This window comes from Agrobacterium sp. 16-172Ci, from assembly GCF_053522725.1.
This window is the reverse complement of the sequence record NZ_JBNWBW010000011.1, coordinates 1-55851: the sequence shown is the minus strand read 5'-3', so window position 1 is coordinate 55851 and position 55851 is coordinate 1. Positions and strand designations below refer to the sequence as shown.

General features: G+C 62.3%; 51 protein-coding genes (1 of these 51 only partly in view). 36 read left to right on the top strand and 15 right to left on the bottom strand.

Annotated elements, in window-relative coordinates:
• The 4 genes from ACQZ40_RS12335 to ACQZ40_RS12320 all read left to right on the top strand — a co-directional run.
• A protein-coding gene (locus tag ACQZ40_RS12335) for a phage major capsid protein (RefSeq protein WP_078054265.1) crosses the window boundary here: on the top strand, window positions 1–1120 show its 3' portion. It extends 149 nt beyond the left edge of the window; the window shows 1120 of its 1269 coding nt (coding positions 150–1269); its start codon lies off the left edge, out of view; the stop codon is at window positions 1118–1120.
• Window positions 1121–1298: 178 nt separating this feature from the next.
• On the top strand, window positions 1299–1868 hold the full coding sequence (locus ACQZ40_RS12330; RefSeq protein ID WP_448748041.1) for a head-tail connector protein: 570 nt from the start codon (window positions 1299–1301) through the stop codon (window positions 1866–1868).
• 3 nt (window positions 1869–1871) lie between these two features.
• The gene (locus tag ACQZ40_RS12325) at window positions 1872–2207 is read left to right on the top strand and encodes a phage head closure protein (protein ID WP_142846185.1); all 336 of its coding nucleotides are present in this window, start codon (window positions 1872–1874) and stop codon (window positions 2205–2207) included.
• The gene (locus ACQZ40_RS12320) at window positions 2204–2599 is read left to right on the top strand and encodes a DUF3168 domain-containing protein (protein WP_078054262.1); all 396 of its coding nucleotides are present in this window, start codon (window positions 2204–2206) and stop codon (window positions 2597–2599) included. The genes ACQZ40_RS12325 and ACQZ40_RS12320 overlap by 4 nt, the downstream gene beginning before the upstream one ends.
• 7 nt (window positions 2600–2606) lie before the next feature.
• Here the strand turns inward: ACQZ40_RS12320 and ACQZ40_RS12315 are convergent, their stop codons facing one another.
• Complete coding sequence (locus tag ACQZ40_RS12315) at window positions 2607–3806, bottom strand: MFS transporter (protein ID WP_448748040.1); 1200 nt, start codon at window positions 3804–3806, stop codon at window positions 2607–2609.
• 90 nt (window positions 3807–3896) lie between these two features.
• Between ACQZ40_RS12315 and ACQZ40_RS12310 the strand changes: the two genes are divergently transcribed.
• Genes ACQZ40_RS12310 through ACQZ40_RS12300 form a run of 3 tightly spaced genes read left to right on the top strand, consistent with a single transcriptional unit; the run spans window position 3897 to window position 4869 of the window.
• Window positions 3897–4304, top strand: a complete 408-nt coding sequence (locus ACQZ40_RS12310; RefSeq protein ID WP_003521219.1) for a phage major tail protein, TP901-1 family — start codon at window positions 3897–3899, stop codon at window positions 4302–4304.
• Window positions 4304–4663, top strand: a complete 360-nt coding sequence (locus ACQZ40_RS12305; RefSeq protein ID WP_174038952.1) for a gene transfer agent family protein — start codon at window positions 4304–4306, stop codon at window positions 4661–4663. Before ACQZ40_RS12310 ends, ACQZ40_RS12305 begins: the two co-directional genes overlap by 1 nt.
• The gene (locus ACQZ40_RS12300; RefSeq protein WP_142846191.1) at window positions 4660–4869 is read left to right on the top strand and encodes a rcc01693 family protein; all 210 of its coding nucleotides are present in this window, start codon (window positions 4660–4662) and stop codon (window positions 4867–4869) included. Before ACQZ40_RS12305 ends, ACQZ40_RS12300 begins: the two co-directional genes overlap by 4 nt.
• A gap of 5 nt (window positions 4870–4874) precedes the next feature.
• On the opposite strand, the gene ACQZ40_RS12295 is transcribed toward ACQZ40_RS12300, so the two are convergent.
• Together ACQZ40_RS12295 and ACQZ40_RS12290 are read right to left on the bottom strand one after the other, a co-directional pair.
• The gene (locus ACQZ40_RS12295; protein WP_448748039.1) at window positions 4875–5279 is read right to left on the bottom strand and encodes a DUF2442 domain-containing protein; all 405 of its coding nucleotides are present in this window, start codon (window positions 5277–5279) and stop codon (window positions 4875–4877) included.
• Window positions 5272–5499: a DUF4160 domain-containing protein gene (locus ACQZ40_RS12290; protein WP_031233366.1), complete on the bottom strand. Its 228-nt coding sequence runs from the start codon at window positions 5497–5499 to the stop codon at window positions 5272–5274. The genes ACQZ40_RS12295 and ACQZ40_RS12290 overlap by 8 nt, the downstream gene beginning before the upstream one ends.
• Window positions 5500–5611: 112 nt before the next feature.
• Between ACQZ40_RS12290 and ACQZ40_RS12285 the strand changes: the two genes are divergently transcribed.
• The 19 genes from ACQZ40_RS12285 (at window position 5612) to ACQZ40_RS12195 (ending at window position 26244) form a co-directional block, all read left to right on the top strand.
• Window positions 5612–6193 (top strand): phage tail tape measure protein, encoded by a 582-nt coding sequence (locus tag ACQZ40_RS12285; protein ID WP_448748038.1) that lies wholly within the window; start codon window positions 5612–5614, stop codon window positions 6191–6193.
• 56 nt (window positions 6194–6249) lie between these two features.
• Window positions 6250–6888 (top strand): TIGR02217 family protein, encoded by a 639-nt coding sequence (locus tag ACQZ40_RS12280; protein ID WP_078054257.1) that lies wholly within the window; start codon window positions 6250–6252, stop codon window positions 6886–6888.
• Entirely contained in the window at window positions 6885–7769 is an 885-nt protein-coding gene (locus tag ACQZ40_RS12275) for a DUF2163 domain-containing protein (RefSeq protein WP_448748037.1), read from the top strand. Before ACQZ40_RS12280 ends, ACQZ40_RS12275 begins: the two co-directional genes overlap by 4 nt.
• Complete coding sequence (locus ACQZ40_RS12270) at window positions 7766–8200, top strand: C40 family peptidase (RefSeq protein WP_125144626.1); 435 nt, start codon at window positions 7766–7768, stop codon at window positions 8198–8200. Before ACQZ40_RS12275 ends, ACQZ40_RS12270 begins: the two co-directional genes overlap by 4 nt.
• A gap of 15 nt (window positions 8201–8215) precedes the next feature.
• A complete protein-coding gene (locus ACQZ40_RS12265) occupies window positions 8216–12016 on the top strand; it encodes a baseplate multidomain protein megatron (RefSeq protein WP_448748036.1) in 3801 nt (1266 codons plus the stop codon).
• Between the two features lie 34 nt (window positions 12017–12050).
• Entirely contained in the window at window positions 12051–12257 is a 207-nt protein-coding gene (locus tag ACQZ40_RS12260) for a hypothetical protein (protein ID WP_035262738.1), read from the top strand.
• A 137-nt stretch (window positions 12258–12394) separates the two neighbouring features.
• The gene (locus ACQZ40_RS12255; RefSeq protein ID WP_003497070.1) at window positions 12395–12649 is read left to right on the top strand and encodes a hypothetical protein; all 255 of its coding nucleotides are present in this window, start codon (window positions 12395–12397) and stop codon (window positions 12647–12649) included.
• A 94-nt stretch (window positions 12650–12743) separates the two neighbouring features.
• A complete protein-coding gene (locus ACQZ40_RS12250) occupies window positions 12744–13415 on the top strand; it encodes a response regulator transcription factor (RefSeq protein ID WP_003509815.1) in 672 nt (223 codons plus the stop codon).
• Entirely contained in the window at window positions 13405–14805 is a 1401-nt protein-coding gene (locus ACQZ40_RS12245) for a sensor histidine kinase (RefSeq protein WP_003521230.1), read from the top strand. Before ACQZ40_RS12250 ends, ACQZ40_RS12245 begins: the two co-directional genes overlap by 11 nt.
• A gap of 105 nt (window positions 14806–14910) precedes the next feature.
• A complete protein-coding gene (locus ACQZ40_RS12240) occupies window positions 14911–15339 on the top strand; it encodes a hypothetical protein (RefSeq protein ID WP_080818775.1) in 429 nt (142 codons plus the stop codon).
• A 161-nt stretch (window positions 15340–15500) separates the two neighbouring features.
• On the top strand, window positions 15501–16664 hold the full coding sequence (ccmI, locus tag ACQZ40_RS12235) for a c-type cytochrome biogenesis protein CcmI (protein ID WP_448748035.1): 1164 nt from the start codon (window positions 15501–15503) through the stop codon (window positions 16662–16664).
• The gene (gene ccmE / locus ACQZ40_RS12230; RefSeq protein WP_174038960.1) at window positions 16661–17173 is read left to right on the top strand and encodes a cytochrome c maturation protein CcmE; all 513 of its coding nucleotides are present in this window, start codon (window positions 16661–16663) and stop codon (window positions 17171–17173) included. The genes ccmI and ccmE overlap by 4 nt, the downstream gene beginning before the upstream one ends.
• The gene (locus tag ACQZ40_RS12225) at window positions 17170–19161 is read left to right on the top strand and encodes a heme lyase CcmF/NrfE family subunit (protein WP_020808641.1); all 1992 of its coding nucleotides are present in this window, start codon (window positions 17170–17172) and stop codon (window positions 19159–19161) included. Before ccmE ends, ACQZ40_RS12225 begins: the two co-directional genes overlap by 4 nt.
• Window positions 19162–19187: 26 nt before the next feature.
• Complete coding sequence (locus ACQZ40_RS12220) at window positions 19188–19655, top strand: cytochrome c-type biogenesis protein (RefSeq protein ID WP_174038961.1); 468 nt, start codon at window positions 19188–19190, stop codon at window positions 19653–19655.
• Window positions 19656–19808: 153 nt separating this feature from the next.
• Window positions 19809–21377 (top strand): Do family serine endopeptidase, encoded by a 1569-nt coding sequence (locus ACQZ40_RS12215; RefSeq protein ID WP_174038962.1) that lies wholly within the window; start codon window positions 19809–19811, stop codon window positions 21375–21377.
• A 201-nt stretch (window positions 21378–21578) separates the two neighbouring features.
• On the top strand, window positions 21579–22337 hold the full coding sequence (locus tag ACQZ40_RS12210) for a response regulator transcription factor (RefSeq protein ID WP_031233368.1): 759 nt from the start codon (window positions 21579–21581) through the stop codon (window positions 22335–22337).
• Window positions 22338–22346: 9 nt separating this feature from the next.
• Complete coding sequence (locus tag ACQZ40_RS12205) at window positions 22347–23756, top strand: sensor histidine kinase (RefSeq protein ID WP_448748067.1); 1410 nt, start codon at window positions 22347–22349, stop codon at window positions 23754–23756.
• A gap of 279 nt (window positions 23757–24035) precedes the next feature.
• Window positions 24036–24461 carry a thiol-disulfide oxidoreductase DCC family protein gene (locus tag ACQZ40_RS12200; protein WP_125144621.1) on the top strand — a complete coding sequence of 142 codons (426 nt, stop codon included), beginning with the start codon at window positions 24036–24038 and terminating at the stop codon, window positions 24459–24461.
• Window positions 24462–24522: 61 nt separating this feature from the next.
• The gene (locus ACQZ40_RS12195) at window positions 24523–26244 is read left to right on the top strand and encodes a DUF4166 domain-containing protein (protein WP_448748034.1); all 1722 of its coding nucleotides are present in this window, start codon (window positions 24523–24525) and stop codon (window positions 26242–26244) included.
• Between the two features lie 75 nt (window positions 26245–26319).
• Here the strand turns inward: ACQZ40_RS12195 and ACQZ40_RS12190 are convergent, their stop codons facing one another.
• Entirely contained in the window at window positions 26320–27183 is an 864-nt protein-coding gene (locus ACQZ40_RS12190) for a MipA/OmpV family protein (protein WP_448748033.1), read from the bottom strand.
• Between the two features lie 287 nt (window positions 27184–27470).
• Here ACQZ40_RS12190 and ACQZ40_RS12185 point away from each other — a divergent pair, with 287 nt between their 5' ends.
• On the top strand, window positions 27471–30440 hold the full coding sequence (locus tag ACQZ40_RS12185; RefSeq protein WP_443407130.1) for a bifunctional [glutamine synthetase] adenylyltransferase/[glutamine synthetase]-adenylyl-L-tyrosine phosphorylase: 2970 nt from the start codon (window positions 27471–27473) through the stop codon (window positions 30438–30440).
• Between the two features lie 230 nt (window positions 30441–30670).
• Here ACQZ40_RS12185 and ACQZ40_RS12180 read toward each other — a convergent pair whose 3' ends face one another.
• The 3 genes from ACQZ40_RS12180 to pepN form a co-directional block, all read right to left on the bottom strand.
• On the bottom strand, window positions 30671–33007 hold the full coding sequence (locus tag ACQZ40_RS12180; protein WP_078054246.1) for a PAS domain-containing sensor histidine kinase: 2337 nt from the start codon (window positions 33005–33007) through the stop codon (window positions 30671–30673).
• 237 nt (window positions 33008–33244) lie between these two features.
• Complete coding sequence (locus ACQZ40_RS12175) at window positions 33245–33565, bottom strand: carboxymuconolactone decarboxylase family protein (RefSeq protein ID WP_125144618.1); 321 nt, start codon at window positions 33563–33565, stop codon at window positions 33245–33247.
• A 128-nt stretch (window positions 33566–33693) separates the two neighbouring features.
• On the bottom strand, window positions 33694–36342 hold the full coding sequence (gene pepN, locus ACQZ40_RS12170) for an aminopeptidase N (RefSeq protein WP_448748032.1): 2649 nt from the start codon (window positions 36340–36342) through the stop codon (window positions 33694–33696).
• Between the two features lie 440 nt (window positions 36343–36782).
• On the opposite strand from pepN, the gene ACQZ40_RS12165 reads away from it, so the two are divergent.
• Window positions 36783–37718: a DMT family transporter gene (locus ACQZ40_RS12165; RefSeq protein ID WP_059753763.1), complete on the top strand. Its 936-nt coding sequence runs from the start codon at window positions 36783–36785 to the stop codon at window positions 37716–37718.
• Window positions 37719–37974: 256 nt separating this feature from the next.
• Here the strand turns inward: ACQZ40_RS12165 and ACQZ40_RS12160 are convergent, their stop codons facing one another.
• The 3 genes from ACQZ40_RS12160 to ACQZ40_RS12150 form a co-directional block, all read right to left on the bottom strand.
• Window positions 37975–38166, bottom strand: a complete 192-nt coding sequence (locus ACQZ40_RS12160) for a hypothetical protein (RefSeq protein ID WP_003509784.1) — start codon at window positions 38164–38166, stop codon at window positions 37975–37977.
• A 150-nt stretch (window positions 38167–38316) separates the two neighbouring features.
• Window positions 38317–39216, bottom strand: a complete 900-nt coding sequence (locus tag ACQZ40_RS12155) for a uracil-DNA glycosylase (RefSeq protein ID WP_078054244.1) — start codon at window positions 39214–39216, stop codon at window positions 38317–38319.
• A gap of 43 nt (window positions 39217–39259) precedes the next feature.
• The gene (locus ACQZ40_RS12150; RefSeq protein WP_448748031.1) at window positions 39260–40558 is read right to left on the bottom strand and encodes an Hsp70 family protein; all 1299 of its coding nucleotides are present in this window, start codon (window positions 40556–40558) and stop codon (window positions 39260–39262) included.
• Window positions 40559–40863: 305 nt separating this feature from the next.
• Between ACQZ40_RS12150 and ACQZ40_RS12145 the strand changes: the two genes are divergently transcribed.
• Window positions 40864–41835 carry a diguanylate cyclase domain-containing protein gene (locus ACQZ40_RS12145; RefSeq protein ID WP_448748030.1) on the top strand — a complete coding sequence of 324 codons (972 nt, stop codon included), beginning with the start codon at window positions 40864–40866 and terminating at the stop codon, window positions 41833–41835.
• Window positions 41836–41857: 22 nt separating this feature from the next.
• On the opposite strand, the gene ACQZ40_RS12140 is transcribed toward ACQZ40_RS12145, so the two are convergent.
• Window positions 41858–42646, bottom strand: coding sequence for an SDR family oxidoreductase (locus ACQZ40_RS12140; protein WP_080856149.1), 789 nt, complete (start codon window positions 42644–42646; stop codon window positions 41858–41860).
• 181 nt (window positions 42647–42827) lie between these two features.
• Here ACQZ40_RS12140 and ACQZ40_RS12135 point away from each other — a divergent pair, with 181 nt between their 5' ends.
• On the top strand, window positions 42828–43748 hold the full coding sequence (locus ACQZ40_RS12135) for a cation diffusion facilitator family transporter (protein ID WP_448748029.1): 921 nt from the start codon (window positions 42828–42830) through the stop codon (window positions 43746–43748).
• A 57-nt stretch (window positions 43749–43805) separates the two neighbouring features.
• Here the strand turns inward: ACQZ40_RS12135 and ACQZ40_RS12130 are convergent, their stop codons facing one another.
• Entirely contained in the window at window positions 43806–44579 is a 774-nt protein-coding gene (locus ACQZ40_RS12130; RefSeq protein ID WP_236761156.1) for a hypothetical protein, read from the bottom strand.
• A 292-nt stretch (window positions 44580–44871) separates the two neighbouring features.
• On the opposite strand from ACQZ40_RS12130, the gene ACQZ40_RS12125 reads away from it, so the two are divergent.
• From ACQZ40_RS12125 to ACQZ40_RS12115, 3 genes are all read left to right on the top strand, one after another.
• Window positions 44872–45585, top strand: a complete 714-nt coding sequence (locus tag ACQZ40_RS12125; RefSeq protein ID WP_338810194.1) for a DNA helicase — start codon at window positions 44872–44874, stop codon at window positions 45583–45585.
• Between the two features lie 439 nt (window positions 45586–46024).
• Entirely contained in the window at window positions 46025–47689 is a 1665-nt protein-coding gene (locus tag ACQZ40_RS12120; protein ID WP_448748028.1) for an electron transfer flavoprotein-ubiquinone oxidoreductase, read from the top strand.
• Between the two features lie 453 nt (window positions 47690–48142).
• Entirely contained in the window at window positions 48143–48883 is a 741-nt protein-coding gene (locus tag ACQZ40_RS12115) for a pentapeptide repeat-containing protein (protein WP_448748027.1), read from the top strand.
• A gap of 87 nt (window positions 48884–48970) precedes the next feature.
• Here the strand turns inward: ACQZ40_RS12115 and ACQZ40_RS12110 are convergent, their stop codons facing one another.
• Entirely contained in the window at window positions 48971–49987 is a 1017-nt protein-coding gene (locus tag ACQZ40_RS12110) for a zinc-binding alcohol dehydrogenase family protein (RefSeq protein WP_142846236.1), read from the bottom strand.
• A 103-nt stretch (window positions 49988–50090) separates the two neighbouring features.
• Between ACQZ40_RS12110 and ACQZ40_RS12105 the strand changes: the two genes are divergently transcribed.
• Together ACQZ40_RS12105 and ACQZ40_RS12100 are read left to right on the top strand one after the other, a co-directional pair.
• The gene (locus ACQZ40_RS12105; RefSeq protein ID WP_080817341.1) at window positions 50091–50480 is read left to right on the top strand and encodes a winged helix-turn-helix transcriptional regulator; all 390 of its coding nucleotides are present in this window, start codon (window positions 50091–50093) and stop codon (window positions 50478–50480) included.
• Window positions 50481–50600: 120 nt separating this feature from the next.
• On the top strand, window positions 50601–51437 hold the full coding sequence (locus tag ACQZ40_RS12100; RefSeq protein WP_080817340.1) for an undecaprenyl-diphosphate phosphatase: 837 nt from the start codon (window positions 50601–50603) through the stop codon (window positions 51435–51437).
• Window positions 51438–51670: 233 nt separating this feature from the next.
• On the opposite strand, the gene mgtE is transcribed toward ACQZ40_RS12100, so the two are convergent.
• Both mgtE and ACQZ40_RS12090 read right to left on the bottom strand, forming a co-directional pair.
• Window positions 51671–53047: a magnesium transporter gene (gene mgtE / locus ACQZ40_RS12095; protein WP_078054236.1), complete on the bottom strand. Its 1377-nt coding sequence runs from the start codon at window positions 53045–53047 to the stop codon at window positions 51671–51673.
• 248 nt (window positions 53048–53295) lie between these two features.
• Complete coding sequence (locus ACQZ40_RS12090) at window positions 53296–54540, bottom strand: MFS transporter (protein WP_304982380.1); 1245 nt, start codon at window positions 54538–54540, stop codon at window positions 53296–53298.
• Window positions 54541–54775: 235 nt separating this feature from the next.
• Here ACQZ40_RS12090 and ACQZ40_RS12085 point away from each other — a divergent pair, with 235 nt between their 5' ends.
• Window positions 54776–55684 (top strand): diacylglycerol/lipid kinase family protein, encoded by a 909-nt coding sequence (locus tag ACQZ40_RS12085; protein ID WP_448748026.1) that lies wholly within the window; start codon window positions 54776–54778, stop codon window positions 55682–55684.
• Window positions 55685–55851: the final 167 nt, after the last annotated feature.

Sequence of the window (55851 nt, the reverse complement as noted above, 5' to 3'; positions counted from 1 at the left end):
GCGCAAGATGGGCGCGGATGTCGTGACCCGCGACAAGCTCGACCGCATCGACAGGGCGCTCGACGACAACCGCCGGATCATGGACGATCTGGCGCTCAAGAAAGCGCGTCCCGCGCTTGGCCGCAAGGATGCGCTTTCCCACGATGCCGAAGAGCACAAGGCCGCTTTCGAGGCCTATATCCGTCGCGGCGAGGAGGGCGCGTTGCGCGATCTGGAGGCCAAGGCCTTTGCCGGTTCGACCGGGGCCGATGGCGGTTTTCTGCTGCCGAACGAAACCGATGGCGAGATCGGCCGGCGCATGACGGCGATTTCGCCGATCCGTGCGCTGGCGACCGTCCGGCAGGTTTCCGCCGCCGTGCTGAAGAAACCCTTCTCGCCCGGCGGCATGACGACCGGCTGGGTTTCCGAAACGGCGGCGCGTCCGCAAACGGCAACGCCGCAGCTTGCCGAGCTTTCGTTCCCGACCATGGAGCTTTACGCCATGCCGGCGGCGACACAGGGCCTGCTGGATGATGCGGCAGTCGATATCGAAGCCTGGATCGCTTCCGAAGTAGATATCGCTTTCGCCGAACAGGAGGCCGCCGCCTTTATTGCCGGCGATGGCGCGAATAAGCCCAAGGGTTTCCTCTCCTATGCGGCCGTCGCCAATGATGGCTGGAGCTGGGGCAATATCGGTTATGTCGCGACCGGCGTTTCGGCCGGATTCGCCTCCGCCGGGCCGATGGATGTGCTGCTCGATGCCGTCTATGCGCTGAAGGCCGGCCACCGCCAGAACGGAACCTTCCTGATGAACCGCAAGACGCAAGGGGCGCTGCGCCGCTTCAAGGATACCAGCGGCGCCTATCTGTGGCATCCGCCCGCCGCTGCCGGCCAGCCGGCCTCGCTGATGGGCTTTCCGGTGACGGAGGCGGAGGACATGCCGAATGTGGCGGCCAACAGCTTCGCCATCGCCTTTGGCGATTTCCGCGCCGGCTATCTCGTCGTCGACCGTACCGGGGTGCGCATCCTGCGCGATCCCTATTCGGCCAAACCCTACGTGCTGTTCTACACCACCAAACGCGTGGGCGGCGGCGTGCAGAATTTCGAGGCGATCAAGCTGGTGAAATTCGGGGTGAATTGACCGCCCTTTCTTCTCCCCGCCGGGGAGAAGATGCCCCGAAGGGGCAGATGAGGGGGCAAGCTCTCCGAACACATCTACCCTTGCCCCCTCATCCCGCTGCCGCGGACTTCTCCCCCTCGGGGAGAAGAAACAAGCGGTGCCCGCTCGCTAATGCGACTACCTTTCGTCCGGAGATCCCATGACCTATGCCCTCATTCATCCGCCGCAGGCGGAGCCGCTGACGCTTGCCGAGGTGAAGGCGCATCTGCGTCTCGATAGCGGCGATGAGGATGCGCTTCTTGCCGCGCTCATCCGCACCGCTCGCGAGCATCTGGAACGTACGACCGGGCTTTGCCTCATCCGCCAGACCTGGCGGTTTTACCTCGACCGGTGGCCTGAGAACGGCGTGATTCCGATTGGCAGGACACCGGTGCAAGCCATCGAAACTATACTGGTTTTTGACGGTGAGGGTCGCTCGGCGGACATCACCGCCGTGGAAAAATTGCTCGATGGCGCGGCGCGGCCGGCAAGGCTGTGGCTGCGCGATCCGCCGGCCCCCGGAAAAGCGATGAACGGCATCGAGATCGATTTCATTGCCGGCTATGGCGAAGCGGGAACCGATGTGCCCGACACGCTGAAACGCGCCATGCTGATGCATGTGGCGCAGATGTTCGCATTTCGCGGCGCGGTCGCCGCGGAAAACCAGCCCGCCGCCATTCCCGCCGGTTACGAGCGGCTGGTGGCGCCTTTCTGCCGTCTGGGGCTTTGAGAGATGAACCTTGTTTTTCTCGATCCCGGCAGGTTGACGGCGCGGCTGGAACTGGACGTGCGGACCGAAACGCCGGACGGGCAGGGCGGTGCTGCGGAAAGCTGGAATTTCCTGCGGTCGCTCTGGGCTGCGATCGAACCCGTTTCGGAGGCATCGCATGAACGGGCCTCGGCCGAGGGCGTGACGATTACCCATCGCGTCTGGCTGGCTTACCGCGCCGACATCGCCGCCGGCATGCGCTTTCGCAAGGGCCGCCGCATTCTGGCGATCCGGGCGGTGATGGACCCGGATGAGACGCGTCGCTTCATCGTGTGCCGCTGCGAGGAGGAAAGCCGATGAGCGCTGCCAACGCATTTCTTCAGGCGATTTTCGCAAGGCTTGGTAGCGATGCAGCGCTGACAGCGCTTGTCCCCGGCGGCATCGTCGACCGGCTTCTGCCGCGCGCGCTTCTGCCGTGCATCGTTATCGACGATCTCGAAAGCCGGGACTATTCGACGGCGACGGAAAGAGCCGAGGAGCATTTTCTGTCGCTGCAGATATGGAGCGATGCCAATGGCCGCAGGGGTGCCGGCGAAATCGTCGAAAGGGTGAAGATCCTGCTCGATGATGCGGCGCTGCCGATTGCCGGCGTTTCTCTCGTCAATCTGCATCTTCTCTCCAGCCGCTCGCGGCGCGAGGCGAAGACACGGAATTTCATCGCGGAGATGCGCTTCAGGGCGGTGACGGAGTAGCGCCGTTTCAGGAACCCTGCCTGCGCACGGTTTTCCACAGAACGATCAGCAGCAGAAACGAAATGCCGATTAGCACGGAGGCGATGGTGAGCATGGCGGATACGCCGCCGCGATCCAGCGCCACGGTGAAGATGACCGGCGCCACGGCAATGGCGAGGTTCTGCGGCAGGGAGATGCGCGCGGCCTGAAGCCCATATTCTTCCGGGGAAAATACCGCGAGCGGCAACACGGCCCGGCTGACGGTGAGCACGCCGGCGCCAAAGCCGAAGAAAACGATGAAGCCGATGAAGGCAGGCATGGCCGGAGCAAAGGCGAGCAACAGCAGCAGGGAAAAGAGCAGCAAACAGAAGCCGATCATGGCGGTGAGGAAGGGGTTTCCGTGCTTCCCGAGCAGAAAATCCAGCCCGCGCGCCGTAATCGCAAGCACGCTGCGTGCCGATGCCAGTTGCACCGCAAGCGATTGCGTTGCGCCGGCCTGAACCAGAAGCAGCGGCAGAAGCGGTGACAGGCCGAAGGTCGTAAACGCGCTGATCGTCGTCATGGCGGCCAGCAGCACGAAGGCGCGCCGCGTATCGACCGGTGAGGGCGACATCGCCGTCTCTTCTTTCGGCTTTGCCTCTTTTCGGGCCGGACGGCCGGGAAGCACGAAAAGATAAAGCGGCAGCAGGATGAAGATTTGCAGACAGGCATAGGCGGCAAGCGTGCCGCGCCAGCCGAGATGCTGATCGGCAATGGTGGTGACCGGCAGGAAAACCGCCGCCGAAAGCCCGGTGAACAGCATCAGCAGCGTCAAAAGCCGGCCGCTTTCCGCGCCCACACGTTCCACCACGGCCGCATGGGCTGCCGTCGTCAGGCCGCAGGTGGCGGCAAAACCCATCACGGCCCAACCCAAGAGATAGCTCATTGCCCCGCCCGCGAGGGCGAGCACGGCAAAGCCGGCCGCGAAGAATACCGAACCGGCCGCCAGCACCGGCGCCGCGCCGTGGCGCATCAGCATTCTTCCAAGCAGCGGGCCGCACAGGGCGCTGATGGTCATCATGATCGTGAGGCCGGCGAAAACCACGCCGTTGGTGATGGCCAGTTCCTTACCGATCCGTGGCCCGAGGACGGCCAGCATATCGAAACCGCTACCCCAGCTCACGATCTGCCCGACTGCAAGCACGCCGATAAGGCGCGCGCGAGACGTCAGGGGGGCAGCGTCGGACATGGTGAGATCGCGGGGTGCGAGGTGCAGGAACGCTTTTGGTAGCAGGCCCTTCGCGACCCCGCAACAGCAATCGAGACGAAAGGAAACAACATGGTGGCGCAGAAGGGCAAGGACCTGCTGCTGAAGATCGACAATGCCGGTTCCTATGCAACCGTCGCGGGGCTGAGGACAAAGCGGCTGGCCTTCAATGCCCAGGCGGTCGATGTGACGGATGCCGAAAGTGCGGGGCGCTGGCGGGAGCTTCTTGCCGGCGCCGGCGTGCAGCGGGCATCGCTCACGGCCTCCGGCATCTTCAAGGATCAGGCGAGCGATGCGCTGGTGCGCGGCGCATTTTTTGCGGGCAGCATTCCCGGCTGGCAGATCGTCATTCCCGGTTTCGGCATCGTTACCGGGCCGTTCCAGATCGTGGCGCTCGAATATTCCGGCCGTCACGATGGCGAGGTGCAATTCGAGATCGCGCTGGAATCGGCCGGTCTTCTCACATTCGGAGCGCTGTGATGGCTGAGCGTCTGCGTTACGGGCGGGCGAACCGCCATCGCGGCGAGATCGAGGCGCTGATCGACGGCGAAAGGCGCGTTCTCTGCCTGACGCTCGGCGCTCTCGCCGAACTCGAAACCGCCTTTGCAGCCGACGACCTCACCGCGCTCGCCGAACGTTTCGCGAGCGGCCGCATGAAGGCGGTCGACATGGTAAGGGTGATCGGCGCGGGCCTGCGCGGCGCGGGCAATGTCTTTTCCGACGAGGATGTGGCCGCCGCCACGGTGGAAGGCGGCATTGCCGGCCATGCCGCCATCGTCGCCGATCTTCTGACTGCCACCTTCGGCGGCCTGAAAGGCGAGGCGCCACCGGACCCTTGAGCGCCGCAGCAGGCGAAGCGACGCCGCGCCCGTTCCCCTGGGAGGCGGCGATCCATGCCGGCTTCTGCCTGCTGCGGCTCTCCTCCGAAACCTTCTGGCGGCTGACCCCGCGGGAATTCTTCGCGATGACGGGCGGCAACGCCGTTCTCCGCGGCCCCGACCGTCAGGCGATGGAGGCGATGATGCGGCGGTTTCCCGATGGGTGACGGCGTCAGGGCATTTTTCGTGGGCGGCCGCCCTTGGCACCGTTCGCGCGACTGGCTGCTGCCTTGGCCGGAGAGCGGGATTGCCCGCCCTTGCGCTGCGTTTCCATGAATGTGCGGCTGCCGAAAATACCGTTCATCAGGCCGCTGATCGTATAATCGACATCGAGGGTTCCCCAATGCAGACCCGTCTCGCCGAGCAGTTCGACATCCGCAAGCTGTTCGGCGGTCGCGTCCTGCAAGCCTTCGAGCGCCCGCGCGGGAAACATGAAGCAGGCGCCGTTGGCGAAATCGACGATGACACGGGCCGAGGCCGTTTCGAAACGCACGGAAACCGGAATGGGGCGCTCGGCGCGCTCTTTTTGCCAGCGTTCCTTGGCGGCGGCGAGTTCGGCATCGCTGACCTCAACCATGATATCGTCTCCAGGTTTCCATAAACAGCTTCCGGTTTTCCTCGATGACGGCGACGGCGCGCCGCACATCCCGGTCCGACATGCCGCCCTGCGTGAGAACGACGAGGCTGACGATGTCGATACGGGCTTCACCCTCTCCATAAACATGAGCATGCGGCGGCTCGTGATCGGCAGTGTAGATGACAAAACGCATGCCATGCTGGCGGAGAACCGTGACCATGAGAACCATAACCCAAGAAGTTGGGTTTTAAAAGAGTGTGGGTTGAAGCAGCGGTTTTTGAGAGCTGTTTCAGCACCATGCATTCCCCAGTTGAATCAGAAAGGCAAGCGCGATGGCGGGCGAAGGATCAATGGCCGAGAACCGGGAAGAGGCGGAGGCGCTGTCCGAGGCGATGGGCGATCTTGAGCGCCGGTCCGAGCGGTTCGGGGCGGCCCTGAGCTCGGCCCTGCAGGCGGCGACGGCGGGCGGCAAAGGGCTGGACGATGTGTTGCGCGGGTTGGGGCAGCGGCTGTCCGGCATCGCACTCTCGGCCGGTCTGAAACCGCTTGAGGGCCTGATCGGCAATGCCGTCAGCGGGCTGTTGAACGGCGGCGGTTCGCTGTTCGCTTTTGCCGATGGCGGTGTGCCGGGACGCAGCATCACGCCCTTTGCCGATGGCGGCGTCGTTTCCAGCCCCGCCTTTTTTCCGATGGGCGGCGGGCTTGGTCTGATGGGCGAGGCGGGGGCGGAAGCGATCCTGCCGCTGAAGCGCGGTTCGGATGGCGCTCTCGGCGTTGCCGCACCGTCCGGCGGTGGCGGGGCGCAGATCGTCTTTAACGTGACGGCGACGGATGCTGCGAGCTTTCGGAAAAGCGAAGGCCAGATCGCGGCCATGCTGGCGCGCAGCGTCGGGCGCGGCCAGCGCGGATTGTGACGCACGCGCGTCCTCCCACGTTTCAAGACCATCGAAAAGAATCCAGGAACAATGACATGGCGGCATTTCATGAAGTGCGGTTTCCGCTGCGGCTCGCACTCGGGGTGAGCGGCGGGCCGGTGCGGCGGACGGACATCGTCAACCTGTCCAATGGCCGCGAAAGCCGCAATCAGCGTTGGAGGAACGCCAGACGCAGTTATGACGCCGGATCCGGTATCCGCTCCGTCGCCGATCTTTATGAGGTGCTCGCCTTTTTCGAGGCGCGACGCGGCGAACTTTACGGCTTTCGTTTTCGCGACCCGGTGGATTTCAAATCCTGCCCGCCGGGAGAGACGCCCGCCGCGACCGATCAGAGGATCGGCACCGGCGACGGCGTGACAGCGGGTTTTCAGTTGCGGAAGACCTATGCCGATGCGGGCGGCTCCTTCGTGCGGCGGATAGAAAAACCGGTCGAAGGTTCGGTCATGGTTTCGGTCGAGGGGGTGAAGGTCGAAGCGGCTGAGGTGGCGGTCGATCATGTAACCGGCATGATCGTGTTCCGTGCGGGGCGGGTGCCGCCCGCCGGCGCCGCGATCCGCGCCGGTTTCGAATTCGACGTGCCGGTCCGCTTCGGGATCGACCGTATCGACGTGAACCTGACCGCTTTCGAGGCGGGCCGTATTCCCTCCATTCCACTGATGGAAATCCTGCCATGAAAACCATTCCCGCCGCCCTTGCCGGGCATCTCGGGCAAGATGCGACGACCACATGCCATTGCTGGAAGGTGACACTGAAGGACGGTGCGATGATCGGTTTTACCGATCATGACGAGGCGATATCGTTTGCCGGCACCTCCTACCTTGCCGCCAGCGGCTTTTCGGCCAGCGATAGCGACGGCGAAACGGGGCTGGGCGCAGGCGCCGGGGAGGTGGCCGGCGGTTTTTCGAGCGAGGCGATTGCGGAGGGCGATCTGGCCGCCGGGCGTTTCGATGGGGCGAGGGTGGAGCTTTTCCTCGTCAACTGGCAGGCGCCTGACCAGCATGTGCTGCTGAACAGGCGCGAGATTGGCGAGGTGACGCGGGCCGGCGGGGCGTTTCGCGCCGAGCTGCGCAGTCTTGCCCATCGCCTCGGCCAGCCGCAGGGCAGGGTCTATGGGCGGCGCTGCGACGCCGCCCTTGGCGACAGGCGTTGCAGTGTCGATCTGGCGCGCTTTGCCGGGCATGGGCGCGTGGCGGCGGTGGACGCCTCGGGCGGCCTGCTCGTTTCCGGGCTCGATGCCTTTGCCGACGGTTTTTTCAGCCGGGGGAAGCTGCGTTTTCTGACCGGCCCGCTCGCCGGCAAGGGGTTCGATCTCGACGGGCAGGAGCGGCGTGACGGTGGCGTTCTTCTGTCCTTCTGGCTGCCGCCGGAACAGCCGCCTTTGCCGGGAGATGCGTTTTCCGTCACCGCCGGCTGTGACAAGAGCTTTGCCACCTGCCGGGCGAAATTCGCCAATCATCTGAATTTTCGGGGCTTTCCGCATCTGCCGGGGGCGGATTTCGCCTATTCCTATGCGGCGGGCGGCGAGAGCCATGACGGCGGGGCACTGTTTTCATGAGCGATCCCGGCGAAAGAGTGCTGGCGCTCGCCGAAGGCTGGATCGGCACGCCCTATCGGCATCAGGCCTCGTTGAAGGGTGTCGGCTGCGATTGCCTCGGCCTCATTCGCGGCATCTGGCGGGACCTTTACGGCCACGAACCGGAATTGCCGCCGCCCTATGCGCCCGATTGGGCCGAACGCGGCGGCGAGGACCGGCTGATGGCGGCGGCTAAACGCCATTTTCCGGCGGTGTCGGGCCTGGAAGAGGCAAGGTCGGGAGACCTGCTGCTGTTCCGCTGGCGGGCCGATGCCGCCGCCAAGCATCTCGGCATTCTGGCCGGTTCGCAGCATTTCATCCACGCCTATGAACAGGCGGCGGTGGTGCGTTCGGCGCTGGTGCCCGGCTGGCGGCGGCGCATCGCCGGCGTCTTCCGTTTTCCCGATCCCTGATTTTTCGAGGCAAGCATGGCGACAATCGTTTTTCAGGCGGCGGGCGCGGCACTCGGCGGCATTTTCGGTCCTTTGGGCGCGGTGATCGGCCGGGCGGCCGGGGCGCTGGCGGGCAATGCCATCGACCGCACGCTACTCTCGAACGGGCGGACGGTAACGGGCGCGCGGCTCTCGACCGCGCGCATTCCCGGCGCGGATGAGGGAGCGGCGATCAACCGGCTTTACGGCGCAGCACGGATCGGCGGCACGCTGATCTGGGCGACGCGCTTCGAAGAAAGCGTGGAGGTGGAGCGGCGCGGCGGCAAGGGCAATCGCGGCCCGAAAGTGGAGACCTTTCGGTATTTCGCCAGCTTTGCCATCGGCCTGTGCGAAGGCGAGGCGGCAAGGGTGCGGCGCGTCTGGGCCGATGGGCGGGAGATGGACCTGAGTGCCGTGGAGATGCGCTTTTATCCGGGCAGCGAGACGCAATTGCCCGATCCTTTGATCGAGGCGAAGCAGGGGGCGGGCAATGCGCCGGCCTTTCGCGGACTGGCCTATGTGGTGTTCGAACGCCTGCCGCTCGACGGGTTCGGCAACCGCATTCCGCTCATGCAGTTCGAAGTGGTGCGGCCGGTCGGCCGGCTGGAAAAATCCATCCGCGCCATCACCGTCATTCCGGGGGCAACGGAACATGGTTACGCCACTGCGCAGGTTTCCGAAAGGACGGGGATCGGCCAAAGCCGCATCATGAACCGCAACGGCCTGACCGCTTCGACCGACTGGGCTGCGGCGATCGACGAGTTGCTGGATCTGTGTCCCAATCTTGAGAGCGTGGCGCTGGTGGTAAGCTGGTTCGGCACGGATATGCGGGCGGGGGAATGCCGCATTCTGCCGGGCGTGGAAGTGGCCGGCCGGGATGGGGAAACCATGCCATGGTCCGTCGCCGGCCTTTCGCGCGATGAGGTGCATCCTGTCAGCCATCATGGCGGCGGCCCGGCCTATGGCGGCACGCCGAACGACGAAAGCGTGTTGCAGGCGATAGCCGATCTCAGGGCGCGCGGGCTTCGGGTGTGCCTTTACCCCTTCGTGATGATGGATGTTACCATCGGCAATGGTCTGCCGGACCCCTATGGCAAAGGCGAACAGGACGCCTATGCCTGGCGCGGGCGCATCACCTGCTTTCCCGCACCCGGCAGGGCCGGTTCTGCGGATCGCAGCGCGGGCGCAAGGGCGCAGGTTTCCGCCTTCTGCAACCGCGATGAAGGCTATCGCCGTATGGTGCTGCATTATGCGGCGCTGGCGGCCCGGGCTGGCGGGGTGGATGCTTTCCTGATCGGTTCGGAGCTGCGAGGGCTGACGGCGCTGAGAGACGAGAATGATGCCTTTCCCTTTGTCGAGGAACTGGTGCGGCTGGTTGGCGATGTGCGGGCGATATTGGGGCCGGCGGTGAAGCTGACCTATGCGGCGGACTGGAGCGAATATTTCGGCCACCAGCCGGCGGACGGTTCGGGCGACGTGTTCTTCCATCTCGATCCGCTCTGGGCGAGCCCGAATATCGACGCCATCGGCATCGACAACTATATGCCGCTTTCCGACTGGCGCGACGGGGATGCCGCAAACGGCAATCCCGACGGCATGACCGGCCCGGACGATGTGAGCGCCTTCCGCCGCGCGATCACGGCGGGAGAGGGGTTCGACTGGTATTATGCCAGCGATGCGGACCGCGCCGCGCGGCGGCGCACGCCGATTACCGACGGGTTGAAGGGCAAGCCGTGGGTGTTCCGTTACAAGGACTTGCGCAATTGGTGGGGAAACCTCCACTACGACCGGGTGCGGGGTGTGGAGAAAACCGTGCCCACGGCATGGGCGCCGCGCTCCAAGCCGGTCTGGTTCACCGAACTCGGTTGCCCGGCGGTGGACAAGAGCGCGACGCGGCCCAATGTCTTTCCTGATCCGAAATCGGCGGAAAACGCTTTTCCCTATTTTTCCCGCCGCAACCGCGCCGACAGCCAGCAGCGACGGTTTCTGGAGGCGCATCTCGACCATTGGGGAAAGGGCGATGCGGCGATGGTCGATGCAAGCCGGGTCTATCTGTGGACCTGGGATGCACGGCCCTTTCCGGCCTTTCCGCAGAATAGCGCGGCCTGGAGCGATGGGGCGAACTGGCGCACCGGCCACTGGCTGAATGGGAGGCTGGGCACGGCAACGCTCGCCGATGCCATCGCCGCCATCCTCACCGATCACGGCTTTTCAGACTTCGATGTTTCCGCCGTCAGCGGCGATCTGGGAGGTTATGTGCAGGGAGACGTGACCTCCGCCCGCAACCTCTTGGAGCCGCTGATGGCGGCGTTTCAGGTGGATGTGACGGAAGATGGCGGAACCCTGCGCTTCCGCTCCCGCAATACGGCGGTCTTGCCGGTCCGGGATATTGCCGTGCTGGCCGATCTGGAAGACGAGCCGCTCTGGTCGGAAAATCGCGGCCATGACAGCGATTTCGCGGCTGAAGCCGTGCTGACCTCTTTCAACCCCACGCTGGATTACGAGCAGGCAAGTGTACGGTCCCGGCGCATCGACAATGCCGGCAGCCGGGTGATGCGGCTCGATCTTAACGCTGCCCTGCCTGCGGAAACGGCGGAGGCCGCCGTCGAGGCGTTGTTGCGCGACAACCGGCAGGCGCGGCGCAGCCTGCGCTTTGCTCTGCCGCCTTGCGATATCGCGCTTGAACCGGGTGATTGTATCCGCCTGCCGGAAGGGACCTTTCCGCAGGCGCCGGCAGGGCGGTTTCTGGTCAGCCGGATCGAGGACGGCGCGGTGCGGCAGGTGGAGGCGCGGGCCTTTTCCGCTGCCTTTCCGGTCTTTGCCGGCGGCGCGGAGGAACGGCGCAGCAGCGGCGCAAGCGGAGCCGAAGGTTTCGCGCCGGAAGTGCTGTTTCTCGATCTGCCCTACCATGACGGCACCGCGCCGGAGGATTCGGCGCGGAGTGCGGCGCTTGCAAAGCCCTGGCGGCCAATCATCATTTCCGCGTCGCCGGGCAGTGAAGGTTACCGGCAGCGCGTGCTGCTGGACCGGTCGGCGATGATCGGCGCGCTGGCAATGCCGCTGACATCAGGTCCTTCCGGCCGCTTCGACCGGAAAAACACAATCCTCATCGATCTGCCCTTCGGCGAGGTATCGTCGGCCGGGGAGCTTTCGGTGCTGAATGGCGAGAACCGTCTCGCCATCAAGGCGGCGAACGGTGTGTGGGAAATCGTCGCCTTCGCAAAAGCCGAGGAAATCGCACCCTCGCGCTGGCGGCTCTCCGCTCTTCTGCGGGGACTGGCGGGCACGGAAGACGCGCTCGCCGCGGGCGCGCCGAAAGGTGCGCCGGTGGTGGTGCTGGATGCGGCGGTGCAGCCGCTCGGTCTTGCCGCGAGCGAGCGCGGGCGACGCCTGAACTGGATCGCGGAAGCGGCCGGAATGGCGGGCGCGCCGAGCGGTCCGTTTGCCTTCGAGGGCGGCCTGCGGGCGCTGACACCGCTCGCGCCGGTGCATCTTGCCGCCGAGCGGCGCGGCGACGGCGTTTTCATCAGGTGGAAACGACGGGGCCGGGTGGAGGCCGATGGCTGGGATGCGAGCGACATTCCGCTGGACGAGCCCCTCGAGCTTTATCGCATCGAGGTGCTGGACGGCGAGACCGTGCGGCGCATGGCGGAGGTTTCGCAACCCTTCTGGTTTTACCCCGCCGCAGACGAACTCACAGATTTCCCGGCATTGCGGGATCACATTTCCGTGCGTGTCCGAATGCTCGGCCGTGCGGTGCCTTCGGGCGTGGTGGCGCAGGCCACCCTCCCGATCTGACATGTGCCTGAAAAACAACGCAAAGGACGAGACTATGGACAGTACCAAAGCATGGTATCAATCGCGCACGATCTGGGGCGCTCTGGTTGCGGTTTTCGCACCGCTTTTCAGCATCGCAGGCCTTGATCTGCCCGCCGGTCTGCAAGGAGAACTGGCGGACGGGCTGGTGACGGTTGCGGGCGGAATCGGTGGTCTGGTCGCACTTTACGGCCGCCTTTCGGCGACCAGCGCCATTCGCTGACAGCACCCGCGACAACGCCGTTCCCGCCTGGCGCCCACGCGGCGGGGGCGGCATTCATTTGCCATTCAGACGCTTTGCGCTACATATTCGGTCACAATACGGTTCGAGACGCACCCGGTTTTTTGGAAGTTTGTAGAATGGCATCACCTCTCATCATCGCGACGCTTGCAGCCGGGCTTTCCGGTTTCACGGCGCCCGAGGCTGATCTGCAGGGCCATTACATTCTGGCGGCGAGCGATTGCGGCGCAGCCGTCGCCCGCGTCGTGCGCGAAACCGGCGGTCAGCTGCTTTCGGTCTATCCTTCCGGTGACGGTCAGTCCTGTGTCGTCACCGTTCTCGTCCAGGGCAATGGCGAACGCCCGCGCAAGGTGACGATGCGCGTGCCGATGTAGCTTGCCCGCATCGCCGAAATATCGGAAAACAATCCGACACATTTAGCATGACCGGCGACGCGCCTGCGGGCCGGGATACAGGAAAGGGCGGACAATGCGTATTCTCGTTGTTGAGGACGATGCCAATCTCAATCGTCAGCTGACCGATGCGCTGAAAGAAGCCGGTTATGTTGTCGATCAGGCATTCGACGGCGAGGAAGGCCATTATCTCGGCGATACCGAGCCCTATGACGCCATTGTTCTCGATATCGGCCTGCCGCAGCTCGATGGCATCACCGTCGTTGAAAAATGGCGTGCGGCCGGCAAGGCCATGCCGGTGCTCATCCTCACCGCCCGCGACCGCTGGAGCGACAAGGTTGCCGGTATCGACGCCGGTGCCGATGACTATGTGACGAAGCCTTTCCATGTGGAAGAAGTGCTTGCCCGCGTGCGCGCGCTCATCCGCCGCGCCGCCGGCCATGCTTCGTCCGAACTGGTGTGCGGCCCGGTCCGGCTCGACACCAAATCCTCCAAGGCCACCGTCAACGGCACGACGCTGAAACTCACCTCGCACGAGTTCCGGCTCCTGTCCTATCTCATGCACCACATGGGCGAGGTCGTCTCGCGCACGGAGCTGGTCGAACACATGTACGATCAGGATTTCGACCGCGATTCCAATACCATCGAGGTGTTTGTCGGCCGTCTGCGCAAGAAGCTCGGGGTTGATCTGATCGAGACGATCCGTGGTCTCGGTTACCGGATGCAAGCGCCGGCAGATGCGAAGTAATTCCCTCACCGCCCGCGTTCTGCTGCTCGCCTCGCTCTGGTCGGTGCTGGCGCTGGTGGTGATCGCCGTCGTGATCTCGACGCTTTACCGGCAGGGTGTGGAGCGCAGCTTCACCGATCTTCTGAGGGCGCAGCTTTATAACGTCATCAATTCCGTGACGATTTCCAACGAGAATACGCTGGCCGGCAGCCCGCAGCTCGGCGATCTGCGCTTTTCGCAGCCCGATACCGGCTGGTACTGGGTTGTTGAGCCGCTCGGCAATTTCCAGACCGCGCCGCTGGTGTCATCGTCGCTCGGCGTCTCCACCCTGCCGGTGCCGAGCATTCTCGATGCGCCCTTCGACAATCGCTATGAGCGCTTTTATGCCGTCACCGACGAGGCCGGCAATCAGGTGCGCGTGGCGGAAACGGAAGTGGTGCTGGATGGCGAAGGCCGCGCCGCGCGTTTCCGTGTCTCCGGCAATCTGAACGTCGTGGAAGACGATGTGCGCGATTTCTCCAACAGCCTTTATCTGGCGCTCGCCGTTTTCGGTGTCGGCAGTCTCGTCGTCAACGGCCTTGCCATTCTCTACAGTCTGCGACCGCTCGATCAGGCTCGCGTGGCGCTCGGCAAGATCAGGGGCGGGGAGGCGGAAAGCCTCGAAGGTGAATTCCCGCGTGAAATCCAGCCGCTCGCCAATGAGGTCAATGCGCTGATCGACAGCAATCGCCGCCTGGTGGAGCGCGCCCGCATGCAGGTCGGCAATCTCGCGCATTCGCTGAAGACGCCGATCGCCGTTCTTCTGAACGAGGCCCGCACGCTGGAGCCGCAGCATGGCGATCTGGTGCGGGCGCAGGCGGACGCCATGCAGGCGCAGGTGCAATCCTATCTCTCCCGCGCCCGCATCGCCGCCCAGCGCGGCTCCATCCTTGCCCGCGTGGAAGCGGAGCCGGCGCTGGAGCGGCTGGTGCGCGTGATGCGCCGCCTGAACCCCGACAAGCAGTTCGTGCTGAATTTCGAGCAACCCGGCGCCGTCCTCGGTATGGAGCAGCAGGATCTGGAAGAGGTCGTCGGCAATCTTCTGGAAAATGCCGCGCGTTTTGCGCAGACGCGCGTGGTCATCACGCTTGCGACCGGCACGCACCCATCCTCCGATGCGGAAATTGCCCGTCGCTCCTGGGTGGAGCTGACGGTGGAGGATGACGGGCCGGGGCTTGAGCCGGAACAGATCAGCGAAGCGATGAAGCGCGGGCGGCGGCTGGACGAGAGCCGGCCGGGTACGGGCCTCGGATTGTCGATCGTTTCCGAGGTGGTGTCAGAGTACCATGGCCGCTTTTCGCTGTCGCGCAGCGCCATCGGCGGGCTGAAAGCCGATCTGATTTTGCCGGGCCTTTCGAAAGAGCTTGCGTGAGGCAAGAAAAAAGGCAAGAAATTCAATGGCACTATATTGGGTGCGATGCGGTAAAAAAGAGGACAGGGTTTGGTTGACGTGTATGATGGCTGCCGCTCCGTGACAATGCGTTCGCTGGTGTCACGCCCGGCACTTCTCTCGATCCTGTGTGTATCGATGCTGAGCGCCTGCACCACCACGGGCACCCGCCCGGCGGGCGGCGGCCTGTTCGGCCGTTCATCGCAGCCTTCGACGCCGTTCCTTGCCAATCTGGAAGGCGGCATTGTCGGGAGAAGCGGCGTGCAGCTCGACAGGGGTGACCAGACCAAGGCGCTGGAAGCCGAATACAAGGCGCTGGAAACGGCCCCGGTCGGCACGCCTGTGTCGTGGACCGGCGATGACGCCAAGGGGCAGGTGGTCGCCAATGCGCCCTATCAGGTCGGCAACCAGAATTGCCGGCAATATTCCCACACCCTGACCGTCGACGGACGCGAAACCAGGGCGCGCGGCGCAGCCTGCCGCAATGCCGATGGAAGCTGGTCGCCGCTAACTTAAAATAGTTTGACGTAAATCAAGGTCACGGACCTTTTGCGATGACAAGAAGAGGCATGGCGGTGCAGCCGGGAAATGGCCTGCGGTGCGGCGTGATGTCTCAAATTCACGTCATCCCCGCGCTTCATGTTTCCATGTGCCGCGCATTCGAGTAATTGAGCCTTATGTTCTGGATTGTCGTTGCGATATTGACGGCGGCTGTCGCCATCGTCCTGATGTACCCGCTGATGCGGAAGACCGAGGCGTCGCAGACGCGCCGCGACGGTGAGGTCGCCGTTTATCGCGATCAGCTGGCCGAACTGGACCGCGAACGCGCCGCCGGCCTGATCGGCGACACCGAGGCGGATTATGCCCGCGCCGAAATCGGCCGTCGGCTTCTCGCCGCCGCCGAAGCGGAAGAGCAATCCGGCAAAGAAACCCGGCCGCGCCGGCACAATCTCGCCGCCAGCCTCATCACGGTTCTGCTGCCCGCGCTCGGTCTCTGTCTTTACATCTGGAACGGCAGTCCGGAGGTGCCGGACATGCCGCTCGAGGCGCGTCTTGAAAAGCCCGGCAACGACATGAACCTGCTGGTCGCCCGGGCGGAACGGCATCTGGCGCAGAACCCGGAGGACGGCGCCGGCTGGGATATCCTCGCGCCGATCTATTTCAAGACATTGCGGCTTGGTGATGCCGAGCTTGCCTATCGCAACGCGCTTCGTATTCTGGGACCGAGCCCGGAACGGCTGACGGGCCTTGGCGAAACGCTGGTGGCCGGCAATGACGGCATCGTCATCGAGGCCGCGCGGGATGCGTTTGCGCAGGCCGAAGAGCTAAAACCTGGCAATCCGCGCGCCCGCTTCTATCTGGCGCTGTCGCTGGAACAGGCCGGCAAGGCCGAGGAAGCGCGCGCCGCCTTCACCGCGCTGGCGGCCGATGCACCGGCCGGCGCGCCGTGGCTGCCGCTGGTGCGCGAACATATCGCCCGGACCGGCGGCGCGGCGACCCCTGCCGCACCCGGCCCGACCGCTGAGGACATGGCGGCGGCAAAAGACATGACGGCTTCTGACCGGCAGGCGATGATCGAGGGCATGGTGTCGAGCCTCGACGCCAAGCTGAAGGAAAACCCGGCCGATTTTGAAGGCTGGATGCGGCTTGTCCGTGCCTATTCCGTGCTGAAGAACGAAGCCAAGGCCGGAGAGGCTCTGCGGGCGGGGCTGAAGGCCTTCCCGCCGGAGGGCGAGCAGGGCCGCCAACTTCTGGCGCTGGCCAAGGAACTGGGCGTTTCCGCCGGACCGATCCGCATGAGCGGGCAGCAGGATGCCGCGCCGCAGGGAGTGACGCAATGACCCGCAAACAGAAACGCCTGGCGATCATCGGCGGCGGCATGAGCTTCATCGTTGCAGCCGTGCTGCTGGTCATGTTCGCCTTCGGTCAGTCCATTGCCTATTTCTACATGCCGGCCGATCTGGAGAAAACGCCCGTCAACCCCGGCACCCGCATCCGTCTCGGCGGGCTGGTGGCGGAAGGCTCGATCAAGCGCGGCGAGGGCCGCACGGTGAGCTTCACGGTGACCGACGGTGAAGCGAACGTGCCGGTCAGCTATACCGGCATCCTGCCCGATCTTTTCCGCGAAGGGCAGGGCGTGGTGACCGAAGGCATGTTCGATGCCGCGACCCACGGTTTCGTTGCCGACAGCGTGCTGGCCAAGCACGACGAGAACTACATGCCGAAGGAAGTGGCAGACCGGCTGAAGGACAAGGGCCTGTGGCAGCATGCGGGGGAAGGCGAAGAACCCGCCGCCGCAACGCCAACGGCCAGCGCAACTTCTTCCGACAAGACCGGAGCGACCAGATGATCAACGAGATCGGCCATTATGTTCTGGTTCTGGCGCTCGGTGTGGGGCTTATCGTCTCGACGCTGCCGGTCATCGGCGCGCGCCGCAACGACCGGGCGCTGATGGATGTCGCCTCGCTCGGCTCGGTCCTGATGTTCCTGCTGGTCGCCTTCTCCTTCGCGGCGCTGACGCGGGCTTATGCCGTCTCGGATTTTTCCGTGCGCAATGTCTGGGAAAACTCCCATTCGCTAATGCCGATGATCTACAAGCTGACCGGCGTTTGGGGCAACCACGAAGGCTCCATGCTGCTGTGGCTGCTCATCCTCGTGTTTTTCAGCGCGCTCGTCGCCGCCTTCGGCCGCAACCTGCCGGAAACGCTCAAAGCCAATGTGCTTGCGGTGCAGGCATGGATTTCGGTCGCCTTCCTGCTGTTTATCCTGCTCACCTCCAACCCGTTCCTGCGGCTGGAGCCGGTGCCCGCCGAGGGGCAGGACCTCAATCCCATTCTTCAGGATTTCGGCCTCGCCATCCATCCGCCGCTGCTTTACCTCGGTTATGTCGGCTTTTCCGTCTGCTTCTCCTTTGCCGTTGCGGCGCTGCTGGAAGGACGCATCGACGCCGCCTGGGCGCGCTGGGTGCGGCCATGGACACTCGCCGCATGGACCTTCCTGACCGCCGGCATCTCCATGGGCTCCTACTGGGCCTATTATGAACTCGGCTGGGGCGGCTGGTGGTTCTGGGATCCGGTGGAAAACGCTTCCTTCATGCCGTGGCTTGCCGGAACCGCGCTGCTGCATTCGGCGCTCGTCATGGAAAAGCGTGAGGCGCTGAAGATCTGGACTGTGCTTCTGGCGATCATGACCTTTTCGCTGTCGCTGCTCGGCACCTTCCTCGTCCGCTCCGGCGTGCTCACCTCGGTCCACGCTTTCGCTACTGATCCGAGCCGCGGCATCTTCATTCTCGGCATCCTGACCGTCTTCATCGGCGGCGCCTTCGCGCTCTTTGCATGGCGTGCACCTTCCCTGAAGGCCGGTGGCCTGTTTGCGCCGATCTCGCGCGAAGGGTCGCTTGTCCTCAACAACCTCATCCTGACGGTCTCGACCGCGACCGTGCTGATCGGCACGCTTTACCCGCTCATTCTGGAAACGCTGACGGGCGAAAAAATCTCGGTCGGCGCGCCTTTCTTCAACCTCACCTTCGGTCTGCTGATGATCCCGATCCTGATCGTCACGCCTTTTGGACCGATGCTCGCCTGGAAGCGCGGCGATCTTCTCGGAGCCTTCCAGCGGCTTTATGTGGCGGCAGCGCTTGCAGCCCTTGCCGGGCTGACGCTCTGGTACATCGAAAATGGCGGTCCGGTGCTGGCCGCACTCGGCATCGCCGCCGGTTTCTGGCTGATCTTCGGCGCTTTCGCCGATCTCTGGTATCGCGCCAATTTCGGCAAGCTCGCCTTCGGTATCGCGTTTCGCCGCCTGAAGGGCCTGCCGCGTTCGGCCTTCGGCACGGCGCTGGCGCATATGGGGCTTGGCATCACCGTGCTCGGCATCGTCATCGTCACCACTTTCGAGACCGAGACGGTCCTGGAAATGAAAGAGGGCATGGCGGCGGAAGCGGGCGGTTACAGCCTGACCTTCGATGGCGTCCGCCACGCCGTCGGCCCGAATTTTACCGAGGATCGCGGCCATTTTACCGTGCGCAAGGCGGGGGTGGAGGTGGCCGATGTCTGGTCGTCCAAGCGGCTCTATACCGCGAGGCGCATGCCGACGACGGAAGCCGGCATCCTGACCTTCGGCCTCAGCCAGCTTTATGTCTCGCTGGGTGACCCCATGGCCGATGGCGGCATGGTGGTGCGCATCTGGTGGAAACCCTTCATCCTGTGCATCTGGGGCGGCACGCTGTTCATGATGGCGGGCGGTTTTATCTCGCTCTCCGACAGACGGTTGCGGGTCGGAGCGCCGAATCGCAAGGCGAAGCCGGTGCGGGCTGCAATGCCGGAGGCGGCGGAATGAGTGCGGCCTTGTTCCGGGGAACAGGAATGAGGGAGAGAGTGGCAAGGCTCGCTCTTATTCTCACCCTCATCTTCGCAGCAGCCTCTCCGGCCTTCGCGTTCAATCCGGACGAAGTGCTGAAAGACCCCGTGCTGGAGCAGCGCGCCCGCAACCTCACGTCTCAGCTCCGCTGCATGGTCTGCCAGAACCAGTCCATCGACGACAGCAATGCCGAGCTGGCGCGTGACCTGCGGGTTCTGGTGCGCGAACGGCTGGTCGAGGGCGACAGCGACAAGGCCGTCATCGATTATGTCGTGTCGCGTTACGGCGAGTTCGTGCTCCTGAAACCGCGTCTCAGCCTGCGCACCGTGCTTTTGTGGGGCGCGCCCATCGGTCTCACCCTTGCGGGAATTTTCGCCGTCTTCGTGTTTTCGCGCCGTCGCGCAAGCCAGGAACAGCCGCAGAAACTGAGCGCGGACGAAGAGATGAGAATTCGCAATCTCATTGAAAAATAACCGTTTTTCATTTTTCCCCACGGTTCTTTTTCAACATTACGGATTTTTCATTCGTCAGACACTTCGCCGTAAGGTGTCGCCTCCTATATCTTCATCATCCACCGCTTCCCCGGTCAAACGGGCTCCAGTCTGAATGAAGAAAGAAGGTACACCATGTCTCATTCGCAAAACGGCCATTCCTCGCTGAAGACGGCCTCGCTGAAGACGGCTTTGAAGGCCACGACCGTTGGCGGCCTTGCGGCGCTGATGCTTTCCACCGGCATCGCCGCACCGATCCTCCATTCGTTTGCCGCCCCCGTCGAGGTGACTGCGCCGCAGGTTCCGAGTTTCGCCAATGTGGTCGATGCGGTATCGCCTGCCGTCGTCTCCGTTCGCGTGCAGTCCAACGTGCAGCCCGCTTCCGATGATAGCAGCAATTTCTCCTTCAATTTCGGTGGCCGTGGCCTCGACCAGCTGCCGGACGACCATCCGCTGAAGCGCTTCTTCAAGGAATTCGGCGGCCCCAACCAGGATCGCTCCGACCGTGGCCCGAACCGCCACCGTGACGGCAAGGGTCCGCTGCGCCCCGTCGCTCAGGGCTCCGGCTTCTTCATTTCCGAAGACGGTTACATCGTCACCAACAACCACGTCGTCGATGACGGCTCCGCCTATACGATCGTGATGAATGACGGTACCGAACTCGATGCCAAGCTCGTCGGCCGCGATCCGCGCACCGATCTGGCGCTGCTGAAGGTCGATGTGAACCGCAAGTTCACCTATGTCCAATTTGCCGATGACAGCAAGATCCGCGTTGGTGACTGGGTTGTCGCCGTCGGCAACCCCTTCGGTCTTGGCGGTACGGTGACATCCGGCATCATCTCGGCCCGCGGCCGCGATATCGGCTCCGGCCCCTATGACGACTACCTGCAGATCGACGCCGCCGTGAACCGTGGTAACTCGGGCGGTCCCGCCTTCAACCTCAACGGTGAAGTCGTCGGCATCAACACCGCCATCTTCTCGCCTTCCGGCGGCAATGTCGGCATCGCCTTCGCCATTCCGGCATCGGTCGCCAAGGACGTGATCGCCGACCTGCAGAAGGACGGCAAGGTGGAACGTGGCTGGCTCGGCGTGCAGATTCAGCCCGTCAGCAAGGATATCGCCGAATCGCTCGGCCTTTCCGAAGCCAGCGGCGCGCTCGTCGTTTCGCCGCAGGCCGGCTCGCCGGGCGACAAGGCCGGTATCAAGCAGGGCGACATCATCACCGCCGTCAATGGCGAGCCCGTCAAGGATGCCCGCGACCTGTCGCGCCGCATCGGCGGCATGGCGCCCAACACCAAGGTTGAAATCTCGCTGTGGCGCGGCGGCAAGTCGCAGCCTGTCACGGTAACGCTCGGCGATCTCGCCAGCGACGATGCTTCCAAGGCGACGCCTGCCCAGAACGACGACAAGGGCAGCCAGTCCTCCAGCGAAAAGGTGCTCTCCAGCCTCGGCCTGACGGTTGCGCCCGCCGATGACGGCAACGGCCTTGCCATCACCGATGTCGACCCCGACAGCGATGCCGCCGCCCGTGGCCTGAAGACGGGTGAGAAGATCACCTCGGTCAACAACCAGCAGGTCGCTTCCGCCGCCGATATCGAGAAGATCCTTGAACAGGCCAAGAAGGACGGACGCTCCAAGGCGCTGTTCCAGATCCAGACGGACGATGGCAGCCGCTTCATCGCTTTGGATATCGACCAGGGTTGATAGGCTGAAAGGCGATGCCGGTTCTTTCGGGAGCCGGCATCGTATCCCGCTCTTGAGATGGGGCGGTTGAGCATGGCAGGGCGCTACGGCCCGCTTCTTCTCCCCGCCGGGGAAGAATAAGCGGCAACCACTCACTCCACAGGCGGTCGCCCCGTCTTGAAGCCAGATAACGCCAAAGACCAGGTCTTCGGAGGAAACCTCATGGAAAACAAGGTTCAGGAAATGTCTGTCGCATCTGTTTCCGGTTGTGCGGAAAAGGGCGAGGGCGCTATTGTCCCGCACATGAAGATTCTTGTCATTGAAGACGACCTCGAGGCTGCGGCCTATATGACCAAGGCGTTCCGCGAAGCCGGGATCGTCGCCGACCATGCGAGCGACGGTGAGAGCGGCCTGTTCATGGGCTGCGAGAACGCTTACGACGTGATGGTGATCGACCGCATGTTGCCGCGCCGCGACGGACTTTCCGTCATCAGCGAGCTGCGCCGCCGCGGCATCGAGACGCCGGTTCTGATCCTTTCCGCGCTGGGGCAGGTGGATGACCGCGTCACCGGCCTGCGCGCCGGCGGCGATGATTATCTGCCGAAACCCTATGCCTTTTCCGAATTGCTCGCCCGCATCGAGGTGCTGGGCCGCCGCAAGGGCAAGCCCGAGCAGGACATGATCTACCGGGTCGGCGATCTCGAACTCGACCGGCTCTCCCACGACGTCCGCCGCAACGGCAAGGAAATCCTGCTGCAGCCGCGCGAATTCCGCCTGCTCGAATATCTGATGAAGAATGCCGGTCAGGTCGTGACCCGCACCATGCTTCTCGAAAACGTCTGGGACTATCATTTCGACCCGCAGACCAATGTCATCGACGTGCATGTCTCGCGCCTGCGCTCGAAGATCGAGAAGGACTTCGAGAAGCCGCTTCTAAAGACCATTCGCGGCGCCGGTTACATGATGAAGGACGAGGGCTGATTGGCGAAAATGGCCCGCCTCAGAATAGTGTTCCGGTCGACAGCGGTGCGCCTTTCGGCGCTCTATATTTTGCTGTTTGCGCTCTGCGCCGCCTTCCTGGTCTTTTATGTCACTGCCCTTTCCGAACGGCTGCTGAACCAGCAGACGCGTGACGCCGTCTTGCAGGAAGTCTCGGATGTGCAGCGCATCTATAATCGCGGCGGCATCAACCCGCTGCTGCGAATGATGGAACGCCGCGCCCGCCAGCCGGGGGCGAGCCTTTACGTCATCGCCGGGCCGAATGGCGAAATCCTTGCCGGCAACGTCGCTTCGGTGCAGCCGGGCGTTTTCGACAAGGAAGGCTGGACCGGTTTTCCTTTCCGTTACGAGCGTTACTCCGAAAGCGGCGACAGCGTGCAGCATCTGGCCACCGCCAATGTCTTCATGCTGGACAATGGCCTGCGCATCCTGATTGGCCGCGACCTCGGCGAACCCACCAAGTTCCGGGCGCTGGTGCGCAATGCGCTGATGGTGGCGCTCGCCATCATGGGCGGCGGCGCGCTGCTCATCTGGTTCGGCATCGGCCGCAACGCGCTGAAACGCATCGACCGCATGTCGGCGGCGACCAAGAAGATCATGGCGGGCGACCTTTCGCAGCGACTGCCGCAGGGCCGCTCCGGCGATGAATTCGACCGCCTGTCCGGCTCGCTCAACGCCATGCTCGGCCGCATCGAAAAGCTGAATGAAGGCCTGCGGCAGGTCTCCGACAATATCGCCCATGATCTGAAGACGCCGCTGACGCGGCTGCGCAACAAGGCGGCCGCAGCGCTTGACGACAATGACGAGACGAAACGGCGCGCAGCGCTTGAAGGCATCATCGCCGAATCCGACCAGCTTATCCGCACCTTTAACGCGCTCCTGATGATTTCCCGCGTCGAGGCCGGCTCAATTGCAGCAGAAATGACCGATGTGGACGTCTCGGCGATTGCCGCCGACAGCGCCGAACTCTACGAGCCGGTGGCCGAGGATGCCGGGCTTGTGCTGGAGGCCGAAATAGAGGCTGACCTTTCGGTAAAGGGCAACCGCGAGCTGATCGGCCAGGCGCTCTCCAACCTCATCGACAATGCCATGAAATATGCCTGCGAGGGCGAAGGCGATAAAAAACTCGTTGTACGTCTGGCAAGGGAACCGGAGGCCATCGTGCTCTCCGTCGCCGATAACGGCCCCGGCATTCCCGCCGAGAAACGCGGCGAGGTGCTGAAACGCTTCGTCAGGCTGGATGAAAGCCGCTCGAAACCCGGAACCGGGCTCGGCCTGTCGCTGGTGGAGGCCGTGATGGAGCTGCATGGCGGATCGCTGACGCTGTCGGACACGGATGCCACGAATGCCGCCTGTCCGGGGCTGACCGTTTCGATGGTGTTTCCCCTTCCGAAACCCTGATGCGTCTCGTACGAACCCGGCATGGTACATAACAGTCAAACCGCGCCGGTAAAACAGGGTCGAATTTTGCAGGAATGCGTGGCGTCAGAGACGCCTGCAATCTGTCCTGTGACGCAAGCGTTCGTAACCAATGGTGATCACCGATGTTTGCGTGGAAACTCCTCGAAAAATAACTGTCTTTTGCGATTGAATTGACAGATGATCGGAAGAATATTCGTCTGGATTATTGCTGAACTTCATAGGTCGGTTTGATGTGATCGACAAAAGGACTTGCGACGGATGGCAGGCACAATTCCCTTGGCCGTCGACCGGCATCACCCGATCATCCTCTTCGATGCCGAATGTGTGTTGTGTTCCGTGAATGCGCAATTCGTTCTGCGGCATGACAGGCGGGGATACTTCCGGCTCGCATCCATGCAGGGAGAAGCGGGGGCGGAAATCTATCGGCGTCATGGCATGGACCCGAAAAATCCGGTCAGCCTGCTGGTCGTGGATGGCGACAGGGTGCGGCAGGACAGCGATGCCGTGTTGAGCATCTATGAAGCGCTTGGCATGCCCTGGCTGCTGCTGGGCGTCCTGCGCATCGTTCCCGCATTCCTGCGCGATCCCGTCTATCGTTATGTCGCCCGCCATCGATACCGATGGTTCGGAAAACGCGAAGAATGCTGGGTAGCGCCGCCGGAGTACCGGGAGAGAATCCTTTGACCATGGCAATGGCCCCCCGTTCAGGTAAACCGGGCAGTGGCACAGAGGCGTCGGCAGGGTAATGAAAATATTGATCCTCGGTGGTTATGGTGTGTTCGGCGGTCGACTGGCGGAACTGCTTGCCGATATGTCCAGCCTTGAAATTCTCGTCTGCGGCCGCAGCCGCGCACGGGCGGAGGCCTTTTGCGCAGCCTGGCGCGGACAGGCGCAATTGCGCCCGCTGATGCTCGATCGCCGCGATATCGCGGACGCCCTGCGCATCCACAAGCCCGATCTTGTCGTCGATGCATCGGGGCCTTTCCAGACCTATGGCAGCGCATGTTACGGCGTGATAACGGCATGCATCGACGCTGGAATAGACTATCTCGATTTCGCCGATGCCGCCGATTTCGTTTTCGGCGTCAGCCAATTCGACGAGCGGGCAAAAGCCGCCGGTGTTTTCGTCCTGTCGGGCGTCAGCAGTTTTCCCGTCCTGACGGCCGCCGTTCTGCGCGAAATGGAAAGGGCCATGGACATTCTCGCCGTCGAGGGCGGAATAGCGCCGTCTCCTTATGCCGGGATCGGCCTAAACGTCATGCGGGCGGTCGTGGGTTATGCCGGCGCGCCGGTAAAACTCTGGCGGCATGGCGGGCCGTCGCATGGCGTCGGCCTTGCGGAAAGCAGGCGCTTCACCGTTGCCGTGCCCGGCAGGCTGCCGTTGCGCAATATTCACTTTTCGCTGGTCGATGTGCCGGATTTACAGGTGATTCCACCGGAACACCCGTCGATGACCGATATATGGATGGGGGCCGGTCCCGTGCCGGAGTTTCTGCACCGCACGTTGAACCTTCTGGCGAAAGCGCGGGCGCGGTTCGGCCTTCCCTCATTCGCGCCGCTATCGCCGCTGTTTCATGCCGTGCTGAACCGGATGCGCTTTGGCGAACATCGCGGCGGCATGTTCGTCCGCGCGCAGGGGCGTGCAGCGGGCAGGCCGATGGAGATGAGCTGGCATTTGCTGGCCGAAGGCGATGATGGCCCCTACATCCCCTCCATGGCTATCGAGGCCCTTGTCCGCAAGATGCTGAGCGGCGAGCGCCCGCTGCCCGGCGCACGCGCTGGTACGGATGCGCTGAACCTTGCCGATTACGACCGGCTTTTCCGCAGCAAGACGATCTACACGGGGTTCCGCCGCGAGGAACCCGACGTCCCGCTGTTCCGCCAGCTTCTCGGCCCGGCCTTCGATGACTTGCCGCCGCGGCTGCGGGAACTGCACGACAGCAAGGCTCCGCGACAATGGAGCGGGGTCGCCGAGATACGCCGCGGACAGGGCATGCTGGCCCGCATGGTTTCCGCGCTCGTCGGCTTTCCGCAGGCGGGAAAGCAGATTCCCGTCAGGGTCACCTTCAGGCCGGAAAAGGGCAAGGAGCGCTGGACGCGGAATTTCGGCGGGCGGCGCTTCTCGTCCACACAGTCGGCCGGCATGGGCAAGGATCAATATCTGCTGGCGGAGCGCTTCGGCGTCGTTACCGTCGCTCTGGCGCTGGTGCTCGATGGCGGCCGGCTGGCTCTCATCCCCCGGCGATGGCATCTTCTGGGCGTACCGCTGCCCGGCTTTCTTCTGCCGAAGGGTCAGAGTTTCGAGTCAGAGGAAAACGGCCGCTTCCACTTCGATGTGGAAATTTCTCTGCCCTTCATCGGTCTCGTCGTCGCTTATAAGGGCACGCTGGAACCGGCCGCCGGTTCTGTGGACCATCGCGGCCCCGGTGAAACGCCTTGCGGCGCTTCACCGGGTGAGGAGGCGTGAGGGCAGGGACGCCTTTCCTCATTGGGGACGTGCCGGAGCGCGCATCCGTGGCCGCGCGGTTCTCCTGCTCGCGGTTCAGAACGTGTAAGCGACGCCCACCATCGCAAATGGCTGAATATCCTTCTTCGACAGGGGGCTGTCCTTGGCATCCCCCAGCAGGAAGCCGACGCCGCCTGTGCCGGTGATAGACCAGTTCTCGGTCATAAGGTAAGTGACGGAGGCGCTGGCGTCGACGCGCTTGAAGCCTGATTTCGCGTCGAAGCGGCGCAGGCCCGAGCGGGCGGACTGGGCCGAGGTGACGCCGAAATAGGATTTCATGTGCTTGTCGTCGGCCCAGGTGGCGGAGAGGTCGGCGCCCAGGATGAACTGGTCCACCTTGTGCGAGACGCTGGCGCCGATGGTCGCGGTCAGGCCTTCGCTGCCGTCAATGGTCTTGTCCACCTTGGCGTAGATTTCGAAGGGGTCCACGCCATAGGCGATGACGCCGCCGACCACGCCGGCCGCCTTGATATCGCCCATTCCGCGCAGGTTTTTCCTGTCGTCCTTTTCCTTGCGCCCGGCTTCCCAGCCGCCCTTCACACCCAGCCTGAAGCCGTTGTGGTTCAAAAGGTTCACGGTGACGCCGCTGAAATCGATGCTCAGCGTATCTCCATATTCGATGGAAACCAGCGGCACGGCGCCCGCTTCCAGCTTGTCCGAACCCTCATATTTCGGGGCGTAGGCAGCACCGACACCGAGCGTGATCTTCCAGTCGCTGGAGCTGCTGTAGCGGGCATTGTCGAAATTGCCCTGCGGATCGGCCAACCGGTCCGATTTGCCGATATCGGCGGCAAAAACGGGCGTGCAGAGGGGCTGCGCCATGGGCAGCGCCGTCAGGCAAAGGGCCATCGCGCGCAGGTTCTTTTGCAATTTCGCTGTAAAAATCTGTTTCATGATCATATCCGTTGCAACACCGAGCGTTGGAAAACCGGGGAGTCGGGTTTCGTTGAGGCTGACGCTACGCGGGCACAATTGCGGAGACATTACGGGATGTGGCGCTTTGGAAAACATCGCCATCGACGGTTTTATGATCGCAAAGCGGCCTGCATTTGTTACAACGCCACATGCATGCGCCGGGAGGCTTCCAAGAGGTGCGGCGGCAGGGACGTTTCGGGTGCGGCGCATCCGGTCCTGAAAGCTGCACGTCGGGGAGCGGCGAGAGGATAGTCGGAAGAGGGAGAGACACAGTGACGAAACGGGAAACCGCTGAAAGGCGGCTGAGCGAGGTTCTGCCGGGCGTGATCCGCCCCTACACGCAGACGGAACTGAAATCCGTTCTTTCGACGCTGAAGGATATCGGCAAAAGCGAGCCGGCGGTGGCCGCGCTGCTTGCCGGGGAAAGTCCGCTGAAGGATTTTATCGCCGCGGCTTTCACGCTGTCCCCCTATCTGCGTGACATGGCGTCGGCGGATGAGGGGCTTTTGTCGCTGGCGATGTCGAAACCGCTCGAGCCGCTGCTGGCGGGTCTCGTCCATGAGGCGCGCGATTGCTGGAAGCCGGGCGAAGAAGGCGGGGTGCCGAGCGAAAATGAGGTGATGTCGCGGCTGAGGGTAGCCAAGCGGCGGCTCTCTTTCATCGCAGCACTTGCCGATCTCGCCCGCATCTTCACCGCCCGCGATACGACACGCTGGCTGAGCGACATGGCGGATGCATCGCTTTCCGCCGCCATCGATCACCTGCTGCTCGCCGCCCATGAGAGCGGCAAGCTGAAACTGAAGAATGTCGCAGCCCCCAGCGACGGGTCGGGCCTCATCGTGCTCGGCATGGGCAAGCTCGGCGCGCGCGAACTGAACTATTCTTCCGATATCGACGCCGTGGTGTTCTTCGAACCCTCAGCCAGCATCATGGACGACCCCTATGATGCGACGGAGAATTTCGGCCGGATGATGCGCCGCCTCGTCCGCATCATGCAGGAGCGCACGGCCGATGGTTACGTCTTCCGCACCGATCTTAGGCTGCGGCCAGACCCCGGCTCGACGCCGCTCGCCATCCCCGTGGAGGCGGCGCTGCTTTATTATGAGGGCAGGGGCCAGAACTGGGAACGCGCCGCCTATATCAAGGCGCGGCCGGTAGCCGGCGATATCAGGGCGGGTGAGAATTTCCTGCGCGAGCTGACGCCCTTCATCTTCCGCAAATATCTCGATTATGCGGCGATTGCCGATATTCATTCCATCAAGCGGCAGATCCATGCCCATAAGGGCCACGGCGCGATTGCGGTGAAGGGCCACAATGTCAAGCTCGGGCGCGGCGGCATCCGCGAGATCGAGTTCTTCGCGCAGACACAGCAGCTTATTGCCGGCGGCCGCATGCCGGCGCTTCGGGTGCGCGCAACGCAGGAGGCGCTTGCGGCGCTAACCGAGGCGAAATGGATCGACGCCGAGACGCGCGACAGCCTGACGGAGGCCTATTGGTTCCTGCGTGAGGTGGAGCACCGCATCCAGATGGTGCGCGACGAGCAGACCCATGTGCTACCCGACACCGAAGCCGAACTGAAGCGCATCGCCTTCATGCTCGGTTTCGAGGACACCAAGGCCTTTTCGGAAAAGCTGGAACAGGTGCTGCGGCTGGTGGAGCGGCGTTATTCGGCGCTGTTCGAGCAGGAGGTGAAACTGTCTGGCGAGGCCGGCAATCTGGTCTTCACCGGCCAGAAGGACGATCCCGATACGTTAAAGACGCTCTCCGCCCTCGGCTTCGAGCGGCCGGAGGATATTTCCCGCGTCATCCGCACCTGGCACAATGGCCGCTACCGGGCGACGCAATCCGTCGAGGCGCGCGAGCGGTTGACGGAGCTGACGCCTGACCTGCTCAGGGCCTTCGGTGAAAGCAAGCGGGCCGATGAGGCGTTGCTGCGTTTCGACAATTTCCTCTCCGGCCTGCCGGCCGGCATCCAGCTCTTTTCGCTGCTCGGCAACAACCCGGCGCTGCTTGACCTGCTGGTGACGATCATGTCGTCCGCACCGCGCCTTGCCGAAATCATCGCCGCCCGCCCGCATGTCTTCGACGGCATGCTGGACCCGGCATTGATGAGCGACGTACCGACTCGCGATTATCTCGCCCACCGCATGGGAAGCTTTCTCTCCAACGCCCGGCATTATGAGGATATTCTCGACCGGCTTCGCATTTTCGCCGCCGAACAGCGCTTCCTGATCGGGGTTCGGCTTCTCACCGGCGCAATCCGCGGCGAGGTCGCCGCCCGCGCCTTCACCCACCTTGCCGATCTGGTAATCGAGGCGGCGCTGAATGCGGTTCTGGCGGAGATGGAAGCGGCGCATGGGCCTTATCCCGGCGGGCGCGTGGCTGTCATGGGCATGGGCAAGCTCGGCTCCTTCGAACTGACGGCAGGTTCGGATGTCGATCTCATCCTGCTTTACGATTATGACGACGACGCCCATGAATCGACCGGCGCAAAGCCGCTCGATGTCGTGCGTTACTTCACCCGCGTCACGCAAAGGCTGATTGCGGCGCTTTCCGCACCGACGGCAGAGGGTGTGCTTTACGAGGTGGACATGCGGCTTCGCCCCTCCGGCAACAAGGGGCCGGTGGCGACGCGTATCTCCGCCTTCGAGAAATACCAGCGCGAGGAGGCCTGGACCTGGGAGCACATGGCGCTCTCCCGCGCCCGCCTGATCTGCGGCGATGCCTCGCTGATGGAGGATGCGCGCCGCATCATCGCTTCCATCCTGTCGCAGAAGCGCGATGTGGCCAAGGTCTCTACCGATGTGCTGGAGATGCGCAGCCTGATCGAGCAGGAAAAGCCGCCGGAAAACAACTGGGATTTCAAGCTCATCAATGGCGGGCTGATCGACCTCGAATTCATCGCCCAATATCTGGCGCTGGTGGGGCCGGTGAAGGGGCTTGCCGCGCACGAACCGGGGCGCAACACGGCCGAGGCGCTGCAAGCGCTCGCCGCCCCTGTCATGGAGCCGCAGGCTTTCGATGACTGCATGGCGGCGATGGGGCTATATACGGAAATATCGCAGATCGTACGGCTGTGCATCGATGGCGCCTTCAACCCGAAGGAGGCGCCGGCGGGCCTCACCGATCTCGTTTGCCGGGCGGGGGATTGCCCTGACATTCCCACACTGGAGGGAGAGGTGAAGCGGCTGGCGAAGGCGGTGCGGAAGGCGTTTGTGGGGACGGTGAAGAATGGTGGGTGATGTGGGTGGGTAAGGCTTCACCCCCCTCTGCCCTGCCGGGCATCTCCCCCTCAAGGGGGGAGATCGATATGCGGCAACGGCGCGATCATCTCAAACGTTGCGAATTTGGCGGGGAGCATCCGTCTAGCTGATCTCCCCCCTTGAGGGGGAGATGCCCGACAGGGCAGAGGGGGGTAATCGCGCACTCGACCTGTACATATTGCAGGAAACTCAGCGCGTCCGACGCCAACTCAATGCACCGTCCCGCAGCACCCCGCCGCATGCGGAATGATGATTGTCACCACCGTCCCACGGCCCTCACACGAGCGGATTTTCATCGTGCCGCCATGCAGCTTGACGAGCGAGCGGGAAATCGCAAGCCCGAGGCCGGAGCCGCCCTGGCTCTTGGCATATTGGCTCTGCACCTGTTCGAAGGGCTGGCCGATCTTGTTGAGCGCCTGGGCGGGAATGCCGATGCCCGTGTCTGCGATGGTGAGGATCATGGCCGCCTGATGCACATGGGTGCGCAGCGCGATGCGGCCGCCGTCGCCGGTGAATTTCACGGCGTTGGAGAGCAGGTTGAGCATGATCTGCTTCATGGCGCGACGGTCGCCCTGCATGGTCAGCCCAGCGCAGACCTTCTGCTGCACGGTGATGTTCTTCTGCTCGGCCTGAATGGCGGTCAGCCGCAGGGTTTCCTCGATCAGCGGCGCGAGATCGATGGTCTCGCGGTTGATGCGCATATGGCCCGCCTCGATCTTCGACATGTCGAGAATATCGTTGATGACGTTGAGCAGGTGTTTGCCGCTATCGTGAATATCGCGGGCATATTCGGAATATTTCGGCGAACCGACCGGCCCGAACATTTCGTTTTGCAGGATGTCGGAAAAGCCGAGAATGGCGTTGAGCGGCGTGCGCAGCTCATGGCTCATATTGGCGAGGAATTCGGATTTCGCCCGGTTGGCGGCCTGGGCGCGCTCTTTTTCGGCGAGGTAATTGGCGTTGGCGTCGGAAAGCTCGGTCTTCTGCCGCTCCAGCTTGTGCTGCGAGGCGGAAAGATCGCCGATGGTGGCCATCAGCCGGCGCTCGGAATCGCGCAGGCGTTCCTGATGGCGCTTCAGAAGGGTGATATCGGTGCCGACCGAGACGAGACCGCCATCGCGGGTGCGGCGTTCGTTAATTTGCAGCCAGCGGTCATCGGCAAGCTGCACTTCGGTGGTGCGCGACAGGCCGGACTGGTCCGGATCGGCAACGCGACGTTCAACGACGGGGCGGGCGGCTGCGGCATAGACGGTGCTTTTTTCCGTGCCGGCCACCAGCACGCTGTCCGGCAGGCCATAGGCCTTCTGGTAATGGGTGTTGCACATCACCAGACGGTCGTTCTTGTCCCATAGCACGAAGGCTTCCGAGGTGGACTCGATGGCGTCGGCAAGGCGCTGGTCGGCCTCGGCGTAGCGTTGCGCAAGGCGGTGTTGTTCGGTCACATCCATGGCGATGCCGATGACGCGCGGGCCGTTATTGGTGCGGATGACCTGGGCGCGGGCGCGCAGCCAGACATAATGGCCCTTGGCATGGCGCATGCGGAAGATCTGGTCGATCTGGCGCAGATTGCCGCAGCCGACGGCGCGGGCAAGCTCATAGAGATTGCCGTCTTCGGAATGCATCATGCGGGCGGCGTCGGAGAAGGAAAGCGGCGCTGCTTTGGGCGGCAGCCCGAGAATTTCGTAGAGCGAACCCGACCAGAACATGCGTCGGGTGGAAAGATCGAAATCCCACAAGCCGCAGCGGCCGCGAGACAGCGCGGTTTCGACCCGCAGGTTGGATTCGGCGAAGATGTCGTCGGCGTCGCGGGCGCGCTTCACCTGCATGTAATAGGCATAGAGCACGACCAGCAGGATCGAGGAGATGCCGGCAAACAGCGTCACGTTCATGGCGATTTCGCTGCGCCAGAAGGAACGGATCGGCTGTAGCGAGCGGGCCGCGATCACCATCGCGCCGTCGTCGCCGAAGGGGATCATCGTCGCATAGTGCTGCTGGCCGTCAATATTGGTCTCGATGGTGCCGGGCGCACCGGGGAAACGCTGCACGATGGCTATTTCAGGAAGCAAAGCCGGCAGCGACGTGCCGATATAAAGCATCGCTTCCTTGCCGGCGCCGGCGAAAATGCGGCCATTGCTGCCCGAAAGAAGCACCATGGTGCCGTCGGCAAGGCTGCCGGATGGCAGCGCCGCGACCAGATTGGCTTCGGCGCGGGCACGGTCCTGCGCGGTGAAAACGGTATCGTTGTTGAGAAGGGCCGCCTTGGCCGTCAGCGCCGTCAGCGCCGTGGAATGGCGGGCGGCCTCTTCCATGCGGCTATATTCGGCAACGATGCCCAACATTCGTGAGGCCGCGACGACGACGAGAAAGGCGAGGATGAGAATGGGAATGAGACGTTTCAGCAGGGTCTCGACCTGCGGCATCGGGCGGTCGGAGCCATTCATCAAACCCATCAGGTCGCTGGAAAGCCTTTCGCCCCAGGCCGCAAGATCAGAAAATTTGGCATACGGCCGCTCATCGCCCGCAGTCGCCCGCCGCACGTTCGTCATTGTCCCGCCTTCAAGATGTCCCCAGTGATTCGAAGCGCCGCCGCTCGAATATGACTAGTGAATCAAATGCGATTCGCCGTGTCCAGAGGCAAAAGTTAAAAGAATTTTAACCCCTTGAACCGACTCCGTATTTTTTCGGGACGGTCTGTTTCCGTTTTGGTGAAGGCGGGAATTATGAACGAAATCAGTGAGCCGGCAATCTGATCCGGTCTTTGCGGAGCGCCGCTGGAACAGGCGTCAGGTTCCGTCGAAGGCGTCGAGAGCCGGGCCAAGCGCGCTGATCACGCCATTGCCGGCCGCCGGAAGACCGGTCAGCACCGCACTGATGATATCGTCGCGGCTTGCGCCCCGCACCTTGGCTTCCATCACGTGAAAGGCGAGACCGCTTTCCAGACGCAGGGCGGCAAGAATGCCGATATAGATCAGGCTCTGTGTTTTCGCATCGAGCGTGGACGCCGCCCCGAGACCCTGCACGGCCTGAAACCATGCCGCCTTGTGGGCCGGAGCATCGGTCATGAAGCGCTGAAACGAAGCGCTGGTCCTGGACATATCCGTCATCTGAAATTCCTTTCCGGTCTTCAGCCGTTCCCGGCCTCTCGCGCACCATCATATCGCGCAACGCAATACGCCGCCTTGATGGCGATCAAGACGGCGTATCGGCATTGTCCGGAGTTTTGGCGGGGCGGTCAGCCCTTCAGGATGCGCCCGACGATGTCGCTTACATCCGTCGACAGGCCCTTGGCGTCGGCGATCGTCGAAAGCGCCGCCTTGGCGTGCTCGGCACGGCTTGCCTCCAGCGACCGCCAGGAGCGCATGGAAGTGAGAATGCGGGCGGCAAGCTGCGGATTGCGCTTGTCGATGGCGATGATCTGCTCCGCCAGGAACCGGTAAGCGGCGCCATCGGCGCGGTGGAAGCCGGTAGGGTTGGCGAAGGCAAGCGTGCCGACGAGCGAGCGGACCCGGTTCGGATTGGTGGCGATGAAATGTTTCGATTTCATCAGTGCCTTGATCCGGTCGAGTGCGCCGTCGCCCGGAATGGCTGCCTGCAGCGAGAACCACTTGTCGAGCACGAGCGCATTGTCGGCAAAGCGCTTTTCGAAGGCGGCAAGCGCTTCCTTTGTCTCCGTGCTTTCCGGGAAACGCTGGGTCAGCACGCTGAGCGCATGGGCGAGATCGGTCATGTTGGTGGCCTCAGTAAAGGCCTTTGCCGCGCGGGCCGGCGTTTCCTCGGCAAAGGCGAGGAAGGTTAGCGCGCCGTTGCGCAGCGAACGGCGTCCCGCACTTACCGCATCCGGGCTGTAGGCCTCGCCATCAGCCGTGCTTTCGGCAAGCCGCCGCAGCGTTTCGAGCCCGGCTGTCGCAATGGCCTTGATGGTGGCGTTGCGCGCCTTGTGGATGGCGTCCGGGTCATTGTCGCCGCCCATTTCACGGGCGATATCCGTTTCACTCGGCAAGGCGAGAGCCTGCGCCCGGAAGGCGGGCTCAAGTGCGTCGTTGCCGATGATTTCGATGAGCGTTGCGGTCAGCTCCGCATCCGTTTGAACGTCCTTGCCATTCTGCACGGCCCTGGTGGCGGCAATCAGCGCCGGCAGGGCAAGATCGGTCAGCGCCTGAAAGCGCGCGAACATATCCGTCTCATGCCGGGCGATCTGCACCAGATCGGCCGCATTCTGCTCGAAATCCAGATTGATCGGCGCCGAGAAGCTGCGGTTGATCGACAGCACCGGCCGCGAGGAAATGCCGGAGAAGGAGAATGTCTGGTTGCGTTCGGTCAGATGCAGCACGCCGTCGCGATACTCGCCGCCTTCGACGGCCTGAGGCTCGGCGATCTGGCCATTGTCGAGGATCAGCGCCAGCGACAGCGGAATGTGACGCGGCTGTTTTACCGGCTGGCCGGGCGTCGGCGCGGTCGTCTGTTCCAGAGTGAGCTTGAATGTGGACTTGCCCGCATCATAAGCCGAGGATACGGAGACGAGCGGCGTGCCCGCTTCGGTGTACCACAACGAAAACTGTGAAAGGTCACGGCCGCTGGCGTCAGCGAAGCTCCTCACGAAATCCTCGACGGTGGCGGCTTCGCCGTCATGGCGCTCGAAATAGAGGTCCATGCCCTTCTTGAAGTCGTCCGCGCCGAGGATCGTGGCGATCATGCGGGTGACTTCGGCGCCCTTTTCATAGACGGTCGTCGTGTAGAAATTGTTGATTTCGCGATAGGTATCGGGGCGCGGCGGATGTGCCAGCGGGCCGGAATCCTCGGGAAACTGCTCTGATTTCAGATGGCGCACATCGGCGATGCGCTTGACCGGGCGCGAGCGCATGTCGGCGGAAAATTCCTGATCGCGATAGACCGTCAGGCCTTCCTTCAGGCAGAGCTGGAACCAGTCGCGGCAGGTGATGCGGTTACCGGTCCAGTTGTGAAAATATTCATGCGCGATGATGCGCTCGATATTGGCGTAATCCGCGTCGGAGGCGGTTTCCGGGTCGGCCAGCACGAATTTATCGTTGAAGACGTTGAGGCCCTTGTTCTCCATCGCGCCCATGTTGAAATCCGACACGGCGACGATCATGAAGATATCGAGGTCGTATTCGCGGCCGAAGCGCTCTTCGTCCCACTTCATCGAACGCTTCAGCGCGTCCATGGCATAGGCCGCACGCGGCTCCTTGCCATGCTCGACATAAATCTTCAGCGCGACTTCCCGGCCGGACATGGTGGTGAAGGTATCTTCCACCACGCCGAGATCGCCGGCGACGAGTGCGAAGAGATAGCTGGGCTTCGGATGCGGATCGAACCATGCCGCAAAGTGACGGCCTTCATCGTAATTGCCGCCGCCGAGGAAATTGCCGTTCGAGAGCAGCAGGGGATTACCTTCCTTCGCCGCGATGATCGTCACCGTATAGGGCGCCAGAACATCGGGACGGTCGGGGAAATAGGTAATGCGGCGGAAACCTTCCGCCTCGCATTGGGTGCAATAGACGCCATTGGTGCGGTAAAGCCCCATCAGCTGCGTATTGACCTGCGGATTGATGTAATTGGTGACGCAGATTTCGAAGGGCGCCTCCGCCGGCAGGTCGCGGATGGTCAGGCTCTCCGGCGTCGCCTCATATTGACCGGCGGGAAGTTCCACCTGGTCGAGCAGCAGGCTGGAAAGCTTCAGCTCGTCGCCATCCAGAACCAGCGGCGCCTGCCGCTCGGCGCCTTCGCGCCGGTGAAAGATCAGACGGGCCTCGACCTTGGTATTCTTGGGGTCGAGTTCGAAGGTGAGATCCACCCGCTCCAGAACGAAATCGGTGGGGCGGTAATCTGCCAGGTGAACGATCTGGCCCGTGTCTGTTCGCATGACTGTCCCTGAATAACTTTGCGTGGTCTTCCCGGCATCATGTCGTCATAAGGCCCGGATGTAAAATGGGTAGAATATTCGTCACGTTCATGTGCGCGTCGGAGGACATTCTGTCCCGCCATGGAAGGCTTTGCCGGCCATGCAGACAATCCTCCCGCCGCCGGACCTGTGGACCATGGCAGCAAATGTTGAACGATTGCTGAAATTATATTTTATTTTCTTCAAATTTTAGCGCGCGTCGCTTTTGGTTTGCATCATTTCCGCAGCCGCGAAAACAATCCCTCCCCAAATCAGCCGAATTCACGGGTAAATCACATTTTTTGTTGTAAAGCGCCGGGGGAATGCTCTAGCCTTGCGCAATTCCAATTCCCCTGCGTCGTCCTCCCCGCATGAAAAATCCCCCGATGGCGTGTTTGCGCAGCCGATATGAGTAGTTGCCAATGAACGCCGAACCGATGAATCCCTTTCGCGGGATTAGCCTGAAGCTGATTTCGGTCGGCTTTTTTCTTGTCATGCAGACCTGTATCAAGGCCGCAGGCGATGTGCCTGCCGGCCAAATCACCTTCTTCCGCTCCGCTTTCGCCATTCTCCCGATTGTCGTCTATCTGGCGTGGCTGCATGCGCTGACGAGCGCGCTGCACACCAATAATCTTTTCGGCCATTTCAAGCGCGGGTTTCTGGGCATCCTGTCCATGGCCTGCGGCTTTTACGGGCTGACCATGCTGCCGCTGCCGGAATTCATCGCCATCGGTTATGCCTCGCCGCTTCTCGCGGTCGTTTTTGCCGCCGTCATCCTGCATGAAAAGGTGCGCATCTATCGCTGGAGCGCGGTCTTCGTCGGTATGACGGGCGTGCTGGTGATTCTCTGGCCGAAGATGACGCTTCTGAGGGAAGGCGGTTTTGCCGCGGGTGAGGGGCTGGGGGCCATTGCCGTATTGTGCGGTGCGGCGCTCGGCGGTCTGGCGATGATCCAGGTGCGGCAACTGGTGGAGACTGAAAAGACGCCGACCATCGTGCTTTATTTTTCGCTCACCGCCACCCTGCTGTCGCTCGTCAGCGTGCCTTTCGGCTGGAGTGCGTTGAGCATGACGCAGGCCATGCTGCTGATCACCAGCGGCATCTGCGGTGGGGTCGCGCAAATCTTCCTGACGGAGAGTTACCGGCACGCCGAAGTCTCCGTCATCGCGCCCTTCGAATACAGCTCCATCATCTTCGGCATCGCGGTCTCCTACATTCTGTTCGGAGATATTCCCACGGTGACGATGCTGATCGGCACGGCGATCGTTATCCTCGCCGGCATCTTCATCATCTTTCGCGAGCATCAGCTGGGCCTGGCAAGACGGGCGGCCCGCAAGGCCTCGACGCCGCAGGGGTGAGAGATGTTATTGCCGGTGTTTCATGGCAACCTCTTCCGTCATCCCGGCCTTGAGCCGGGATCCAGCCGACGCGCGTCCGCGCGGCGAAAAGAGTTCTTTCAGCCCAAGGACTTGGGCTGGCTGGATGCCGGATCAGGTCCGGCATGACGGAGACTTATGATCGTAAAAACCGCAAAAGCAAAAGGCGCCTTCCCGAAGAAAGACGCCAGCGCGCAATCATATCTGTGGACCAGCGTTAGACTGGCCTGAGTGCTTCTCAGCGCTCGCGGAAATCCGCGAAGACTGCCGAGGGACGCGTCACGCGAACCTGCTGCATGGCAGCGCGTGCGGTCATCTGTTCGTTTGCGGCTGCGCCGAAACGATGGTAGCCCTGACTGGAGCGAGGGCCGAGGCCCGCCAGGCGGAGCGTTTCAAAGCCGGAATGTACCGGACGGAAGCGAGTGGTCATTGCCTTGGTTCCTTAAACCTATTCCTCCCAAGACATGGGGCTATATCGCAGCGCAGCATGGATTCGGCAAGCTGAGCAAATGCGCCGCTGTTATGCGCATTGTGCATGGCTTTTTTCATAATTCATTTACATTGAGCAAGAATAAGGCAGTCAGCCTTCGGCAATCTTTGCCTGAAAAGCCAATAAATCCTGCCATGCCAATGACTTGCTGGCAGGCGCGTTCAAAAGTTCCTGCGGATGCAGGCTGGCCAAAGCCGGCAAAATCAGGTGTCCGGCTGCGACATCACGCCACTGTCCGCGCAGCGTATGGATCGTGCCGGTGCCGCCAAAGAAGAAACGTGCGGTAAAGTTGCCGAGAAGCAACAGGTGTTTCGGCTCCGCAAGGGCGATCTGACGCTCGATGAAGGGGCGGCAGATATCCATTTCGGCCTGAGTCGGCGGGCGGTTGCCCGGCGGCCGCCACGGCACGACATTGCCGAGCATGATGGTACTGCGCTCAAGCCCGATGGCTGCCAGCATTCGGTCGAGCAACAGCCCGGCCTTGCCGGCGAAGGGCAGGCCCTCGCGGTCGTCATCGGCATCCGGCATCGGGCCGATGACCATGATGGCGGAAGCGGGGTCGCCTTCGGTAAAGATCGTATTGCGCGCGCTGTTCTTGAGGTTGCAGCCGCTGAAACCGTCGAGCGCGGTTTTCAGCTCGGCAAGCGACCGCGCGCTTTCGGCCGCAAAACGCGCCGCCGCCACCGCCTGCTCGTCCGGCATGGCGACATTCTGCTGAATGGCGGGAGCCGCCGGTGCGCCGCGCGCCGGGGCGCTGCGCGTCGCCGCCTGCCGCTGAGGCGCATCGGCACGGCGGTCCGCCGGCCTTTCCATCTGGCGTGAAGCTGCTGCGGCCTCCTGCGCAGGCGCGGATCGGGCCGGGCGGGCGGCGGCAAATTCGGCGAAACGATCGACCGGCTGGTCTTCCAGCAGCCAGTCCACGCCCGCATCCGCATGGAAATGCAGGAGGGCGGCGAGTTCGGCCGGGGAGAGGTCGTGAGCGGCGATCATGGGCGGAAATTACCCCATGTTCCCCGCCCGGGAAACCCGCAAATCACACTGTCCAGCGCTGAATGTCGCCGCTTTCGCCGATCATGGCCAGACCATGGGCAATCGAGAGCAACTCGCCGCCGCTTTCGATGCGGTCGGCGTCGAAACGGCGGGTGAAAAGCTCCCGAACCGCCGGCACGAAGGAGGTGCCGCCGGTCAGGAACACCTTGTCGATGGCTTCGGGCGCGACTTTCGTCTTTTCCAGAACCTCGTCGAGCGCTTCTTCTATCTTGGCGAGGTCTTCGGCGATCCAGTTGTTGAAATCGCTGCGCTTCACCATCTTGCCGCCGGCCTTGCCCAATGGTGCGAAGTTGAATTCCGCTTCTTCCGCCGAGGAGAGCGCCATCTTGGTGGCGGAAATCGCCTGATAGAGCGGATAACCCTCGTCATGTTCGACCAGATCGATGAAGAGTTCGAGCTTTTCCGGCTCCAGCGCCGAGCGCACCAGCGATTTCAGGTCGGTGAATTCCTTCGAGGTCTTGAAGATCGACAGCTGGTTCCAGCGGCCGAAATTCACGTAATAGCCGGAGGGCACGTCCAGCACCTTGTCGAAGCTCTTGAACTTGCTGCCCTTGCCGATTTCCGGCGAGACCAGATTGTCGATCATGCGGAAGTCGAAATGATCGCCCGCCACGCCGACGCCGGAATGGCCGATGGGGGTGGCGGAAAGCTTGCCGGCATGGGTCTCGAAGCGGATCAGCGAATAGTCCGTCGTGCCGCCGCCGAAATCCGCCACCAGCACATTCGCGTCCTTCTTCAGGCTTTGCGCGAAATAATAGGCGGCTGCCACCGGCTCATAGACATAGTGGATTTCCGGGAAACCGGCGCGGGTGAGCGCCTCGTTGTAACGGGCGAGCGCCAGCGTTTCATCCGGATTGCTGCCGGCGAAACGCACCGGCCGGCCGGCGATGACGGTGGAGACATCCTCCGGCCATTCCTCGCCCGCATAGGTCTTCAGCTTGCGCAGGAACACGTCCATCAGATCCTCGAAGCTCTGGCGCTTGGCGAAGATCAGCGTGCCCTGAAACAGCGGCGAGGCCGCAAATGTCTTGATCGATTGCAGGAAACGGCAGTCGCCGGCATTGTCGATGAATTGCCGGATGGCGGCATGGCCGGCTTCCACATGCAGGGCGGCCGCACCAAGGCCGGCATCCTTCATGAAGGAGAGCGCCGTGCGCATGCTGTCATCCGTGCCCGCGCTGCTGGTGAAGCGCATGGAACGGCTGGCACCGCCCGCGTCGGAAAGAGCCATGACCGTGTTGGTCGTGCCGAAATCGAGGCCGAGAGCCCGCTTTTGCGTCATCGCCATATCCTTGTTGCCGATAGAAACACCCGCCCGGCCTGAAAGGCGGCCCGGCGTGAAAATAAGGGATGCCTTTGGCACCCCGATGTCAGAGGAGGGCGGTTGATTGCACAGGGCTGACGGAATGGCAAGCGCCTGCACCCGGGTTTATTGTGAAAATTGCATGAAGTAATCACCATGGCTGGAAGGCCGTCATGCCGCCGGCATTAAATATTTTTTCGCATAAAGCGAGTATAAGGCTGAACTATAGCGTTAAAGAGCAGATTTATTTTTGTATTTGTTGTGTTTGCAGACGCGGAGCCCCGATGTCCCGAAAGCCGGCCCGTTCCACCCTCGAAGACGTGTCGCCGGCACAAAACGCCCGCGGCGATGCGGAGAGCTTCAACCGCCATCTCATGGACCTGATGGCGGCGTCCCAGCAGGGTTATGCCCTTTTCGACGGCGAAGATGAACTGCGTTTCGCCAACGCGGCGTTCCGCATGGCGCTCGGCATCGGGCCGGACGAATTTCCGACATGGGCCGATCTGATGCGCATCGGTTACCGCAACTCCACCGGCACGGCCGTCGAGACCGCCGATTTCGAATTATGGCTGCGCTCGGCGGGAACGAGGCGCGGCAAGCTGCCGTATCGCACCATTGAAACCAGCCTCAATGACGGGCGCTGGATGCTGACGACCGAGACGACGCTGCCGGGCGGCTGGATGCTTTGCGTCGTCACCGATATTTCCGAACTCGGTGTTGAGCTGCGCGATCTTCGCCAGGAGCGGGACAGGGCGCTGAAATTCGCCCTGAGCGACGAGTTGACCGGCCTCGGCAACCGTCGCTACGTCATGGATATTCTCAATCACAGGCTTGGCCCCAACAAGGCCGAGGCCCTTGCCGTCATCATCATGGACATAGACCACTTCAAGTCCGTGAACGACCGTTTTGGCCATGCCTGCGGCGATCTGGTTCTCAAGGACTTCGCCGCCCGACTTTCCGCTGCGGTCGCCCGCGACGATCTCGTGGGGCGGATCGGCGGTGAGGAGTTCCTGCTGATGGTCGCCGGTTCGCGCGTTTTAGGCGTTGAGGCGGTCATGCAGGGGGTGCTGTCATCACTGGCGCAGGCCTCACCGCTCGCAGACATGCCCGGTTTCCGATACAGCTGCTCGGCGGGCATTGCCTTTGCAAATCCGGGTGAGAGCGCAAGCGATGTCCTGCGCCGGGCCGATACCGCCCTCTACGAGGCCAAGAATACTGGCCGGAACCGCTACGTGATCTACGGAGCGGCTTCCTGACCGGATTCGTAGCTCTGTGGCCTTAATTCGACTTCGCCGCGCCGCCATCTACCCTGAGCATCGTGCCGGTGATGTAGCTTGCCGGCACCGAGCAGAGGAAAGCGCCGGCGGCTGCGAATTCCTCGACCGTGCCGAGACGGCCGGCCGGAATGCTCTTCACGGAAGCCTCGCGAATTTCCTCGACGCTTTTGCCCAGACGCTTGGCGTTGGCGCCATCGAGTTCATCGATGCGGTCGGTGTGGATACGGCCGGGCAGCAGCAGGTTGGAGGTGATGCCGAAACCGGCCACTTCGGAGGACAGCGTCTTGCTCCAGCCGACCAGTGCGCCGCGCAGCGTATTGGACAGCGCCAGATTGGCGATTGGCTCGAACACGCCGGAGGAAGCGACGGTCAGGATGCGGCCGAACCCCTGTTCCTTCATCTGCGGCAAAAGCGCATTGGTGAGCGTGATGACGCGCAGCACCATCGACTGGAAGAAGGTATCCAGCTTGTCGGACGTCATTTCCTGCGCAAGGCCCGGCGTCGGGCCGCCGGTGTTGTTGACGAGAATGTCGATGCCGCCGAGCTTTTCCCTGACGGCCTGAACCATGGCCTCGACGAAATTGTCCTCGGCCAGATCGCCCCACACCCAGTCGGCCTTGCCCTTGCCAAGCGCATTGATCGCCTTGCAATTCGCCTCCAGCTTCTCGCCGCTTCTGCCGACAAGAAGGACATGTGCGCCTTCTTTCGCCAGCGCGGTGGCAATGCCCAGCCCAAGGCCGCGAGAGGAGGCGAGAACAAGGGCGCGTTTGCCGGAAATGCCGAGATCCATGGGTTTTGTCCTGTCTTGTGAGTGCTCAATGTGCTGTTTATAGAGCATTTCCAGGAAAAGTGGACCCCGGTTTTCCGCCTGGAAATGCTACAAAACAAAGAGTTAGAGGATTTTCTCGATTCAAGGAAAAGAGAAAGCGCTCCGCCAAGGCGGCATCCGGTTTGAAGGTAAAATACACGTCATGACAGAACAATCCCTGCTCAAATTCTCCATTGCCGTCACGGTTCTCCTGGCGCTCTTCGGCATCGGCGCAGGCCTGTTCTCCGGCTCCTTCGCCGTGGTTTTCGATGGTGTCTATGCGCTGACGGATGCTTTCATGACGGTGCTGGCGTTGCTTGTCGCGCGGCTGATCGCCGCTTCCGCCGCGCCCAAACCCGGCGGCCGGCTGGTGGAGCGTTTCACCATGGGCTTCTGGCATCTGGAGCCGATGGTGCTCGGGCTTAACGGCACGCTCCTGATGGGGGCGGCGATCTACGCCCTCATCAATGCCGTCGACAGCCTGATGGATGGCGGCAGATTGATCGAGTTCGATTACGCCATTGTCGTCACCTTCGTCAGCTTCGCCGTCTCGCTCGCCATGGCATGGTTCGTCAAACGGCAGAACCGCCGGCTGAAATCCGCCTTCGTGGCGCTGGACGCCAAAAGCTGGCTGATGAGCGCGCTTCTGAGCATGGCGCTCTTCGTCGCCTTCGCCGTGGGTTACGGGCTCAAGGGAACGGCGCAGGCATGGCTCGCACCCTACATCGACCCGGCCGTGCTGGCGCTGGTCTGCCTCGTCATCATTCCCATGCCGCTCGGCAATGTGAAACAGGCGCTGGCGGACATCCTTCTGGTCACCCCGCTGGAATTCAAGCAGCATGTGGACCGGGTGGCCGCCGAGACGGTGGAGAAATTCGGTTTCTCCTCGCACTATTCCTATGTCGCCCGCGTCGGCCGCGGCCGTCAGATCGAACTCTTTTTCATCGTCCCGAAAAACTGGCCGCCACGGCGTCTGGAAGAATGGGACGCGATCCGCGACGAAATCGGCGATGCGCTGGGCGGCGAGGGGAGCGACCGCTGGCTGACGATCGTGTTCACGACGGATGAGGAATGGGCGGTTTGAGTGGGGAGGTCTGAGGGGCAGGGTTGCAGCCCCTTTGCGTCAACCGGGTATGAACTGCTACTGATCCATAGCGCAAAGCCCGTCGCAATTCTGGTTCATGAAGAGCGATTTCAGCGCCTGCGCCTTGTCGTGTTCAAGCCCGGACAGTTCCGGCAAAATCGTGTCGATCTGGGTGGCCATGGCGGTTCGGTCGGCAAGGGAGGTCGCGGCGACCACGGGAATGGCGCTGGCATTGAGGGCGTTCAGCAAAATGAGCCGGTTCTCGGATCGCAGATTCGGTGAGCGCAGCATAAGGGTCAATCCGGTAAACTGCTCCATGATGCCAAGGCGCATCTGGCGCAGGCCATCGCGACGCGCCTTGTTCATCTGATCGGCAGGAAGCACAGCGACAAAATCGGTAATCGCCTCCAGCTGAGCCGCGTGGACATGTAATAGATAGGCTCCGGCGCGTGCGATTTCGTCCTGGTATTTGAACGTATTTGCCGCTGTGTCCGGAAGGCTGCCGTTCTGTGGGGTAAACAGTGCATAGGTTTTAAGAACGGCGCCCGCATTCGCGCCGATGGCGATGAGCGCTGGAACATCGGCGGACCGGTATGGCTGCCTGCCAAGGGTCCCCTCCACATTCCAGAGCCGGTCCAGCACCTTCGCATGAGCGGGGTTGGACAATCGCGGTAAATCCCCCTGCGCGCGCGTTTCCCGCGCGAGCGTGTCGAGGCCCTGAAATGCTGCGGCCGATTCGTTTTGATTGGCGGAAGAGACATCGGCCTTTGCCACCAAGGGCATCGCGCCAAACCACGACAATAACAACAGCGCTGGAATCAATCGCTTCAAGGTGGCGTTCTCCTCAATTGAACTGACGTTCTTTTTCACGGTGCATGACAGGTTTTATGGCGCCCGCAACTCGAGCGCAACATCAGGTAGCAATTCCGACGACCTGCCGAACGGCTTGCGCCCCTTGCTGCGAATCGCGCAACCCGCTAGCTTTCAACCACAGGCTAGACCCAAGCCTCCCCCCTCCTTTCGGGAAAGCATCGCACATGCAGGGTGACGCCAAATCATCGAACCATCTGTTCGAGCATCGCATGAGGAGGGGTTGCGTTTCGGCTCGCGATGGAGGTCTTTGATGAAACTTTCTGCACCGATATTTCAGCTGAAACGCCGTGCAAAGCTGATGGCGCGAAACAATGATGTTCCGCTGAATGAAGCGCTGGATCAGATCGCGCAAGAAGAGGGCTTTGCAAGGTGGAGCATGCTGTCGTCCCGAATGTCTTCCAGGCCACTTTCCGAAACGGTGCTTTCCCGCCTCGATGCCGGCGACCTTTTACTGCTCGCTGGCCGACCCGGGCAGGGCAAGACCATGCTTGGTCTTCAGCTTCTGATCGATGCGGCCCGGGACGGCCGCGAGGCGTTTCTGTTTACCTTGGAATTGACCGAAAAACAGGCGGGAAAATATCTCCAATCGCTTGAAAAAGAGAATGAAGGCTTCGCCAACCAAGTTCAGATTGTCACTTCCGATGAAATTAGTGCGGACTACATCATCGATCGGATGTCGGGGTCACGACCGGGAACAGTCGCGGTGATCGACTATCTCCAGGCGCTGGATCAACAGCGGAGCAAGCCCGTTCTTTCCGAGCAGCTACGAGCCCTCGGTGATTTTGCGCGACGGACAGGTTGCGTTCTGGGCTTCATTTCGCAAATCGACAGATCGTTCGATCCGGAAAGCAAGCGGCTTCCCGACATTCGCGATATTCGCCTTCCGAACTTCGTCGATCTCGGCCTTTTTAACAGGGCGTGCTTCCTCCACGACGGCGAAGCGCAGCTTCAGGACGTCACCTGATTGCCTGCCGCGACTTGACGGGTCGCGGCAGTCACTCTCCTGAAATCTGGTTTCGGCATAGCGCGGACACGTGCCTGAAACCGCGTGAGAAGACAGCGGAAAACGCCAAGCAACTGCGGAAATAGGGCCGCCACAGCCTTGCCGCCTTCTTCAGTATCCGGCTTTAACAACCCTTGACGCCCGTGCGCGTCACTCCTATTCTTTTATTTACGTGAACGTAAAAGTAATAAAGCAATCATCAGGTTGTCTGACAATTGACTGGCGTGCGACATGTTTTGCCGCTATAGAAGCTCGACAAAGGCGTCCTGCTTTGCGAAGACAGGCGCTGGTGGATGCGGTGTCGCGGATGGCTTTTTGACCGGCGCAGGCGATGCGCCGGGAATGCCTGAAAGCGGATATAACAACAGCCGGATGGGACCGGCGATGCGGAGAGGATGAGATGACGGAAGCGATGGAACTGCCCGAACGCGAAGCGATGGAATTCGACGTTGTGATCGTTGGCGCGGGTCCTGCGGGCCTTGCCGCCGCGATCCGGCTGAAGCAGGTGGAGCCGGAGCTTTCGGTCGTCGTTCTCGAAAAGGGCGCGGAAGTCGGTGCGCATATTCTCTCCGGTGCCGTGGTCGATCCGATCGGCATCGACAGGCTGCTGCCGGGCTGGCGCGAAGAGGAGGGGCATCCCTTCAAGACCGAGGTCAAGGACGACCAGTTCCTGTTCTTAGGCCCGGCCGGCTCCATTCGCCTGCCGAATTTCATGATGCCGCCGCTGATGAACAATCATGGCAATTACATCGTCTCGCTCGGGCTGGTCTGTCGCTGGCTGGCGGAAAAGGCGGAAGGGCTCGGCGTCGAAATCTATCCGGGCTTTGCCGCAACCGAAGTGCTCTATAACGATGAGGGTGCGGTGATCGGTGTCGCCACCGGCGATATGGGCATCGAGAAGAACGGTGAGCCGGGCCCGAACTTCACCCGCGGCATGGAGCTGCACGGCAAATACGTGCTGATCGGCGAAGGCGTGCGCGGTTCGCTCGCCAAGCAGCTGATTTCCAAATTCGATTTGTCCCGGGATCGCGAGCCGCAGAAATTCGGCATCGGCATCAAGGAACTCTGGCAGGTGAAGCCGGAGAAGCACAAACAGGGTCTCGTGCAGCATTCCTTCGGCTGGCCGCTCGGTTTCAAGACGGGCGGCGGTTCCTTCCTCTATCATCTCGAAGATAACCTCGTCGCCGTCGGCTTCGTGGTGCACCTCAACTACAAGAACCCCTATCTTTATCCCTTCGAGGAATTCCAGCGCTTCAAGACGCATCCGGCCATCCGCGAGACCTTCGAGGGCGGCAAGCGCATCTCCTATGGCGCGCGCGCCATCACCGAAGGCGGCTACCAGTCGGTACCTAAGCTGACCTTCCCCGGCGGTGCGCTGATCGGCTGTTCCGCCGGTTTCGTCAATGTGCCGCGCATCAAGGGCAGCCATAATGCGGTGCTGTCGGGCATGCTGGCGGCAGAAAAGATCGCCGCGGCGATTTCCGCCGGCCGCGCCCATGACGAGGTGGCGGAGATCGAGGCCGAATGGCGCGACGGCGATATCGGCAAGGACCTGAAGCGGGTCAGGAACGTCAAGCCGCTGTGGTCGAAATTCGGCACGCTGATCGGCGTCGGTCTTGGCGGTCTCGACATGTGGACGAACCAGCTGTTCGGCTTCTCCGTCTTCGGCACGCTGAAGCACGGCAAGACGGATGCGGAGAGCCTTGAACCGGCCTCGAAACATAAGCCGATCGCCTATCCGAAACCAGATGGCGTGTTGACCTTCGACCGCCTCTCCTCGGTGTTCCTGTCCTCCACCAACCATGAGGAAGACCAGCCGGTGCATCTTCAGGTGAAGGACATGGCGCTGCAGAAATCGTCCGAGCACGACGTCTTTGCCGGCCCTTCGACGCGTTATTGTCCGGCCGGCGTTTACGAATGGGTGGAGAAGGACGGCGAAGAAGTCTACGTCATCAACGCCCAGAACTGCGTGCACTGCAAGACCTGCGACATCAAGGACCCCAACCAGAACATCAACTGGGTGCCGCCGCAGGGCGGCGAGGGGCCGGTTTACGCCAATATGTGACGGCGATTACGGCCGAAGCCTTCTCTTCCGTCATGCTCGGGCCTGTCCCGAGCATCTGCAACGGATTGATTTCACGATACGTGGATAGGTCCTCGGGACGGCCCCGAGGATGATGCCGAGCGTGGGAAGACCGCTCGCAATCACTCTCAGCCATTGTGTCATACGGCCGAGAGTGACGACATTTGTGGAACGAGCAGACCTCTGATCGAAGGGCCAATTTCCCGCGAAGCAGACGCGTCGTTAACGGTTGCCGTGTCTAGCCCGGGATGAGAGAGCGGCGTTCACAGCCCGTCTCCCCGTCAGTATTTGTGGATTGCTCTTCGATTTCCTACATATAGGATGTTGGGGTGTTGCGTGGTCGCGTGGCCCGTGGATTGTGGTTCAGCGATGCGGTAACGCCTTGAATGTGCATATGGTCCTAGGTACCGTCGCCCGACGGCAGGGAGTGAAGGAATGTCCGGCTTTCAAAGGCTGAATATCGTGCGGAAGACAGGGTTCGTTGCCGGTGTGGCGACGCTTGCGATGATTGCCGTTTCTTTCAGCGGCGGTCCGCTGGTGGCCGCAAGCTGCCGTACCGACGCCATGGCCGGCATCGACTGGCGCGAATGCAACAAGCGTCTGCTGATGCTGGGCGGCAGTAATCTCGATTCGGCAATGCTTTACGGCACGGATTTCACCTATACCGACCTGCGCGGTTCGTCGCTGAAGGGGGCCAATCTCGAGAAGGCCAAGCTTATCCGCACGGCCCTTGGCGAGGCGAACCTGCAGGGCGCCAATCTGACCAAGGTGGAAGCCTATCGCAGCGATTTCTCCGCCGCCGACGCCACCAACGCCAAATTCGTCAATGCCGAAATGCAGCGGACCAAATTCGAAAACACCAAGCTGGACGGCACGGATTTCACCAAGGCTGAACTCGGCCGCGCCGATTTCGAGGGCGCGACGCTGAACGGCTCGAAATTCTCCCTGACCAATCTGTCACGAGCCCGTTTCGGCGGCGCCAAGCTCGGCGGTCCGGTGGATTTCACCAGCGCATTCCTGCTGCTGACGAGGATCGAAGGGGTCGATCTTTCCGCTGCCACCGGCCTTGATCAGAAACAGATCGACATTGCCTGCGGCGACGCCAAGACCAAATTGCCGAACGGACTCACCGCGCCGGCCTCCTGGCCGTGCCCGGAAGATCCGGACGACGATTGACAGGAATAGCCGGGCGTTTTTGCGCTCGGCCCAAACATCTCCATAAGCGGAAGAGAAGCGTCCGCGATGCGGACGCCTCACCTTCGATCAGAAGCCCGAAAGCACGATCTTGCCCTTGGCCCTGTTGCTCTCGATCAGCGCATGCGCCTTGATGAGATTTGCGGCATTGATGGTGCCGAAAACCTCGGTCAGCGTCGTCTTGATCTTGCCGGCATCGACCAGTTCCGCCACGTGGTTGAGCAGCCTGTGCTGTTCGATCATGTCAGGCGTCTGGAAGACGGCGCGGGCGAACATCATTTCCCAATGGATCGAGATGCATTTGCGCTTGAAAGCCATGACGTCGAAACCGCCGGCCGGATCGTCGATCAGCGCGAAACGACCCTGCGGCGCAATGGTCGCCACGCTGTCGGCGGCATGAATGTCGCTGTGGGTGGTGGAGAAGACAAAGCCCGGCGCACCGAGCCCGAGCGCCTCCACCTGCGGGGCGATCGGCTTGCTGTGATCGATGACGTGATGCGCGCCGAGTTCCTTCACCCACGCAATCGTCTCGGGCCGTGAAGCGGTGGCAATGACGGTGAGATCGGTCAGCGCCCGCAGAAGCTGGACGGCGATGGAGCCGACGCCGCCCGCGCCGCCGATGACCAGAATGGCGTTGGCCGCGCCCGGAACCGGCTCCTTCACCCGCAGCCGGTCGAACAGCGTCTCGTAAGCGGTGATGGCGGTGAGCGGCAGCGCGGCGGCTTCCTCGAAATTCAGGGACTTCGGCTTTGCGCCGACAATGCGCTCGTCCACGAGATGGAACTCGCTGTTGGAGCCGGGGCGGTTGATGACACCGGCGTAAAACACCTCGTCGCCCGGCTTGAACAGCGAGACCTTGTCGCCGACGGCCTTTACCACGCCCGCCGCATCGAAGCCGAGCACGCGGGGTTCGCCGTTTTCCGGCGACTGATTGCGGCGCACCTTGGTATCGACGGGGTTCACCGAAACGGCCTTCACTTCCACCAGAATATCGTGCCCCTTCGCTTCCGGCTGGGGCAGGTCGATATCGACGAGGGCGTCTTTCGCGGTGATGGGCTGGCTGGTCCTGTAACCGATGGCGCGCATGAACAGTCTCCTTTGCTTGTTTGCGTGCCTCTTACTTGATACATATGAACATCGATCGCAAGAATGCACATTTTGTGATGATACATACAAAAAGGATACTGGGATGTCGCGACCGCGCGCCAAGCTCACCGGCAACTTTCCCGGCTGCCCGGTGGAGTCGGCTTTAAGTTTCCTCGATGGCAAATGGAAGGGCGTGATCCTGTATCACCTCATCAATGAGGGCACGCTGCGCTTCAACGAGCTGCGCCGCCATATTCCGAGTGTCACCCAGCGCATGCTGACCAAGCAGCTGCGCGAACTGGAAGAGGCCGGCCTGATTTCCCGCACCGTTTTCCCGGTGGTGCCGCCACGCGTGGACTATGCGCTGACACCGCTCGGCGAGACGATGATACCGGTGATTTCGGCGCTGAAAAGCTGGGGCGACGCCCATGTCGTGTGCAGGAACGGCGCGAAATATACCCGCCTTCCCGAGACGAAGGAAAAGGCCGCCTGAAAAATCACGGGTAAAAGCGCACCCATCCGTGCGCCTTTTTCATGGTGCGATGCAACATGTATTTGCCCCGATTGATGCATAATGCTGCGATCTCGATTCGCAGCAGGGACATCAAGACACATGAGCATCGGTTGGTTGGAGGCCGCATTTCTCGGCTTTTTGCAAGGGCTTACGGAATTTCTTCCGATTTCTTCAAGCGCGCATCTGAGGATCGCCGGGGAGTTCCTGCCCTCCGGCGCGGATCCGGGAGCCGCCTTCACCGCGATTACGCAGATCGGCACCGAAGCGGCCGTGCTGGTTTATTTCTGGTCGGATATCATGCGCATTGCCATCGCCTGGCTCCGGCAGAACTTTCGCCTTGGCGAGTATAACAAGGCCGATGCCCGGCTCGGCTGGCTCATCATCATCGGTTCCGTGCCGATCGTCTTTCTTGGCCTGTTCTTCAAGGATGCCATCGAGCACTCGCTGCGCAACCTTTACATCACCGCCGTGATGCTGATCGTCTTCGGCATCGTTCTCGGCGTTGCCGATAAAATCGGTGAGAAGCGTTACAAGCTGAACCAGCTCATTTGGCGAGACGGTATCCTGTTCGGTTTCGCGCAGGCCATGGCGCTTATCCCCGGCGTTTCGCGCTCGGGCGGCACCATCAGCGCCGGCCTGCTTTTAGGCTACACCCGCGAGGCGGCCGCACGTTATTCCTTCCTGCTCGCCGTTCCCGCCGTCTTCGGTTCCGGTTTTTACCAGCTCTTCAAGAGTATCGGCGAGGACAATCCAGTCGGCTGGGGCCCGACGGGGCTCGCGACCCTGATCGCCTTCGTTGTCGGTTATGCCGTGATCGTCGTCTTCCTCAAGCTTGTCTCCACCAAGAGCTACATGCCCTTCGTCTGGTACCGCGTGGTCATTGGCGTTATTCTTTTGGGGCTGCTGGGAACGGGCGTGATCAACGCGGGTGGGTGATTAGGGCTTTGTCGATTGAAACGACGCTTTTGGCAAAGTTGCATCATTCGCACTCCGTCACCCCGGACTTGATCCGGGGTCCAGCGCGATCAAGTCTTTGATCGCAATAGACTCTTTTCACGGCGCAGACGCGCCGTGGCTGGATGCCGGATCAAGTCCGGCATGACGGAGGAAAAATTATTCTGTGCCCTAAAAAGTTGAAGGCCCGCTCTTCCGAGCGGGCCTTTTGTCTTTTACAGCAACGTACCGCTGAGGATCACCAGCGCCACCGAGAAGTAGATGATGAGCCCGCTGACATCCACCAGCGTCGCGACGAAGGGGGCCGAGGCGCTGGCGGGATCGAGCCGCAGGCGCTGCAGCACGAAGGGCAGCATGGAGCCGGCGAGCGAACCGAAGGTGACGATGCCGACGAGGGCCGCGAAAACGGTGGCGCCGACCAGCAGCCAGTGCTCGCCGTAGTCGTAGAAACCGGCTTGCTGCCAGAGGCTCAGGCGCAGGAAACCGATGGCGCCCAGAATGCAGCCGAGCGTCAGGCCCGTCGGAATTTCCCGCAGCAGCACCCGCCACCAGTCGGAAAGCTTCAGCTCGCCAAGCGCCAGCGCCCGGATGATAAGCGAGGTGGCCTGCGAACCGGAGTTGCCGCCCGACGACATGATGAGCGGAATGAACAGTGTCAGCACCACGGCCTTTTCCAGCTCGCCCTCGAAATGCTGCATGGCGCTGGCCGTCAGCATTTCACCGAGGAAGAGTGCTGCGAGCCAGCCGGCGCGCTTGCGGATCATGTCCGGAAAGCCGATCGTCATATAGGGCTTGCCGAGCGCCTCCATACCGCCGAACTTGTGGGCATCTTCCGTCGTGTCGGCGATCATGGTGTCGATCACGTCATCGACGGTGACGATGCCGAGAATATGCGAGCGGTCATCGACGACGGGAAGCGCCAGAAGGTCGTGCTTGCGGATCAGCCGGGCGACATCCTCCTGCGACATCAAGGGGCTGGCGCAGACGATGCCTTCCTTCGATGCGACGGAGAGGATGGAGGCGCCGGCTTCGCCGGTCAGCAGGCGGCGCAGCGTCACGACGGTGGAAAGCGTTCCGTCCTCAGCCAGCACATAGATGGCATAGACCGTTTCACGCGACCGCTCGACGACGCGGATGTGCGAAAGGGTCTGTTCCACCGTCCAATTGTCCGGCACGCTGACGAATTCGGTGGTCATGATCGAGCCGGCGGTACGCGGCGGATAACCCATCAGGTGCTGGATGGAGAGCGCCGTCGTGCGGTCCAGCCGGGAAAACAGCTTTGCGCGCGGCTCTTCGGCCATTTCCGCCATGACGTCGGCAACGCGGTCGTCAGACATCAGATTGACGAGGCGGGCGGCCTGTTCGACAGGAATATGGGCGATGATGGCGGCGGCGCCATGCAGTTCGGGCCGGTCGAGAATGGCGACGGCCTTTGCCTGCGGCATGGCGAGGAGGGCGGTTACGGCCTCGGCGACATCCAGCGTGTTGAGGTGCTCGACGCGTTCGGCAATGGTGGTGGAGGAACCGGCGTTTCCGCTACGAAGAAGACGTGCGGCCTTGCTGGCCCTCTGGGAGAGGTTGTGGAAGTTCATGATTGCTCACCTTTCCGTCGATTCGCCGATCACGGCGAACGCGGTGGTGAGCCGACAGCGGTCGGATCAGTTCACGTTCGCCGGTCTCGGCAAAGGCAATCGACTGCTACTGTCGCTAGACATCCAATGATGCTCCGTTGAAATCCGCGCCGTGCTGATTGGCCTGCGCGTAAGGCCGTGTTGCGCCTGAAACCGAAAAGAGTCAAGCACCCGATTGTGAAATTTCCGTAAGCTGCGATAGGGCCGGCTCAGGCCGCCTTTTCGCGCCGTTCGACGGTGACGGAAACAAGGAAAACGCCAAGCCCGAGAAGGGAAAGAACCGCGCCGACATAACCAGTGGAGGCGTAACCGAAACCCATGGCGATGACGAGGCCGCCGAGCCAGGCGCCGAGCGCATTGGCGATGTTGAAGGCGGAATGGTTGGAGGCGGCGGCCAGCGTCTGCGCATCCTGCGCCACATCCATCAGCCGCGTCTGCACGGCCGGACAGGCGGCGAAACCGCAGCCGATCAGGAAGACGCAGAGGCAGAGCATGAAAGGATTGTCCGCCGTCATGCCGAACACGGTCATGACAAGCACGTTGAAGGCGAGCATGCCGCCAATCGTGCCGTTGAGCGAAATATCGGCCAGCCGCGAGCCGACCACATTGCCGACATTCATGCCGATGCCGAACAGCGCCAGCACCATGGAGACGGTGGAAACCGGCATCATCGCCACATCGGTGGTGGTCTTGGCGATATAGCTGAAGACCGAGAACATGCCGCCGAACCCGACGGCGGCAATGGCGAGCGTCAGCCACACCTGCACGCGGCGGAAAGCGCCGAGTTCACGCCATACGCTGGCGCCTTCCTCCACCCTGTCACGCGGCTGGAAAAACCAGAGCAGGGCCACCGTCAGAAGCGCGATGCCGCCGACCAGCATGAAGGCCGCGCGCCAGGACAGCAGCTGGCCGAAGAAGGTGGCGAGCGGCGTGCCGAGCAGGGTGGCGATGGTGAGGCCGAGCATGACGCGGCCAACGGCGCGGGCGCGCTTGTGGATCGGCGCCATGGAGGCCGCCACCAGCGCCGCAACCCCGAAATAAGCCCCATGCGGCAGGCCGGTGATGAAGCGCAGAACGGTGAAGCTCAGGAAATCCGGCGCGACGGCGCTCAAGATATTACCGGCCGCAAAAAGCCCCATCAGGCCGAGAAGCAGGGTGCGGCGCGTCATGCGCGCGGCGAGAACCGCGATGATCGGCGCGCCGATGACCACGCCGAGCGCATAGGCCGTGATGACATAACCCGCCTGCGGAACGGTGACGCCATAGGTGGTGGCAACGTCCGGAAGGAGGCCCATGATGGCGAATTCGCCGGTGCCGATGCCGAAGCCGCCGGCGGCAAGCGCCAGTTCGATGAGCGCGATGGCAAGCGGGGAAAGGGCCACGGCAGGAGCGTCCGTGTAAACGGTTTCATTCTCCGCGCCAGGGCGGGCTTCGGACATATTCGACTGGCTCATCGTGACCTGAAAAGCGGGAAGGGCCCACAGAAAAAAGGGCAAGACCGTATGGGAGCGGTCTGCCCTGACTGGAGATGCGCGGTCATGAAAATGACCTTAAGTGATCCCTAACATGAAATGATGCGTTGCGGTAGAGCGATTCTCGGCAAAAGAGCATCTTCACGCGATGGTGTTCGGAACCCTATATAGGGTCAGGCATTTACGCGCGGCTGCCTCAATGGATCGGGTTGGAAACATGAAGCTCATTGCAATTTTCAATCGTGACGGCGGCACGTTTCGCACCACCGACATGGAGGCCTATTGCGACCATGCCCGCGAGGTCTTCACCCGCGCCGGCCACGCCATCGATTGCCGTCTGGTCTCCGGAAAGGATATCGTTGAGGAAATGGAGCGCGCCGCCGATGAGCCGGGCATTGAAGGCATCATTGCCGGCGGCGGTGACGGCACGATTTCCGCAGCAGCCGCCATCGCCTGGAAACACGGCATCGCGCTCGGCATCGTTCCGGCCGGCACCATGAACCTCTTCGCCCGCTCGCTGAAGCTGCCGCTCGATATTCGCCAGGTGCTGGAGACGCTGGCGAATGGCGAGATTGCCAGTGTCGACATCGCCAGCGCCAATGGCCGCCTCTTCGTCCACCAGTTTTCCGCGGGCCTGCATTCGCGCATGGTGCGCTATCGCAACAATCTCGCTTTTGCCTCCCGCCTCGGCAAGATCAAGGCAAGCGTCCGCGCCGCCATCAACGTCATCCTCAATCCGCCGGTCTTCGAAGTGGAATACACCGTCAACGGCGAAACGCAGCATCGCAAGGTCTCGGCCATTTCCGTCTCCAACAATGAATTCGGCCAGAGCTCGCTGCTGGTGGCGGATAATGTCTCGGGCGGCCATCTCGGCTTTTATCTCACCGATCCGTTGCGTCCTTCCGGTGTCGCCAAGCTCGCTTTCGACATTCTGCGCGGCAGGCTGAAGGAAAACGCCGCCGTGACCGCCATGACGGTGACGGATGTGGAACTGCATTTTCCGAAGAGACGCCATGACCTGCGCTGCGTCATCGATGGCGAATTGCTGCCGATGGAGCGGGATGTGGCGCTCGAAGTCCATGCCGGCGAATTGAAGGTGCTGGTGGGTCGGTCGTTCTTCGCATAGCGCGTGACTGAGGAGCAGCGACACCCGCCTATGGACAGGGTGTTTGCCGCTTGTTTCTTCTCCCCGAGGGGGAGAAGTCCGCGGCAGCGGGATGAGGGGGCTACGGTAGAGATATTCGGAGAGCTAGCCCCCTCATCCGACCCTTCGGGCCACCTTCTCCCCGGCGG

What these genes read in the sequence shown, in the direction of transcription:
- ACQZ40_RS12330 (WP_448748041.1), top strand. Translation starts at nt 1,299, where the DNA reads ATGACCTATGCCCTCATTCATCCGCCGCAGGCGGAGCCGCTGACGCTT.
- ACQZ40_RS12325 (WP_142846185.1), top strand. Translation starts at nt 1,872, where the DNA reads ATGAACCTTGTTTTTCTCGATCCCGGCAGGTTGACGGCGCGGCTGGAA.
- ACQZ40_RS12320 (WP_078054262.1), top strand. Translation starts at nt 2,204, where the DNA reads ATGAGCGCTGCCAACGCATTTCTTCAGGCGATTTTCGCAAGGCTTGGT.
- ACQZ40_RS12315 (WP_448748040.1), bottom strand. Translation starts at nt 3,806, where the DNA reads ATGTCCGACGCTGCCCCCCTGACGTCTCGCGCGCGCCTTATCGGCGTG.
- ACQZ40_RS12310 (WP_003521219.1), top strand. Translation starts at nt 3,897, where the DNA reads ATGGTGGCGCAGAAGGGCAAGGACCTGCTGCTGAAGATCGACAATGCC.
- ACQZ40_RS12305 (WP_174038952.1), top strand. Translation starts at nt 4,304, where the DNA reads ATGGCTGAGCGTCTGCGTTACGGGCGGGCGAACCGCCATCGCGGCGAG.
- ACQZ40_RS12295 (WP_448748039.1), bottom strand. Translation starts at nt 5,279, where the DNA reads ATGGTTGAGGTCAGCGATGCCGAACTCGCCGCCGCCAAGGAACGCTGG.
- ACQZ40_RS12290 (WP_031233366.1), bottom strand. Translation starts at nt 5,499, where the DNA reads ATGGTCACGGTTCTCCGCCAGCATGGCATGCGTTTTGTCATCTACACT.
- ACQZ40_RS12285 (WP_448748038.1), top strand. Translation starts at nt 5,612, where the DNA reads ATGGCGGGCGAAGGATCAATGGCCGAGAACCGGGAAGAGGCGGAGGCG.
- ACQZ40_RS12280 (WP_078054257.1), top strand. Translation starts at nt 6,250, where the DNA reads ATGGCGGCATTTCATGAAGTGCGGTTTCCGCTGCGGCTCGCACTCGGG.
- ACQZ40_RS12275 (WP_448748037.1), top strand. Translation starts at nt 6,885, where the DNA reads ATGAAAACCATTCCCGCCGCCCTTGCCGGGCATCTCGGGCAAGATGCG.
- ACQZ40_RS12270 (WP_125144626.1), top strand. Translation starts at nt 7,766, where the DNA reads ATGAGCGATCCCGGCGAAAGAGTGCTGGCGCTCGCCGAAGGCTGGATC.
- ACQZ40_RS12265 (WP_448748036.1), top strand. Translation starts at nt 8,216, where the DNA reads ATGGCGACAATCGTTTTTCAGGCGGCGGGCGCGGCACTCGGCGGCATT.
- ACQZ40_RS12260 (WP_035262738.1), top strand. Translation starts at nt 12,051, where the DNA reads ATGGACAGTACCAAAGCATGGTATCAATCGCGCACGATCTGGGGCGCT.
- ACQZ40_RS12255 (WP_003497070.1), top strand. Translation starts at nt 12,395, where the DNA reads ATGGCATCACCTCTCATCATCGCGACGCTTGCAGCCGGGCTTTCCGGT.
- ACQZ40_RS12250 (WP_003509815.1), top strand. Translation starts at nt 12,744, where the DNA reads ATGCGTATTCTCGTTGTTGAGGACGATGCCAATCTCAATCGTCAGCTG.
- ACQZ40_RS12245 (WP_003521230.1), top strand. Translation starts at nt 13,405, where the DNA reads ATGCGAAGTAATTCCCTCACCGCCCGCGTTCTGCTGCTCGCCTCGCTC.
- ACQZ40_RS12240 (WP_080818775.1), top strand. Translation starts at nt 14,911, where the DNA reads ATGCGTTCGCTGGTGTCACGCCCGGCACTTCTCTCGATCCTGTGTGTA.
- ccmI (WP_448748035.1), top strand. Translation starts at nt 15,501, where the DNA reads ATGTTCTGGATTGTCGTTGCGATATTGACGGCGGCTGTCGCCATCGTC.
- ccmE (WP_174038960.1), top strand. Translation starts at nt 16,661, where the DNA reads ATGACCCGCAAACAGAAACGCCTGGCGATCATCGGCGGCGGCATGAGC.
- ACQZ40_RS12225 (WP_020808641.1), top strand. Translation starts at nt 17,170, where the DNA reads ATGATCAACGAGATCGGCCATTATGTTCTGGTTCTGGCGCTCGGTGTG.
- ACQZ40_RS12220 (WP_174038961.1), top strand. Translation starts at nt 19,188, where the DNA reads ATGAGGGAGAGAGTGGCAAGGCTCGCTCTTATTCTCACCCTCATCTTC.
- ACQZ40_RS12215 (WP_174038962.1), top strand. Translation starts at nt 19,809, where the DNA reads ATGTCTCATTCGCAAAACGGCCATTCCTCGCTGAAGACGGCCTCGCTG.
- ACQZ40_RS12210 (WP_031233368.1), top strand. Translation starts at nt 21,579, where the DNA reads ATGGAAAACAAGGTTCAGGAAATGTCTGTCGCATCTGTTTCCGGTTGT.
- ACQZ40_RS12205 (WP_448748067.1), top strand. Translation starts at nt 22,347, where the DNA reads ATGGCCCGCCTCAGAATAGTGTTCCGGTCGACAGCGGTGCGCCTTTCG.
- ACQZ40_RS12200 (WP_125144621.1), top strand. Translation starts at nt 24,036, where the DNA reads ATGGCAGGCACAATTCCCTTGGCCGTCGACCGGCATCACCCGATCATC.
- ACQZ40_RS12195 (WP_448748034.1), top strand. Translation starts at nt 24,523, where the DNA reads ATGAAAATATTGATCCTCGGTGGTTATGGTGTGTTCGGCGGTCGACTG.
- ACQZ40_RS12190 (WP_448748033.1), bottom strand. Translation starts at nt 27,183, where the DNA reads ATGATCATGAAACAGATTTTTACAGCGAAATTGCAAAAGAACCTGCGC.
- ACQZ40_RS12180 (WP_078054246.1), bottom strand. Translation starts at nt 33,007, where the DNA reads ATGACGAACGTGCGGCGGGCGACTGCGGGCGATGAGCGGCCGTATGCC.
- ACQZ40_RS12175 (WP_125144618.1), bottom strand. Translation starts at nt 33,565, where the DNA reads ATGACGGATATGTCCAGGACCAGCGCTTCGTTTCAGCGCTTCATGACC.
- pepN (WP_448748032.1), bottom strand. Translation starts at nt 36,342, where the DNA reads ATGCGAACAGACACGGGCCAGATCGTTCACCTGGCAGATTACCGCCCC.
- ACQZ40_RS12165 (WP_059753763.1), top strand. Translation starts at nt 36,783, where the DNA reads ATGAACGCCGAACCGATGAATCCCTTTCGCGGGATTAGCCTGAAGCTG.
- ACQZ40_RS12160 (WP_003509784.1), bottom strand. Translation starts at nt 38,166, where the DNA reads ATGACCACTCGCTTCCGTCCGGTACATTCCGGCTTTGAAACGCTCCGC.
- ACQZ40_RS12155 (WP_078054244.1), bottom strand. Translation starts at nt 39,216, where the DNA reads ATGATCGCCGCTCACGACCTCTCCCCGGCCGAACTCGCCGCCCTCCTG.
- ACQZ40_RS12150 (WP_448748031.1), bottom strand. Translation starts at nt 40,558, where the DNA reads ATGACGCAAAAGCGGGCTCTCGGCCTCGATTTCGGCACGACCAACACG.
- ACQZ40_RS12145 (WP_448748030.1), top strand. Translation starts at nt 40,864, where the DNA reads ATGTCCCGAAAGCCGGCCCGTTCCACCCTCGAAGACGTGTCGCCGGCA.
- ACQZ40_RS12140 (WP_080856149.1), bottom strand. Translation starts at nt 42,646, where the DNA reads ATGGATCTCGGCATTTCCGGCAAACGCGCCCTTGTTCTCGCCTCCTCT.
- ACQZ40_RS12135 (WP_448748029.1), top strand. Translation starts at nt 42,828, where the DNA reads ATGACAGAACAATCCCTGCTCAAATTCTCCATTGCCGTCACGGTTCTC.
- ACQZ40_RS12125 (WP_338810194.1), top strand. Translation starts at nt 44,872, where the DNA reads ATGAAACTTTCTGCACCGATATTTCAGCTGAAACGCCGTGCAAAGCTG.
- ACQZ40_RS12120 (WP_448748028.1), top strand. Translation starts at nt 46,025, where the DNA reads ATGACGGAAGCGATGGAACTGCCCGAACGCGAAGCGATGGAATTCGAC.
- ACQZ40_RS12115 (WP_448748027.1), top strand. Translation starts at nt 48,143, where the DNA reads ATGTCCGGCTTTCAAAGGCTGAATATCGTGCGGAAGACAGGGTTCGTT.
- ACQZ40_RS12110 (WP_142846236.1), bottom strand. Translation starts at nt 49,987, where the DNA reads ATGCGCGCCATCGGTTACAGGACCAGCCAGCCCATCACCGCGAAAGAC.
- ACQZ40_RS12105 (WP_080817341.1), top strand. Translation starts at nt 50,091, where the DNA reads ATGTCGCGACCGCGCGCCAAGCTCACCGGCAACTTTCCCGGCTGCCCG.
- ACQZ40_RS12100 (WP_080817340.1), top strand. Translation starts at nt 50,601, where the DNA reads ATGAGCATCGGTTGGTTGGAGGCCGCATTTCTCGGCTTTTTGCAAGGG.
- mgtE (WP_078054236.1), bottom strand. Translation starts at nt 53,047, where the DNA reads ATGAACTTCCACAACCTCTCCCAGAGGGCCAGCAAGGCCGCACGTCTT.
- ACQZ40_RS12090 (WP_304982380.1), bottom strand. Translation starts at nt 54,540, where the DNA reads ATGAGCCAGTCGAATATGTCCGAAGCCCGCCCTGGCGCGGAGAATGAA.
- ACQZ40_RS12085 (WP_448748026.1), top strand. Translation starts at nt 54,776, where the DNA reads ATGAAGCTCATTGCAATTTTCAATCGTGACGGCGGCACGTTTCGCACC.